The following is a 57671-nucleotide window of genomic DNA, read 5'->3' on the forward strand; positions in this document are numbered from 1 at the left end:
CATTATTCTGTACACTTTCTTGTGATTGATCTTATAACCTTTACGCTGAAGATACTTTGTCATTATTCGATAACCACAATCAATAAACTCATGCTCCAATACGCCTTTTATAGCTTCTACAACAGTCATTTCTTCAACCAGGCCATCCTTACTGTGATTGGTTTGCTTGCCAGGCAAAACACCTTTTCTGCCATTTAGCTTCTCTTTATAGTAATAACTACTCTCAGAGAGTCCTACATACTTTAATAGATCTTTGATACTTACAGTATATTTTTCGAAGAAACGATCTACTAGATTTTTCTTGGATCGTCTGTTCCAATTTTTTTTTTTAGAAGCTCTTTCTGAATTTCCAATTCTATTTCCCGGTCTGCTAAAAGCTTACGTAGAATCCGAATCTCTTCCTCAGCTTTCTTCATCTCTGGACTGCTGGTATCATATTTCACTTTTAAGCCAGCTTCTCCCTTGGTATCGAACTTCTTTTTCCAATTATAGAAAGATCCAGTACTAACATTATACCTTCTACAAACTTCTACTACATTACCTGTTTCTGCCTCGCTTAAAATGGCTAGTTTTTCTTCTAATGTCCAACGTCTTTTCATACCCTAAACTTAACTGTTTTAAATCTGAAATTTTACTCCAGTCTTTTTCGGGGCTAAACTACACAACGTTCAATGTATGGTGTCGTAAGGGATTACGTTGCTCAAAATCATCAGTTTACTCACCAAATTTGAGGCGAGCGTAAACGCTCGAAAACCTCCGAAACCCTTATGCACTATACATATTGTTGTGTGCTTTACTTTTTCACACTTTCAATCTTATAAATAGATAAAAACTTATTCCCCAAAGAGGAAATGATGAATTTATCGTATTCGATTTTCATGCCTGTATTTTTCATTTTTTGTCTCTCAACTAAACCAAAATTCAACAATAGAGGTACAAGTCTACTAGTTAAAAATCGTTGGATATCATTCGAAAGTGTAGATGAAACTCCTGTGGTTAATAAGCCTGTATAATTCAATAGTAGTTTTAAAGCCACAACATCTAAATCATTAATTTTATCAGCAGTCAAATTAGCAGGAACTGTTATTTTTGTCGATTTAAGCACACCCAAAACTTCATCATATGAATAATCTCCAATTGATTTATTCTTGCTAGGTTTCTTTGATAGACTTCCGAGTTTTGTTACTTGTTCCTGCAATTCATCACGCTCTTTGCGTATAATTTCAAGCTCTCCAAGTAGTATTGAGTTGTCTGGAATATCATCTCCTTTAATCCAACCCGTTAAATCATATTCGTTTTGTATGTCAATAATTGATTCCAATATAGATAGTTTTATATCACTTTCGTTATTGCAAAATCGACAAACTTTAGATAAAACTAAATCCTTGAACTTTTTATATTTATCTTGATTATCGAGTTCAAGAACTCCTTGTCCTTCACTTTTCACCTTATTATCCATCATTTCATCGTCAAGTACTATGGCAAAAAGCGGTTTTCCATTATCTAGTGCATACCTATACTCAATTTCTGTATATGACAGTTTAGAATCGGGCTCCAATGAACCGTAACGACCACCTAAAATAAGTACATAGATGTCTGATTCATCAATCCACTTTTTTATTGTAGTCAATTGACTTTTATTTCCAGCAGAAAACAATTCCATTCCTGCGGGAATATTACCTGCTCTTAACACAGCCTGAACTGCCGCTTGTCTCTCTTCTAATAAATCAGTATACGTTGAAGAAATAAAAATTTGTAGTTTTTTTTTCATATTTTGTAATTTCTAGGTCGTTCATTTGTATTGCACACAACGTTGAGTGTATGCAAAGTAGGCGATTTCGTGCTTCAAACCAATCAAACCGTTACGATGTTGAAGTGGGCTACAACCCTTTAATTTAGTACTATTTCGCCTATTTTGTATATACATTGTTATGGGCTTTTATTTTACTATTCTCCTTTCATCCAAGCATTAATTACACGCGCAATACTCTCTGGAGCTTCAATTTTAGTCTTAAATAAAATCAAAAATTCATGATAATAATCAAAACTTGAATAGTCAAATTCAACTTGGTCATTGGAATATTTTCTGAAAATCTCAGCAGTTTGGTTAAAATATTTTTCTGTATGAAAGTCTATTCGAACTCTGTCTTTAAAATCGATATTTCCAATCCATACTTCAGGAGGATGATATCGTTGATAAACAATATCAATTACTATTCCCTCCGAGTTTGTAAATGTTGCTTTCTGGTCATTTTCACTATTTAAGGAAAATCCAAGTTGTTTTAATGATTCTTTACCGTTTGCGACCAAAGGTTTAAAGTGTGTATCCGAATTTGTTATTCTGTCCATTTTTGAATTATTAGATGTTTGTGCAGAACATTTAATGAAAGCAAGAAATATAAGTATGGATAGTATGTATTTGAAAAGGCTCATATTAATTCCAATCATAATAAATCATAGTCTTATTTTTTAGATATTTTCGTTTTTTCTAATATATCAATCTATTTCTTTAGCACGTCTGTTCTAATTGCCCATAACGATTGTGTATGTGTAGTTACATTTATATTTCTTTTATCGATCTTAAAACATACACTTACACAGCTCATAGAGTGGTGTAAGTGTATATGTGTAGTTTACGTATCCTCAATAAGGCCATCAATTGGATTCTTAAATTTAATAAAGTCTTTATTAGAAACATGGGTATATATTTCAGTTGTTTTAGAACTTCCATGCCCCAACCATTCTTGAATATATCTTAAATCTGTTCCTTGTTCTAAATGATGCGTAGCAAAACTATGGCGCAAAATATGTGGGTAAACACGTTTCTTAACTCCAGCTTTTTGGGCTGCAGATTTTATAACATTTGATATACTCTTTGCACTGTAGGGTTTATTATTAGGTCCTTCAAAAACCCAGTTGCAAGGCGTATGCTTTTTATAATATTCTCTTAAGAGTAACAAAGTTGATTTAGCGAGTTGAACATATCGATCTTTTTTGCCTTTACCTGCTATTATCTTTATAAGCATTCGGTTGGAATCAATATCCTTTAACTCCATATTAATAGCCTCACATCTTCTCAATCCACAAGAATAAATTAAAGCAATTAAGCTTTTGTGTTTTATATTATTTGTAGAATTGATCATTGCTGCAATTTCATTTTTACTTAAAACATTTGGTAATGATTTTTCCTTTTTAGGTCTATCCACTGCAAAATATAGTTTTTCCCTACCTAATACTTTCTCGTAATAAAATTTTATCGCATTAATTCTTTGATTCTGTTGGCTAACAGACATTTTTTGTTTTTCTATTAAGCCAAGAATATAATTGTTTATATCTGTAGAAGTCAGTTCGTCTAAATTTTGATCTGTAAAAGCAGATTGAAAATCCCTAAAATATTTCGAATAAGTTTTAATCGTGCTTTCACTATATCTTACCCGAATCAGTTTTTCCAGGTAATCTGCAGGCAATATTTGTTCTGTACTTTTGTCTTTTTGGGGCGGAATAATTATTTCTGCAATAGTTGAGAATACCTCCTTAAACTTCCTGTAATCGAAATCTTTTCGGGCTATCCACCAGCACTTTTTCGTTTGGCTCCATCGGGTAGGGAAGCTCACCTTTAATAAATTCACAATTTCCGAACTGTAGTTAAATTGAATGACTACAATTTCTTTACTGCGATGCGTATTGGCCGATGGGTGGATTTTTATGCTCATTTACATGCTCTTATTAGAGGTTCACTAAATTATAAAATGAATATTGTTTAACAAAGTAGAATCATGTTAAATAAGCAGGAAATAAGCTGATCCTTTTGCCGGAAAAACAAAAAAAACATCCCCGGCCTAAGCCAGAGATGTTTCCTTTCTTCAGTTGTATGTAGTAATTAAAAAAAATGATTCGAGTTGCTTGAATTGGTATTGCTATCGGCCTTTTTTGTATTCCAATCGCAAATAATATACACCTATCGGATAATTTGATTGATCTATCGGTACAAAAAATCATCTATCTGGCAATTTGAATAGTCTATCGGATAATTTGATGTCCTATCGGCTAAAAAACCATCCTATCGAAAAAGAGATCAACAATCGCAGGTGTTTCAGCTACTCTTCAGTTTTTTTTGATTCATTTCTTTCCCGTCCTTTGCGCAAATAATCACTCGAGTACCTTTTTTGTTTCTCTTCGTCGTTCCAGAAGGCGTACTTGCCATAGGCACGAATTTCGTCGACCAATTGCTTCAGGTAAGTGTAGGCTCGGTCGCGCATTAGTTTTTCAGGTCGGTTTTTGCTGTTTTTTACGCCGTCAACCTTGTTCATCAGGTCGAAAAGCTCGTGCGAGAGCTGTAGGGCACGCTCGGTTTTTGTTGTATCAAAAAGGATGGCTTCCAAAGGTTCAGGATGTTGTCTGGCAAAAGCGGGGTAGTCGCTCATGTCCTGAATTAAATCCATGTGGCTGTTGCCATCAAGAATGTTTTGCAGTTTTTTCAGAATATCCGGATGGTTTCGGTAGGCAAACTGAAAATCATACTTTAATTCGCGTTGCAGCAGGCTGGCTTCCTCAATTTTTTCTTCCCACTCTTGTGTGCTGGTTAAAGCCGATTCATAAACAGCAGTCCAAACCGATTGCTGTTCCTGCAAAAATTTAGCTCTTGGTGCAAGCTCATTAATTGTATCCTCGCTGAGTCCTTTTGCCAAAAGCTCTTCTTTGTCTTCCAGGGCATATTGGTGAAGTACTCCGGCCTCGCCAATGGCAATGGCTACTGGGATGGCAGTCGAAACAATTTTGTCTTCAGAAATTTCAAGAACCAATTCATTAATTGTTTTTGTTGCAGTTGTATCTGTCATTTTTTTAAAATTTTTAGGGTTAAAACATCAACCTGGTTTGTATAAATAATCATTTGGGGTTCTGAAAGTAGGAAATGTATGTTAATAATAAAAATTTATGTGAAATAATTTTTAATTTATTTTATGATATTATTACAAAGCCTCTGAATTTTAGATAGTTTAACTGTAATTTTTCATTATAGATAAGTGGTGTTCTGATTTTTCTTTTTTTTATAAGGAGTAATTGTGCAGATAATAAGCTGCCCAAAGCTGCAAATTCATCCATCTAAAATCTGGTCATTTTACCGTCTTAAACTGAACATCTGTTCAAAACAGCACATGTGCCAATGTTCGGGCGTGCAGAAATGAACACCTCCGAAATCGTTTTAAATCCCATTTCCTGAAAACCTTTGCGTAGGCTAATGGTCAGGTATTCAAGATGTAGTCTAATAGAATGATTCTGAATAACGAGAGTGTGAAATTCTTGGCATCCCTCTTGGTTAGAGAGATTCCCAAATAGTCATCTTTTCAGACTAAAATGATTAAAACCTATAAACTAAAATATATGAAACGTCCGTGCCAAATCTATTTTTGACACACAAGGAGATGAGTATCCTTGCATGGTAAGTTCCATATGGCAAAAACTTTAAATTATAATCATATGAATAACCTGGAATTTTTTTTAGACAAATCAGCACTGGTCGGAAACGAAAATCAGATTCTGTCTTCTGAAGAATTTAAAAACCTCTTACAAAAGGAAAGCTTCGAATACATCGATGTTCCAAGTTTTAGTCAGTTAAAAGATATACAAGCCGGAGAAGCGGGAATCAAAAATGCTCTTATCGAAGTTGATTACGCCATTGCGGAAACAGGAACGGTTGTTATTGATAGCATCAACGAAAACAAACGTTTGGCAACCTGTTTGGCCGAGAAGCTGTTTGTTGTGATGCCCATAAGCAAGCTGGTTACCAGTTTAAACGATGTGGCCGGTTTTATTGAGGAGAGAACTTCGGATATGGGGGGTTATGTTGCTTTTATTACGGGTGCCAGCCGAACAGCAGATATTGAGCGTGTTTTAACGGTTGGAGTGCACGGACCAAAAGAGATGGCAGTTTATATTGTAAACGATTTATAAGTAGAAGCGATGAATATACAAGATAAAATACAGGAAAAAATAAACGATGAGGTTTTGTATAAAAACCTGAAAGGTTTTGCAACAGCCTATAAGGCTTCTAAGGAAAATGCTTATAAGGGCTTGGATTTTGAAGCGCTTCGAACAAGGGTTCACGACATAAAAGACCGTGACCTAAACAAGGTAATGGAACAATTCCACCAGTTTAAAGCGAATGTTGAGAAGCACGGCTGTAAAGTGTTTCAGGCAAAAACAGGCGGGGATGCGTGCAAATACATTGCTGATGTAATGAAAAAACACAATGCTAAATTCATGGTGAAGAGTAAATCGATGACTTCGGAAGAGATTTTACTCAACCATTATTTAGAGAAGGAGGGACTGCAGCCAATCGAAACCGATTTGGGAGAGTGGATTCTGCAGTTGGCCAACGAGCATCCATCGCACATGGTAATGCCGGCCATTCATAAAACCAGACAGCAGGTTGCAAAGATATTTTCTGATTATACAGGAGAGGCGGTAGATCCTGAAGATATTAAAGCAATGGTGGAAATTGCACGCAGATTTCTTCGCGAATCTTATTTTAAAGCAGGTGTTGGAATGACAGGGGCGAATGTTGCCGTAGCCAGTACAGGTACAATTGGTTTGGTCACCAACGAAGGAAATGCCCGATTGTCGTCTACCGTGCCTCCTGTGCACATTGTTTTGGTCGGATACGAGAAATTGTGCGACGATTTTAATCAGGCTTTGGATATTGTTCGGGTATTGCCGAAAAGTGCTACCGGACAAACCATAACATCATATACTACATGGATTAAAGGGAGAGTTCCATCTCATAAAAATGAAGACGGCGTAAAGGAAACTCATTATGTGTTTTTGGATAACGGACGTTTGGCATTTTTCGAGCATCCTAAGTTTAAAGAAGCATTAAAGTGTGTGCGCTGCGGTAGTTGTGCCAACATTTGTCCGGCTTACGAAATGGTTGGAGGTCATGTTTACGGCGATCGTTATATCGGTTCAATTGGTCTGATTTTAACAGCCCTTTATCAGGGCGATGAAGCGGCCAAGGACATTTTAAAAATGTGCATTGGTTGCCGTGCCTGTTCTTTTAATTGCCCTTCGGGCATTGATTTGCAGGCTTTAATTTCTGATTTGAAATTGGTTGTCGGCAAAAAATACGGCATCAATCCTATCAAGAAAAAAGTATTTAAAAGCTTGGTTGCAAAGCCCGGTAGAATGAAGTCTGTTTTGAGTTTAGGGGCTAATTTCCAGTTTCCGTTAACGAAAACCAATCCATCAAATCAGGAAAAAATTATTGGTACCATTCCAATGCTGCCTAAAGAAATGGATTTCAGAAAATTTCCGGCTTTGGCTTCAAAAACCTTTAGCAAGCGTTTTTACAAAGATGGATACGATCAGTTTTCATCCGAAAGAAAAGTATTCTTCTATCCTGGTTGTGCTATCGAATATTTTTATCCTGAAATGGGACTGGCAATGGTCAAACTGCTTCAGAAGAGTGGATTTCAGGTTGATATTCCTAAAAAAGCAGCATGTTGCGGCATTCCTGCCATTGCATCGGGCGATCCCGAAAATGCAAAAAGCATGATTTACAATACTCTTGATAATTTACAAGAACCTAAAGACTATGAAGCTCTGTTGGTATTGTGTCCTACTTGTGGGGGAGCCATTAAGCATGAGTTTCTGGATTTTACCAAAGAAGATCCAAACCGTTACAAAAAAGCGGCTCAATTGGGTGATATGGTAACACCAATCGGGAAGTTTTTAGAAAAAAACAACATCCGCTTTAAAGTGAAAGGGAACAAGAAGGTTACCTATCATACACCTTGCCACGATTCCAGATCACTGGATTATTCTGCAGAAGCTTTCCTTTCCAAATTAATCGGAAAACAATTTATTCCATTAACCGACAGCAATGTGTGCTGTGGTTTTGGAGGAACTTACTCTCTCGACTTTGCAACCATATCAAACGGAATATTAACCAAGAAAATAGAAAATATTGAGGCAAGTAATGCTGAGATATTGGTTACCGATTGTCCGGGATGTGTAATGCAGATTAACGGAGGTTTGATGCATAAAAAAGTGCCTGTTAAAGTACTTCATCTAACCGAATTTATTGAGAAGTATGTTGAAATCATCGGGAAATAAAAACAATGAATTATGGACTTCAATAATGATAAGGTTGATATCAATAAAAGTCTGGAAGCTCTAAAACAAAAGCTTATGGACCTTGACGTTTTGATGCACACTAGTGCAATGAACGGAAATCTTAAAAAATTGGACAATTCAATCATCGAAAAATACAGTAGATCTAACCCGTTTACTACGATCACTAATACAATTTGTAACTAAACCTAAACTATTTTTTATGGATGCATTATTAGCTTTTTCGCCTATTTTATTAACCATCGTACTGATGGTTGGCTTCAATTGGGGAGCAAAAAAGGCTTTGCCTTTATCACTGCTGCTATCGGTGATTGTTGCTTACACAGTATGGGAAATTGATATATTCCACATCATGGGCTATTCAGTTTTTGGATTTCTGAAAGCATTGGATATTTTAATCATTATTTTTGGTGCGATTCTCATTTTAAATACCATGAAGTTGTCGGGAGCTATGGCAACGATTAATAATGGATTTAACGGAATTACCACCGACCGAAGAATTCAGGCCATTATTATAGGTTTCATGTTCGGTGCATTTATTGAAGGTGCAGCCGGATTTGGAACTCCTGCCGCCTTGGCCGGTCCTTTGTTGGTCGGACTCGGATTCCCTCCTTTGGCCGCAGCAATGGTTGCTTTAATTTACAATTCGGTTCCGGTTCCTTATGGTGCGGTTGGTACTCCAATTAGTGGAGGTGCAATGGTAACTCTAGAGCAAAATTTAACTGATATAGGTGCTAATGCCGATGTATTTAAAATGGCATTAACCAAATGGATTGCAATTCCGAATGCATTGGTTGGTATCTTTATTCCTTTGTTGGGTATCATGATTATGACCAGGTTCTTTGGAAAGGAAAAATCGATTAAGCCTGCATTGGCAGCAGCTCCGTTTGCAATTTTTGCCGGTTTGGCTTTCGCAATTCCTTACGTATTAATCGCTTCAACTCTGGGACCCGATCTTCCATCATTACTAGGTGCATTTATTGGTCTTGGAATTATCATTTTTGCGGCAAAAAGAGGTTTCCTTATGCCTAAAACGCCATGGGATTTTCCTCCAAAATCAGAGTGGGAAGAAAATTGGAAATCTAATGATTCCAATGGTGATACCGGTGAAGCAAAAATGGGATTGGTGAAAGCATGGATGCCATACGTATTAATCGCCGTTATTTTAGTGGTGACCCGTATTCCGTCTTTAGGTTTAAAAGGATGGTTGGCCTCTCAAACACTAATTCTTTCGAATCTTTTTGGTATTGATGGGTTAACGTACGTATTGAAGTGGGCTTATTTACCGGGAACAATCCCTTTTATTTTGGTAGCAGTGATCACAAATTTCATGCATAAAATGCCATTAAAACAGGTTGTTTCTTCCTGGAAAACAACTTTTAAACAAATAACAGGTGCGGCAATTGCCTTATTTGCAGGTGTTGCTATGGTTCAATTGATGTTGAAATCGGGAACGAACGGAGCCGGAATGGATAGTATGCTAACCACTATGGCTACAGCTATTGCTGATTTATCAGGAAATGCTTATCCAATAATAGCACCTATCGTTGGTGTTTTAGGATCTTTTATGTCAGGATCGGCTACTGTTTCTAACCTGTTGTTTGCTTCACTTCAGTTCGAAACGGCTACAATTTTAGGGATACCTCAGGTATTAATTGTTGCAGTTCAAACCATTGGTGCGGCATTAGGAAACATGATATGTGTAAACAATGTTGTTGCAGTTTGTGCAACCGTTGGTTGTATTGGTGCCGAAGGAACAATTATAAGAAGAAACTCAATACCAGCCTTAATTTACTATTTAATGGTAATGATAATTGTTGTTGTTTTGATTTCATCGGGCTTTAATCCACTGCCATTGTAAAATATTAGGAACCAAATTTTCAAGGAATTGAAAATTTGGTTCATTTTTAAAGACTGAAAACGTACATTTGTCATACAAGTTACCAATTTAAGGTTCTACTATTATTTGAATACTTGATCATAAAATCAAAAAAAAATGCTTACAGGAGAATATAAGAAGTTCTATCATGAGATTAAAGCTACAATAGAAACTTCACGTTTGTATACTGATGAAATAAGAAATTTGGCGTATGGAACTGATGCTGGTTTTTATCGATTAATCCCTCAGATTATTATTCGGGCAAAAGATGAAGCTGAAGTACAAAAGGCTGTTATTTTAGCTAACAAGTATAATTTGCCGGTTACTTTTCGTGCAGCAGGAACCAGTTTGGCAGGTCAGGCAATTACCGATTCTATTTTAATTATTGCAGGAAAACATTGGGAAGATTTTGATGTCCTTAAAAACGGCGAAGCAATTCGTATGCAGCCGGGTATGGTGGGCAGTCGTGTAAATAAGGTTTTGGCACCTTACGGAAAAAAACTCGGACCAGATCCAGCATCTATTAATTCTGCAATGATCGGAGGTATTGTTATGAATAACGCCTCGGGTATGAATTGTGGTACTCATGAGAATTCTTATAAAACAATCCTTTCAGCTCGTTTAATATTTGCCGATGGTACCATTTTGGATACCGGGGATGCTGCAAGTAAGGCTAATTTTAAAAAGACACATGGCAATTTTATCCGCCAAATTGAAGAGATACGCGATAAGGTACGTGCAAACAAAAAGTTGGCCGACCGTATTCGTTACAAATACAGTATTAAAAATACTACTGGTTTAAGCATTAATCCTTTTATTGATTATACCGATCCTTTTCAGATTATCGTGAATTTGATGGTAGGATCAGAGGGTACTTTGGCTTTTATGTCGGAATTAACCATGAAGACTGTGGTAAATCATAAATTTAAGGCCAGTGCAATGATATACTTTAGTGATATCGTTACAGCTTGTCAGTCGGTGGTGACCATAAAGCCCGGTCCGGTACACGGAGCTGAGATGTTGGATAGAGTTGCTTTGCGATCCGTTGAAAATGCCGATGGCATTCCTCCGTTTATTAAAGATTTTCCTGATGGTGTAACTGCTATTCTGGTAGAAACATTGGCCAATAGTAAAAGTGAATTGAATGCCAATATTAGTGAAATTAAATCGCTGTTGTCGGCCTACGAAACGGTTCGCCCAATCGAATTTACCGATAAACCAGAGGAGTATTCTAAATATTGGGATATCCGAAAAGGAGTATTTCCTGCGGTTGGTGGTTTAAGAGAAACAGGTACTACTTGTATTATCGAGGATGTAGCCTTTCATATCGATGATTTGCCAAAGGCAACTTTAGATTTGCAGAATTTGATTGCTAAATATGGATACAAAGATGGTGTGATTTACGGTCATGCTTTGGAAGGAAATTTTCACTTTATCTTCAATCAGAATTTTGATAAACCCGAAGAATTGGAGCAGTATAAAAGCTTTATGCACGAGGTGGATGAATTAGTGATTGACAAGTACGATGGTTCGCTGAAAGCAGAGCATGGAACGGGCAGAAATATGGCTCCGTTTGTAAAACATGAATGGGGCGAAGAGGCTTATCAGTTGATGAAAGATGTAAAGCAACTTTTCGATCCTAAAAATTTACTGAATCCGGGCGTTATTATTAACGAAGATCCGGAGTGTTATACTAAGAATTTTAAAACACTTGCTCCTGTTCACGAGTTGGTTGATAAATGTATTGAATGTGGTTTTTGTGAGGTAAACTGTTTAACCGCTGGTTTTACGCTATCTGCTCGTCAGCGTACTGTTGTACAGCGGGAACTAAAACGTCTGGAAACTACAGGAGAGGATCCGGAACGATACAAAATATTGAAGAAAGGATTTGATTATCTTGGTGAGCAGACTTGTGCCGGGGATGGCTTATGTGCAACGTCCTGCCCTGTAGGTATCGATACCGGTAAGTTCATTAAATACCTTCGGTCCTTAAATGTGGATACTCCGCGTGCTTTTAAAATCAGTCAGAAAGTTGCTGATAATTTCTCAACGGTTGGTTCTACTATTCGTGGAGGTTTAAAATTCGTGAATGGTGTTCATACGGTGATGGGTTCTACTTTACTTGGAGCTGTTGCCGGTGGTTTTAGAACCTTAAGCGGAAATAACATTCCCTTGTGGACTCCAGCTATGCCGAAAGGAGCAAATGCACCAAAACCAAAACCGATTAACAAGGAGAATCCATTACGAGTGGTTTACTTTCCATCGTGTATTGCACAAACCATGGGACCTGCAAAAGGAGATCCTTACAAGGAGCCATTGCATATGGTTACCCAAAAGTTACTTGAAAAAGCAGGTTACGAGGTAATTTTCCCTGAAGGAATGAGCAATTTATGCTGCGGTACTCCATGGGAAAGTAAGGGCTTGATCAAGCATGCCGATCAGAAATCATCTGAATTGGAAGCTGCTTTGGTAAAAGCTTCTGAAAATGGAAAATACCCTGTTTTATGCGATACTTCTCCATGTTTGTACCGAATGAGAAGAGTGATGGATAAAACATTAAAGCTTTATGAGCCGGTTGAATTTATTCATGAATTCTTAATGGACAAATTGAACTTTAAAAAGGTAAATGAGGTTATTACTATTCACTCCACTTGCACGACTACTAAGATGGGATTAACTCCGGCATTAAAAACAGTAGCCGAAGCTTGTGCACAGCACGTAGTGTTGCCCGAAGAAGTTGGATGTTGCGGTTTTGCAGGAGACAGAGGTTTTAATTTTCCGGAAGTAAACAAGTATGCTTTGCGAAAACTGTATCCAATTATTGAGAAGGAAAAGGTGATTGCAGGCTATTCAAACAGTAGAACCTGTGAGATTGGCTTGAGTACAAATGGCAGAGTACCTTACATGTCGATTATTTATTTGGTGGACCGTGTAACAACAGGAAAAAACAAGCAAGTTAATTACAAGAAAAAGAAGGCGAAAAAACAGGTGGCTGCAATTTAATGTCCCGACCGTTATTCGTTGTAAGATTATAAAAGGATTAAATTTTTTTACAAGCTGAAAAAAAGAAAAGAAAGACTTGATTGCCATTTTCAGTTTGTAGAAAAATCCTTGGGAAGGATAGTTTAGTTCATATTTGAAAATTAAAAAAATATGCTGACAGGAGAATATAAAATTTTATATGAACGATTGCTGAAGTCAATTGATAAGAACAGAATGTTTCATGATCCTCTTCATACGCTTGCATGGGGAACCGATGCGAGTTTTTACAGACTGATACCTAAATTGGTAGTAAAGTCGAAAAGCGAGGAAGAAGTGAGTTTAATTATGCGGGAATGTCATAATTTAAACATACCGGTTACTTATCGTGCTGCAGGAACCAGTTTATCGGGGCAGGCAATCAGCGATTCTGTTTTGGTGGTTGCGGGAGAGCATTGGAAAAAGCATACGATACTTGATAATGGAGAGAAAATTCGTCTTCAGCCAGGTATTACGGGTGCCCGTGCAAATGCTTTGCTGGCACGCTACGGTAAGAAAATCGGACCGGATCCGGCTTCTATTAATGCTGCGATGATTGGTGGTATTGCTGCCAATAATGCATCAGGAATGTGTTGCGGAACTTCCGAGAATTCCTACAAAACAATCGATTCTATCCGTGTAATCTTGCATGATGGAACCGTTCTGGATACCTCCTGTAAGGAAAGTATTGCTTCGTTTAAAAATACTCATTTTGATATGCTGAAGGGCATTAGTCAATTGGCCGCAGCTATTCGGAAGAATAAGACTTTGGATGCCCGGATTCGTGAGAAATTCAAAATGAAGAATACAACCGGTTACAGCCTGAATGCTTTGGTTGATTACAAGGATCCGATTGATATTTTAACTCACCTTATGATTGGTTCTGAGGGAACCTTAGGATTTATTTCAGAGGTGGTTTACAGAACGGTAATTGAGCACAAGCACAAAGCAAGTTCGTTAATGATTTTCCCTGATATTGAGAAAGCCTGCCGGGCGGTTTCAATTTTAAAATCGGAGCCTGTTGCTGCGGTTGAATTAATGGATAGGGCTGCATTGCGTTCGGTTGAGAATGATGTTGGAGTGCCTGCTTATTTAAAAACACTTTCGGTTGGTGCATCGGCTATTTTAGTGGAAACCAGAGCGGGCGATGCTAAAACATTAAACAAGCAGATTGAAATAATTACAAATTCCGTTCGGGATATTCAGGTGGAATTGCCAATTGAATTTACTCATGTTCCGGCAGAATTTGCAATGCTTTGGAAAATCCGTAAAGGTTTGCTTCCAACAGTTGGCGGTATGCGTAAGGTTGGTACTACTGTTATTATCGAAGATGTTTGTTTTCCGGTACTAAAGTTAGCCGAGGCAACTTTAGATCTTCAAGACTTGTTTAAAAAGTACAAGTATTCGGAAGCAGTTATTTTTGGTCACGCTTTGGAAGGTAATTTGCACTTTGTATTTACTCAGGATTTTGGAACCCAGCCGGAAATCGACAGGTATGCCAAATTCATGGATGAATTGGCTGAATTGGTTGTTGGCCGTTACGATGGTGCTCTAAAAGCAGAACACGGTACCGGACGAAATATGGCTCCTTATGTTGAAATGGAGTGGGGGACAGATGCTTACAATCTGATGAAGGAAATCAAGGCCATCTTCGATCCTCATTTTTTAATCAATCCGGGAGTTATCCTGAATGCCGATAAACAAGCTCATTTAAAGGATTTGAAACCTCTTCCTGCTGCTCACGAAAAAATAGATCAGTGTATGGAGTGTGGTTTTTGCGAACCATCATGTGTATCACACAACTTGACTTTAAGTCCGCGTCAAAGAATTGTCACCTACCGCGAAATTACCCGCCTGAAAGCCTCAGGAGAGACTCCTCACGAGTTAGCCGGTATGGTAAAACAATTCGATTACGAGGCCTTGCAAATGTGTGCTACCGATAGTTTGTGTGCGCTTAGTTGTCCTGTAAAAATTGATACCGGCAAATTGGTTAAGGAACTTCGGGCGGATGATGCATCACCAAAAGCTAAGAAATATGCTATGTGGTGTGCCGATAATATGGATAAAGTTCAGTCCTATGCTAAAGTGGGTCTGAATACTGTGAATTTCTTTCACTCCATACTTGGATCAGGCTTGATGGGTGGAATTGCTGGTGGTGTAAGAACTTTATCAGGAAATACAATTCCTCGCTGGACCAAGGCTTTTCCAAAAGGATCACCCAAAATTGTGCCTCCTTCAGTAAATAAGAGCAATCCTAAAAAGGTTGTGTATTTCCCATCTTGTATCAACAGAAGTATGGGTGTATCGAAAGATTACGACGAGAAGGTGGCTTTGACCATTAAGATGGAGAAGTTGATTAAAAAGGCAGGATATGAAATTATTTATCCTGAGGATTTAAACAACCATTGTTGTGGTATGGCATTTTTGAGTAAAGGCTTTAAAGAAGCAGGAATGAAAAAATCCAATAATTTGGAAGCCGCTTTGAAAAAAGCAAGCAACAACGGAGAATATCCAATTCTCTGCGACATGAGCCCTTGCTTGTATACCATGAAGGAGAATATGGAGTCAAGATTGAAACTATACGAACCAATTGAATTCATAATGGATCATTTGAAAGATCATTTGAATTTTAAACAACTTGATGAAACAGTTTCAGTATTTGCAGTATGTTCTGCTAAAAAATTAGGTGTGGAAGATAAGCTGGTTGATCTGGCTAAACTATGTGCTAAAAATGTTGTTAAGCCTGACACAAATTGCTGTGGTTTTGCCGGAGACAGAGGTTTTACTCACTCCGAATTGAATGATCATGGTTTGCGGGATCTTAAAATTCAACATCCTGCCGAAGTTAAGCATGGCTATTCAACAAGCAGAACCTGCGAAATTGGTTTGACATTAAACAGCGGCGTTTCTTATCAATCAATAGTTTATTTGGTTGATAAGGCTACAACAGCAAAAAATTAAATTTTATTAATCGTTATTATTTAGATAGTTATGATCATTGTAAACTAATGATCAGGTTCTGTCTAGTGCCTAAAAATCTGAAATTATGAAAAAAATATATCTATTGATTATCGGACTTCTTCCATTGGTTGGAATGGCTCAGAAAGCTGATGAAGTAAAAGTTAAGTTAAGCGGCTTTGTAACTGCAGAAGCAATATTTGATTCAAGAAAGACTGTTAATACCCGCGAAGGAGATGTAATTCTTTATCCGGCAGCAAAATCTTTTGATGCGAATGGCGCCGATTTAAATGACCGGTCAGAATTGTTTATGACTACCATTCACTCACGACTAAATGTTGGTGTTACAGGATTCGAGGCTTTTGGTGCTAAAGGATCAGCAACAATTCAAGGTGATTTCGTGGGTACTTCGAATGATAAAATTGGTTTATTTCGTTTGCGACATGCATTTGTAAAATTAGATTGGGGAAAAGATGAACTTTTGGTGGGTAAAACCTGGCATCCTATGTTTGTAACCTCTTGTTATCCTGATGTATTGCATTGGGGTGGAGGTCTGCCGTTTAATGTATTGGGAAGAGCTCCTCAGTTTAGATATACCCGCAAGTTAGGAGATAGAGGTTATGCTTTTATTGCGGCATTATCCGAAATGGATTTTAAATCGAATGGTCCGGATGGTGCCGATGTTAAATATGTACAGCAAGCCAGTATTCCTGAATTTTCAGCTCAGGTTAAGTACGATTTTGCGAAAGGATTTACTTTGGGTGCAACAGCAGGTTATAAATTCTTAAAGCCTATGGTTGTAAATTCAGCAGGTTTAAAAACCGACGAAATGTTGAGCAGTTACCAAATGAATGCCTGGATGACTGTAAAAACGGATAAATTGGTTTGGAATTTGCAAACGATCTACGGGCAAAACATGTATAACTTTGTGATGATAGGCGGCTACGGAGTGAAAGGTGTTAAGGCCAATGGTGATTACGAATACACAAATGTGAAAACATCTTCAATTTGGTCTGATTTACATACAAGAACGGGTAATGTACGCTATGGACTTTTTGCAGGTTATACCAAGAACTTAGGTGCTGATGATAATTTGGCAATGAATGGAAGTAGTTTTGTGGGTTTGTATAGCCGTGGTTCAAATATTGATTATATCTATCAGTTTGGTCCCAGAGTTGAATTTCATTCGGGAAGTTTCATGATTGGAACTCAAGCATTATATACTGCAGCAGCTTACGGAACAACTCAAATTAACGGTAAGGTGGCAGATTCAAAAGAAGTGGGAAGTACTCGTGTAAGTGTACATTTTAAATATTCATTTTAAGAATATAAAATGAAATTAGGAAAGTCTGTTTTTCAATTTTAAGTGTTTAGGAAACAAGTTCGTCAAAGAATAGGTTCCTTAATTTACAATTAGCTTCGGTTTATAATCGGAGCTAATTTTTTATTATATATATTAATAATGCTGTATATGTAACTATTATACTGACTATCAAAATCATGTTAAGTTCTGAGAAACATCAAATGTGTTGATGAAATATGGTAAATTAAGTTTGAGAAATCATTTATATGCAATATTATGAAGAGTTTGGAATTGTTTTAAAGAAAGGGAAATGTTACTAAATGTTAAAATATTTTATTTTTTTTTTATATCTTTAGTATTGGGTTCTTACTGAAAGGATAGAACTCATAAAGGTTCAGCCGTAAGGCTGGTTAGTAGGTTAATTAACCCTTTAGAATTGTTGCCCGTGATTCCCCTATATCACGGGCATTATTTTTTCAATTTGCTGAATAAAAAAAGGGAACCCCAAGAGAGTTCCCAATTATTTTAAAAGTAAAGTCTGTATTAGGCCTTAAATAAAGGATCGGCACCAATTGTACCAACTAAACTTTGTAGATATTCTTCAGATTTTACGTGTTCTAAATCTTTTTTAGCTTTCCAGAAACGTTCTTCCAAACTCAATTCGTCATTCCATTCTGCGTTTATCTTGTTAGCCATGAAAGCCTCTAAGTAAGCAATTTGCTTTTCGTAGAAATTAATGTCGATTTGCTGCTTGTTTTTCAAACGAGCCTGATACCACGATGAGTTAATCACCAATTCACGGTCGAATTGTTTACGTAACTCAGGATCACTGATTTCTTTTCCTTCATATTGACCATAAGCCATAATATTTAAAAGAATCTGCAATGGTGGAATTGCTGCTGAAACGCTGTTGTCTTTAAAGTAGTTGACAGCAACTTTTTTCTGAGCTTCTACAATATTTTTAATTCCATCAGCGTAAGCTTCCAAATCCTGAATCTCAGGTTTTAACATTCTTTCGTTAAAAACGTTTTGAGGCTCATCAAAAATGCGATTCATATAACGGAAAAGGAATTCTTCTGTAATACGATATCCTAAACGACTGGCATGAATTGTTTCACCTTCGTATTCAAAATCAGATAATTTTTCAAGAGAACCTTCTTGAATCAATAATTTAGGATCACGGTTTTCCTCTTTCAATCGACACCAAAGCTCAGGAATTAGCAATGAAACATCATGATCGAATCTGTTTTCAGTTCCAACATATCCTGCTGCCGATGAAAATCCTTGATATCCTGTTAGAATGTAGGAGAGTAAGGCATTATTTAAATCCGTAGTAGGAGATAACATGTTAAAAGGACCTTTTGTTAAAGCACCTTCGGAACCAGCTCCTGTTGTTGAAGGAGATTTACCTGTTAAACTGCAAATAAAATCCATAAACAATTCAGGCAATTCCTGATAATGAATAGGGTTGTAAACACTCAATGCACGAATTCCGGCTTTTTTATCGGCAGGGTTATTTCTACGACCAGGTAAAACCGCATTTACCGGGTGATGTACCGGTTGATCCAAAGGAATTTTTCTGGCCAAACGGATACCAATTTCGGCTAAACGATCGTCAACCGGATTCACTAAATCAGGTCTTATCTGCAAATAGCGTGGATTTTGAGATGGTTTTCCGTCTACAATCCGGGTGTGAGAAGGAGAAATAAAGTAATTTGATTTTTTACTCTCTGCACCTTGACGAATAATTCCCTGAATAGGTTTTGTATACAAGTCGAAACCTATAGCATCAGCCAATAATTCTTTCCCGTCTTCTCTGGTAAGAGGTTCGTAGTTTGATGTAAAGTTATTTCTCATGGAAAGATCAGCTTCAGCTTCCTTGTCGTATCCTCGGTGAACAGCTTCATCGGGACGCTGGAAAAAGCGCTCTTCGCAATTAGCTGTTAACTTGATACTTTTATTGTCGTAAGATTCGTTCAAATAATTGAACCGACTGGCAGGAAGTACAATAGAAGCTGTAATATCATCTTCCATTTGTATTTTGGCTGCGGCAATAAAATCCTGACGCAGCTTATTTAAATACCATGATTTATCACCTGCGAATCCTACCCGTAAGTAACTGGCAACAATTTTACGATTGTTAAAGAGTAGCTCGTGACCTTTTCGTCCGTTAATAACATCAACCGAGAAGTAATCTCTCCAGCTGCTGTCTGTTCTTTCCGGACGGTAGAATCTCTTTACAAATAATACCAATGCTTTAACATGATCCGGAATAGTATTCAGGAATTCATTGTATGCAGCAGTATAATATTTCGAAGGAGTTAACAGTTTCACTACAGAACCTAATGATCGGTCAGAACTTAAAAGAGATCGTGACGGAACTGTTCTGTTTGGAGTATCTTTCCAACGTTTTGTATAATCGTGATTAATTACCTGATCGGCAATATTAAAGTCTTTCTCCATGTCATGGATATAGAAAGAGCCGTAAATGATTGCATTTAATAATGATTTTGAAATTTCAGATTTACCTCCACCTGAAACAGTACAAGGTTTGTGACAGAAAGTTCCCTCCGAAGCAGTACTTACTAATCTCCATGATGGAGCCGAAGGATGCTTCTCCATGTGCATTTTATATCCGGAAGGATGAACGTAGTAACTATTAGGTACTAAACGAATGCTTTGTTCTTTACCATTCTTTTCCCAGCTTACCTTACTTTCATAAACATCAATATTAGCGTTTTCGTTGATGTAATAGATGTCTGAATATTCTTTGTCAACAGCATAACCTTCCGGATGAACATTCATTGTTTCACCAAATTGTTTCACCATTTCATCAAAACTGTACTGTTTTTTCAATACATTATTCATGAAAAGCGCACCGCTAAAGCTGTCACCCAAATTTTTACGTGGGAATGCAATTGCACCACCCGAATGCTCTTCTTCAGATAAACCGTAAAGATTGGCAGAGTAACTGATTTGAGTTTTGATTTCCTTTTTAGAGTATCCAAAGTAGTTATCAGCAATCAATGTAATTACAATACCTTTTTCGTTGCGGCATGTTAGCTTAAATGCATTTCCGTTGTTGTAAAGCTCATTTTCATCTTTCCAGCAAACACCATCATTTCTCTGGCGTTCAGTGGCATCATCGTAATGAGGTAAACCTAATTCTTTCTTCTTAAGATTTAATAACTGCGGAGCCAGTACAATACAACCTGTATGACCTGTCCAGTGTTCAATGTCTAAACCAGCATCGTTGGCAGGAATGTTAGGATCACCGGCATTACCAAAAATTGATTCAACAAAATCAAGATTACTTACTAAGCTGCCAGGAGCAAAGAAGCGAACCTCCATCGATTTTTGACTGATTATTCCTTTTACTTCCGGACACACTATCGGACGTAGTAAAAGAGAGACCATTATCTCCGCTTTTTCTTCCTGTGTTGATGTAAATGGAAGTTGTTTTAATTCTGAGCCTGGATTGAAAGCTGCTTGTAAAAATTTACCAAACGCATACTTAGGAAGTTCAATTTTATCCAGAGGTACCGGTAAACCACCACCAACAATATGAAAGGAACCAACAGTGGTTCTTCTATCGTGTTTTGGATTGTGCAGTACTCCTTGTTTAATTCTATAAGAACTTACAAATTCAGTAATGAATTCGTCCTTGTCTGGAGCAAGGCTCAATTCTCTTGCTATTCCTGGTTGATCTAAAATAAAGGTGGAAGTAGGAAGCTTTGCAACTTCTGCGTCAACATCTTCCAGATATTCATTTAAAAAGTTTTGTATACGTTGATCGACAGGACACAAATGATCTGCCAGTAATCGCGATTGAGCACGATAATTTTTTATTAAGCTATCAGTAAGCTGAATAAATTTTGGATCAGATAATTGATTTTTTTCTCCTTCGGAATTTTCCGTAAAAATAGGCTGACCCATTGCTGCCAGCTGAAGGTTGATATAACGAATCAAATCTTTTTGATCAATTTTAACCTCCTTCGATTTAATTTCAATTTTACTTGGGTTTTTACTTTGCATATGTCTCCAATTTATTTTGCTTAGGGAATGACGGAACCAAATTTACTTATTTTTTCTCGTTGTAAAAATTCCTGCATCCCTTACTATCGTTCAGCTATATTCAATTTAACCTTACTTTTTTTTACTGGCTTAATTAGTTGGAAGCGAAAACGATTTAAGTATGATGTTTTGACTATTATTTAGAAAGATTACAAATTATACTTTTTTTTTTACTCTTAGTAAATAATTGATGATTATTTTTTGATTTAAAGTTAGTTGATCGCTATTTGTTCTTTTATTCTACCTTGTGTATTGTTTTCATGAGTTGCAGGTTCGGTCTTCTTATGTTTTTAGTGAATACAGTCAGGTTCAGATTCAGGTTAAATTGGTGTTGTAATTTGTATCTTGTCAGACTTTATCACGAGAAGTAACGAATAATAAAAATGCAGATGAGAAAAGTATATACCATTGGGGATTGTGTGTTGGATTTATTCTTTGAGAATGAAACTCCGGTTGAAGCAAAACCAGGTGGATCTTTCCTAAATTCAGCGGTTTCTTTAAGTCGGTTGGGGATCAATGTGTCATTGATAAGTGAGTTGGGAATTGATAGGGTTGGCAATCAAATTAAAAACTTCCTGGTTGAGAATGGTGTGGATATAAGACATATATCTTTTTTTTCAGATACCAATTCGAACCTGGCATTGGCCTTTTTAGATGAAAATAAAAATGCTGATTATGTTTTCTATAAGACTCGAAAAGGACTTCCCAACGCAATCGTGTTTCCGAACGATGTTCAAAAGGATGATATTATTCTTTTCGGATCTTTTTTGGCTGTTAAAAAGGAGTTTCGCTCTGCTTTGCATGCATTTTTAGTTGATTGCAAAAAGAAAGGAGCTTTAATTATTTACGATCCAAATTTTAGATCTCAGCATCTGCCAATGTTAGATGAAGTTTTGCCATATATTAAAGAGAATATGGCTTTGGCAAATGTGGTAAAAGCATCGAATGAAGATTTCGAACTAATTTGTAAAATGGAGAATTCGGATCAGGCTTACAACTGGATGAATGAATTTTCTGATGCGATACTGATTTATACCGCAAACAAACAGGGATTATCTATTTACAGTCAGCAGAAGTATTTCTTTGAAGTACCTGCAATAAATCCCATTAGTACTGTGGGGGCAGGAGATACAGTAAATGCTGCGATTGCATTTGTTTTTGTTCGTGATGGAATTAAAACTTCCGATCTTGTTGCTCTTTCACAAGAGCAAATAAATAAGCTTGCTGCTGTTACAACAACATTTTCGCAGGATGTTTGTATGATTTATGATAATTTTTTGCCGATTGCAACCGCTAATAAATACCGGTTACGATAAAAGCACCCCCTCTACAACAAAAAAAGGGGATGCTTTTAGCTACATACATATTTCTGAATAGGAACAATGGACATCGTTCCTATCCTTTAGTTCTTATTTTAGTCAAAAGGTGACCCTCAAAAAGTACTTTTTTTAAGTTTTTGTATGAATGTTAGTTTTTTGTTGATAAAATGAACTGTTTTATGGAGCAAGCCTTCTGATTTTCCATTTTTTATTGTTGAGATTGTACTCGATCCGATCATTTAATCGACTCTCCCGTCCTTGCCAAAATTCAAAAAGATCAGGAATGAGACGATATCCACCCCAAAAATCAGGCCGGGTAAATTCATCTCCATTTTTCTTCTTAAACGTTTCAACCATTTGGATTAGAGCGTTCCGGTTTTCAATTTCATTACTTTGCGGCGATACTGCGGCGGCTGTTCGGCTGCCAACAGGTCGATCTAAAAAGTATTCGTCGGAGAATTCTGGTTCTAATTTCTCAATTTTCCCTTCAATACGAATTTGTCTCTCCAGTTCAGGCCAGAAAAAAACAAGTGAACCATAAGGATTTCCTTCTATATCAGTACCTTTTCGACTATTGTAATTGGTGAAGAAGCAAAAGCCTTTCTCATTATAATCTTTCAATAGTAGAATTCGTGCAGAAGGTTTGTTGTCCGCAGAAACTGTGGCTAATGTCATGGCATTGGCATCCGGCAGTTCCATTTTTATTGCTTGTTCAAGCCATATCCGGAATTGTGTAAATGGATTTGAATTAATATCCGATTTATTCAATTCAGCCATACTGTATTCATGTCTAAGCTTTTTAAAATCCTTTTTCATTTGCTTAGTTATTTGGATTCATTAGTATGTTTGGCTGAATGCTTAGGCCAGTAAAATTGATATAGTACTGGCCGCCTTTTGTCGGATATTGCATTTCTTGTTCGTCTTGGCTATCTGCATTTGCAACGCCAACGTGGGCAAATAAAATTTTAGCCTTGTGCTTATCAGCATGCTGGATAATCTCTTCGGCAGCAGATGGTGACAGTGAACCTACATCAGGATAGGTGCTGGTTTTCACCACTATAAAATGCAAAGTATCGTCTTTTTTAGCCAGAATTTGAGGATTCTTCTCAAATTCAGTATTCACAGATAAGACTTCAAACTCTTCTTTTATGTGCTTGTATACCCACTTGATTCCTAGTTCATGCAGTTCAGAACCGCTCAGTCTATTTCCTTTCATTCTATGGTTTTGTTCTAATTCAGATACGAATATCTTCTTTAATTAAAACAATTCCAAATAGAATGCTTTTGTTTGTTCCGATTTTATGGATAAAGATATGCGTGACAATCTACACAGGAGTATTCTTTCCAGTCGGTACCAATATCAACAGGATGGATAAATTCCATTTTTTGATTGGTAAAAGCCATTTGTAAAGAATCAGGTTTTCCCTGAGCAGTAATGGAGTGACAGAGATTGCAGTCTTTGGAAATTATTCTACCATCCTTTGTACTGTGATTGTTGTCGTGACAGCGGAAGCAACCTTGTGTTTCCATATGGCTTTTGTGGTTAGGATAAGCATCCCAACGAACATTCATCTCAGGAAATGTATTTTCATGATAGGCAATTTTAATGCCTTCTATCGCTTTTAATATATTAGCTTCATGCTCTGCACCTTTATCAGGATAATTCTCTTTGTAGAAATTGAGAACTGTTTGTGCAATTAGTAAATCAGCACTGTCCTTGGTTGAATAAGTGCCTTTTAATGCCTCCATTGCAGCCAATTTTATATACGGAATTTGCGGATCAACTTCCTTCGAAGACATGGCTGCATCTACAAAGTCAGGAGGAGATAAATAGCCGTGCGATGGGCGGTTGTGGCAGTCCATACAATCCATTTCATGCAATTTACCATCCGCAAAAAATGTACTGTCGGGTTCCATCATTGTATCTTCGAAAATGTGCTCTTCTCCTGTGGCTTTATTGGTATATTTAACCCACTGAATGTATTCAGATTTATTATCTGCTGACATAAACTCAATTTTCACATTTGGATTAATGTGCCAGTGAATTCCTTCGCTTAGTTTTTGTGTGTGATGGTCAGGTCCGGTTTTCATGGTAAGCTGGATGTTCCATTCAGTATTGTTTTCATCAGCTAAAAAATGCTGTTCATTTTTAATTCGGTTGGGATAGAATTTTTCGGGCCAATGGCAATGTTCACAGGTTTCTCGGGCTGGTCGTAAATTAGCCAGTGGAGTAGGGATCGGACGAGGAAAATTATTAACCGTAACAGCATATACCTGATACAAACCACTTAATTTCGAACGCATGTACCAATCGGCTCCTTCGCCAACATGACATTCTACACAGGCAACCTTGGCATGAGCAGATTTTTGGTAGGTTACATATTCCGGTTCCATAACCTCATGACATAAAGTGCCGCAAAAAGGCACTGATTCACTGTAAACAAAAGCTTCGTAACTTCCTATGGAAGAAAGAAAAAGGAATATGAAACTTACTATCACAAAAAGAGAAAAGGCGTTTCTGTGCTTTTGATCATTTAAATCTACCCTGGGCCATCTCATGTCCTCAGAAATAAATAGTTGTTTTTTATTCCTTCGAATTTGAATCAACATCCCAATAGGGATCAACAGCATTCCGATTACCATAAAAATGGGTAATACAATATATATAATTAAGCCCATATAAGAACTTCCCTGATCGAACAGGACGGAAATAACAAAGAAGAAAACGATCAGAAAAAAAGCAATTACGGCTATACTTGCTCCTAAAATGGAGGTCCAATTGTACGAAGATTTAGGTAGTTTCATTTCGATCGGTTTTAGTTTGTGAAAATAATTTATAGAAAACTCTGATAATTACCTACTTGTCTTATTAATTTATAAGCTTTCTTAGTTGTGTGTTTATCAGGTGTTAGTAGATTTTTTTGGTTTTGGTTTGATCGCTGTAAAGCTTGTAAATATTGAATTCTACGTATTTTAAAAGCAGAGTAAATGCTTATAATAAAATAACATATCGACAATTATCGATATTAATACGATGAGTTCCTCTTATAGATATGGAATTCAAGTCTCAATATTTTAGTGTGTATCAGGGGTAAAAATTCATCACATATGATAATAAATCTTGATCTTAATTGGTTTATGTACTACATTGTAGAATAATATCATGTGCGGTACATTCGTTTGTAAATTATACTTCTAACAAATTTTTATATGCTGAATATTGCATTGTTTGGTCCTCCGGGTGCTGGAAAAGGCACTCAATCAGAGTTTTTGATTAACAAATACAATCTTTTTTACATCTCGACAGGTGATTTGTTGCGAAAGGAGATTGCGGACAAGAGTAAATTGGGCCTCGAAGCACAAAGCATTATTGCTTCGGGAGGTTTGGTTTCTGATGAAATCATCGTTCAGATTATTGAGAAAACCATAACAGAAAATCCTGATTCCAATGGATTCTTATTTGATGGCTTCCCCAGAACCTACATTCAGGCTTACATTTTGGAAGGATTGATGATAAAGCTGAATACCGCATTGAATTGCCTGATTAGTTTGGAAGTAGATGAAGAGGTTTCTGTTTCAAGATTACTAAACAGAGGGAAGACATCGGGCAGGGCAGATGATAATGAAGTGGTTATTCGAAACAGACTAAAAGAGTACAATGATAAAACACTTCCTGTTTTGCAGTTTTACAAAGACAAAGGCGTTTATTTTGGATTGAAAGGGGATCTGTCAATTGAGGAGGTAAATCTGAGTATACAGAAAATTATTAAAGACGAATTGAGTAAGAGTCTGTTCAACTTGGTGTTATTTGGTTATCCTGGCTCAGGAAGAGGATCGCAGGGAATTGCTTTGGCCAAAAAATATGACTTGGAATACCTTGCTACAGGTCAAATGCTCGATCAGGAAATTCAGAAAGGTACCGAAATAGGAAAACGAATTATTGATTTGTATGAAAACGGAGAATTGGTGCCCGACGAGATTGTGGTGCAATTAATTGAAAAGAAAATCGCAAACTCGAACGGAGTGAATGGATTCATTTTTAAGGGATTTCCACGAACATTGGTTCAATCGTACATTTTAGATGGTTTGTTGAAAAAACATGGTTCTGCCATTTCTCAGATTATCGAAATTGAGGTACCAACATTGGAACTAATCAGCCGGCTGGATAAAAGAAGTAAGACCGATCGCTGCATGCCATACGATAACAACACCTCTAAAATTGTGAAACGCCTGCAGGAACATGAAATTAAAACCGTACCCGTAATTGAAAAATACAATCAGTTGCATGGTGTTTTGAAAATAGATGGCGTTGGTGAGTTCGATGAGGTCTTTGATCGGATATGTGAAAAAATAAAGAATAGTATTTAAATAATTAAACTGTGTAAAATGAAGAAAATTAGTACCCTTTTGCTCTTTTTTATTGTATTTGGAGCTAAATCTCAAACTATTTCAGAGAAATTAGGCGCTGTGTCAACTAATTTTAAAATTACATCAGCATCGCAGCCTTTAAATGTTACGAATCAAATCATTTTAAAGCAAAACAGAACGGAGTCTAAGAAAGATCATGAAGATTATGAATATGCTGTTTATGAAAGATATTATTTTCAATTTATTAGTGACAGTAAACTAGTTGCTTCTGATCGGAGTGATATTAAAAAGGAAGCACTTGTCAAATCCAATCATGATTATAATAAAGATGGATACTTTATTAGACTTTATGATGAAAATGATTTCCTGATTTATGAATTTTCGAGAGAGACCGGAGTTAGATTTAACCGGGATTACAATACCGGTAAAGGAGGTTATTTTACTTATGAGTTTTATTTAAGCGGTTTCCCCTTAGTTCTGCTTGATAAAGTAAAGCGTATTGATGTTCAGATTATCGATTAGAAAAGAAGAGTAAAACAATTTGATTCTGTTTTCGAACGAATCTCTGTTGAGCTTGACATAGATTTTAAAATGCCATAAGGTTATGGTTTTGTGAATAAATAATTTCATTTAAAATAAACATCATGGAAAATAGATCTGGTGGATGCGATGAAAAAAGTACGAAAGTGGTTTTTGCGTGCTCAGGTGCAGCCGATGTTGGTGAACTAACTGATTTGGTTGCGAGGAAACTTCAAAAAAAGGGAAAAGCCCAAATGAAATGCCTTGCCTTTGTGGGAGCTGGGATTACTGAGATGATAGATTCTGTTAAGGGAGCAAAAATTTTGGTGATTGATGGTTGCCCTAAGGATTGTGGGAAATTGGTGATGTGTAAAAACGGAATTACAGATTTTACGCATTTGCGTTTAACAGAATTAGGATACGTCAAGGGCGAAACTCCTGCCGACACACACAATGTTGATGCTGTTTTTGAAGTGGCATGTACTCTGCTGTAAATATTAAATTTGCTTAAAGGAGCACTGTTTTAGGGGAGGTCACTCACGTTGCTTCCCTTGTTTTTGTTATCGAAAGTCTAAATTTTGTTGTAACAAGTCTAAGGTTTTCCGGCATAAGTCTGAAGTGTTCCGCCACAAGTCTAAGGTTTTCCGGCACAAGTCTGAAGTGTTCCGCCATAAGTTTAAGGTTTTCCGGCACAAGTCTGAAGCGTTCCGGCATAAGTCTAAGGTTTTCCGCCGGCGGAAAAGCTTATAAATGCTCAGGAAACAGATAAATGAGTTATCCCAAAGAAAAAAGGAGCACAAGCCGAATGGAATGTGCTCCCTTATTGAATGATTTCTAAATAGGCCTCCTATTCACTTCGTAAGGAATCAACCGGATTTTGACCGGCAGCCTTCCAGGTTTGTCCGCCAACAACCAAGAGTGCAAAAAATGTAGTTAGCAAACCGGCAAATACAAATGGGAGCGGACCAATGGCAATGTGATAGGCAAATTGTTCCAGCCAGTGTTGCATTATATAATATGAAACGGGGATTGATATGGCAAAGGCTATTGCAATCCATTTTATGAAATTAGAAAACAGCAACAATGATATTTGGCTGATACTGGCACCTGTTACTTTTCGGATTCCAATTTCCTTGGTGCGTTTTTGTACCATAAATAAAGTAAGGGAATACAATCCCAATAGAGCCAGAATGATAGAAAGTGCCGATGAGTAGCCTGTTAGTATTTGCGATCTTTCTTCAGTTTGATATCGATCGCGGCAGACATCATCAATAAACATGTGGTAATTAACTCTTTCCGGATCAACTTTTTTGAATGTCTCTTTTATTTTGCTCAGCAAATCAGTCATGTTATTGGTTTTAACTTTGAGTAATACAAATTGAATGTTTCCATAGTAACTGAAGCAACTAAACATTAATGGAGCTATTTTTTCCTGCAACGATGCGTAATGAAAATCCTTAACAATGCCTTGAATTTCATACTTGGCTTCATGAAACCATACGATTCTCCCCAAAGGGTCATTAATTTCCAAATATTTAACGGCAGCTTGGTTTAGAATGATTCCTTTGCAGTTTTCAACCTGGTTTTCGGTAAATGAGTTCCCTTCTACAAATTGTATCCCCAGAGTTTTGAAATAGTCCGGCCTTACACGATATTCATTAACATTTTTGGTGTTTTTAATGTCAGCTCCATAAAGCCGCAATAGTTGACCACTTCCGCTATAGCCGGGAAGATGAAGACTGGCACTAACAAAAGAGATTTGAGGTATTTTTAAAAGTTCTTGTTTAATGGAGGAGTAAGCTTGTCTTTGTGTTTGGCTCAGATTGTTTATCGCAATTACTTGTTCTGTATCGAAACCCAAATCAGCATTTTTCATGTAGTCGATCTGTTGCTGAGAGATGATAACAGCCGAGATTAAAATGATAGAAGCCGAGAACTGAAAGATTACCAGAATTCGAGACAGCAAATTGGTGCCGTGATTGCCTGGAAGCTTTCCTTTAATGATGGAAGCCGGAGTGTATCGGGTAATTGTGATGGCCGGATACAAGCCTGAGATAAGCCCAACAAATAAAGCCATTACAGGAAGCCCTATAAATAGAAGGGGATTTGATAAATAATCAATAGCTAATTCTCTGTTCATTAAACTGCCGAAGAATGGCATTAGAATTTCAGCGATTATTACACCAAATAGAAGTGCAATAACAGACATTAGTGTGGTTCGGCCTAAAAAATCTTTAATCAAGTCGAAGCGCTCTGCACCAATCGCTTTTTTAATACCAATTTGGTTTAATTTTCCATCGTATTGAACGGTAATGATATTGATGAAATTAATCATGGCAATAATCAATATTAAAAAAGCCAGAAGAATATGTATGTAAATGGTATTGATATTTCCACCGGGTTTTAAGATTTGCTGATAGTTTGATCTCAGGTGGATATCGCTTAGTTTTTGGAGGTAAGATCCTGTTTTCATACCATATTCACCAAGTCTATCATCAAGCATTTTGGTGTATTTATCCTCAATTTTCTTGATTGTTGAATTTCGATCAATTCCTTGTTTTACTAAAATATACGTGAAGTATTCCAAACTTTGGTGGCCTGCTTGTCGTGGATAGCCCGAAAATGGCAATAGTAGGTCAAAATCGTACTGAGAGGTGAGTGGAAGATCTTTTACAACCGCGTTTACTGTTAATAATCTGCCAAACATTTCTAATTCTTTGCCTGCAGCATTGGTAGTACCGAAAAGTTTTATTGCTGTTGATGCATTTATTACTACACCATTAGGATTGGAAAAAAGTTTGGTCGATTGCCCTGAAATTGGTTCCAGAGTAAATACCTTATGAAAATTGGTATCTACGTAGTGGCAACGAATTTGGGAGAAATGCTTATCGTTTACTTTTGCATTTTGTGTATATCCGTTATATAGTTGAGTGATTTCTTCTATCTCGGGTATTTGAGAGGCGAAATTTTCGTTGGTTAAACGAAGGCAGATTTCATATGGTGTTAATTCTTCACCAGTTTCATTAAGTAGGGAAATTAGTTTGTAAATTCGCTCCTGTTTTGTGTTGAATTTATCGTAACTCAATTCGTGCTGAACGTAAATAGAAATAAGAATTACCGCAGCCATTCCTACAGCAAGACCAAAAATATTGATGATGGAATTGAGTTTGTCTTTTGCCAGACTCCTGAAAGAGAGTTTAAGTTTGTACCAAAGCATATAGTCTGTTTTATTGGGCGATTAAAAGTGATAAGTTTGTTGGTTTTAGGATACTGCCGATTGAAGGGGAGGAACACTACCAAAATAGGATGTGCTCCCCCTTATTGAATGATTTCTAAATAGGCCTGCTATTCACTTCGTAAGGAATCAACCGGATTTTGATTGGCAGCCTTTCTGGTTTGTCCGCCAACAACCAAGAGTGCAAAAAATGTAGTTAGCAAACCGGCAAATACAAATGGGAGCGGACCAATAGTAATGTGATAGGCAAATTGTTCCAACCAGTTTTGCATCATATAATACGAAACGGGGATCGATATCACAAAGGCTATTGCAATCCATTTTATGAAAGTGGAAAACAGCAAGGATGTAATTTGCCATTCGCTGGCACCAGTAACTTTTCGAATGCCGATTTCTTTGGTGCGTTTTTGTACCATGAAAAGTGATAAAGCATACAAACCTAATAAGGCTAATACAAAGGACAGAATAGAAGTATAGCCCATTAATTGCATAGAATCTTCTTCGCTTTTATATTTATTGCGACAAAAATCTTCTATAATCGTATAGTCTAGCACATAACCAGGATCAAACCTGCGAATAACCTGAGTAACTTTTTTTAAAACATTTGGTAGGTTGTCTCCTTGATATCTGATTAAAATATCACTAATCATCTCAAAACTATTATGGGTAAACATTAGGGGTTTTACTTTAGAATGAAGTGATTGGTAATTGAAATCTTTAACAACACCAATTATTTCCTGAATCTCTCCCTGGTATTCTACATTGACACCAATTACATTCTTGATGTTGAGAAATCTTACGCCAGATTCGTTAATAATTATTCCTTTTTGATGAAATTCCCCAGTTTCTTTAAATGATTTGCCATCTATTAAATCAATACCTGTTGTTTTGAAATAGTCCGGTTGAATTCGATAAGAGCTAAAGGATTTTACATTATTTTCTTCCTGCCCTAATAAGGTGAAAGCTTGTCCACTTGCACCACCTCCGGGTATATGGTCAGAAGCTGAGACGTATTGAATCATAGGAAGCTTTAGTAATTCTTCTTTTATTGAAAAGTAGGACTGATTAATTTTAGCATTTATGTTTTCTATGGCGACGACTTTCTCAGGGTTGAAACCCAAATCAGCATTTTCTATGTAAGAAACTTGTTGATTAAGGATGTATAGTGTTGAGATAAGTATCATTGAAACTGTGAACTGAAATACGACGAGAAGTTTTGTGAGAACATTTTTATCATTCATTTTTAAACCACCACCACTTAAAGCTGCAGATGGAGATGGTTTAGATATAAAAAAAGCAGGATAAACTCCTGAGACGATCCCAACTATTAATGCCATTATTGGTATTCCCAGACTAAGGAAAAGATTATTAGAATAATCCAAAATTAAATTTCTGTGAATCAAATGTCTAAAATGAGGCAAAAAAATCTCAGCTAAAATGACACCAAACAGTAAGGCTATCGCTGTTAATAAAATTGAATTGCCAACAAATAATTTGATTAATTCCCAACGAGTTGCCCCTATCGCTTTCCTCATTCCAATTTCTTTAATTTTTCCCTCAAATTTCACGGTCATGATATTAATGAAATTGATCATGGCAATGAATAAGATAAGGATAGCTAAAAAGATGTAAATAAGAACAATCTCAAAATTGCCATTTGCTGTAATGCTGTGTAAATTTTTGGAATGTAAATGTACATCACTTAGTTTTTGAAAGTAAGCGCCGGTTTTATAACCATCTTCCTGAAATCCATCTATTATTTTACGATATGCTTTTAAGGTGTTGTTTAATACTGTTTTTTCATCTGCAGTTTGTTTTGTAAGTGCGTATGTATGAAATTCCAAACCAGATCCTGCATCAATGGGATAAATGGACTTTAGAGGGGCAAGTACTTCAAAATCATAGTGTGAATTGGAGGGCAGGTTTTTTGTGACACCACTTACTGTGCAATCAATCCCATTAAGCGTAACCTGCGTTCCGACTACATCAATTTTTCCAAATATGACATTTGCAGTTTTTTCACTAATGACTATACTTTTGGGATCTTCCCATGCTTTTTGAGGATTTCCTCTTAAAAAATCAATATCAAATACTTTATTAAAATTGTCATCAACAAAACGAAGTTTGAAATTGAAAAAGCGTTTTTCATTATGGATAATCTCACACTCCCAGCCTTGATAAAGTTGTGTAATTTCTTCTAAACCAGGGATGTTTTCTTTAAACTGTTTATGATTGAGGCGACAGTTAATTGCATAATCTTGCGTACTCTCCATTCCCAATTGCGAAATCAATCTGTGGATACGATTGTACTTGGAATTGAATTTATCGTAGCTCAATTCGTGCTGAACGTAAATAGAAATAAGAATTACGGCAGCCATTCCAACAGCAAGTCCAAAAATGTTGATAATGGAATTGAGTTTGTCTTTTGCCAGACTCCTGAAAGAGAGTTTAAGTTTGTACCAAAGCATATAGTCTGTTTTATTGGGCGATTAAAAGTAATAAGATTGTTAGATATATTTTATAAAACTGCTGATTCGAGGATATGTGATTGCGGGTCTTTTCTGTTTTCCGAAACAATTTTTCCATCGAATAGATTGATCACCCGGTCTGCATATTCCGCATCGCTTTTCGAGTGGGTAACCATTACAATAGTAGTTCCTTCTTTGTGCAATTCTTCGAGCAATTGCATAACTTCTGTGCCGTTGGTCGAATCGAGATTTCCCGTAGGTTCATCGGCCAAAATTAGTTTCGGATTCGAAACTACAGCTCTTGCTATCGCAACTCTTTGCTGTTGTCCGCCCGAAAGTTGTTGAGGAAAATGTTTTGCACGATGATCAATATTCATGCGTTTCAATACCTGCACTACTTTTTCTTTCCTCTGTGCCGATGGAACTCCCATATAGAGTAGAGGTAACTCTACATTTTCAAATACATTTAGTTCATCAATCAGGTTAAAACTCTGGAAAATAAAGCCGATGTTTCCTTTTCTGAATTTAGTTCTTTGTTTTTCACTTTTGTCAGAAATTTCTACTTGATTAAAAGTATAGCTTCCAGTGCTGGGATTATCCAACAAACCAATAATATTTAAGAGTGTTGATTTTCCACACCCGGATGGTCCCATAATGGCAGCAAATTCACCGGTTTCTATATGCAAGTTTACATGCTGCAAGGCGGATGTTTCAACTTCTTCGGTTCTGAATACTTTGCTTAAGTCTTTGGTATGTATCATTTTTTTAGATTATGTGATTTAAATATTGGTAGCCAAGTATTGTGCCATTTTTTAATGATGCAGAAATACAGGCGTTTGTGTTTGTGATGTGAAATATAGTGTCGGAAAATCCAACATGCAATGTCGATATTTACAACAATATGATTATTTTAACCAAAGAATTTAAATGGATAAAAGAATGGCTGGAAAAGGAAAGCTTTTAATTATAGATGATAATGAGGAGCTATTGTTTGCTCTGCAATTATTTCTCAACTCTCATTTTGCGAAAATAGATACCATTAAGAATCCCAATCAGTTGCTATCACAGCTTGAAGTGGACGAGTACGATGTTTATTTGTTGGATATGAATTTTAAAGCGGGAATCAATTCGGGAAATGAAGGTTTGTATTGGTTAAAGCGAATATTGGAATTTGATGCAAATGCTTGTGTGGTGTTGATTACAGCTTACGGTGATGTGGAATTGGCGGTGAAAGCAATGAAAGAGGGGGCAGTTGATTTTATTCAGAAATCATGGGACGAAAATAAGATTCTTTCAACCTTGCTGTCGGCTTTAAAATTGCGGAATTCAAAGCTTGAGATCAAAGGATTGAAGGAAAAGCAGAAGCAGATCAATCATCAGATCAATAGAAACACTCAATTTGTAAGAGGTACTTCGCAAGCCATGACTGAAGTGTTTCGAACCGTTGAGAAAGTGGCGGGAACAGAGGCGAATGTTTTAATTGTAGGAGAGAATGGCACAGGGAAAGAGGTAATTGCCCGTGAGCTTCATTTGTCATCGCACCGAAAAGATCAGGTATTTGTAAGTGTTGATTTGGGTTCTTTAAGCGAAAACTTATTTGAAAGCGAACTATTTGGTTCTAAAAAAGGCGCATTTACTGATGCAAAAGAGGATCGTATGGGGCGATTTGAATTGGCATCGGGTGGAACACTTTTTCTGGATGAAATCGGAAATGTTCCCTTGCATCTGCAAACAAAATTATTGACAGCCATTCAAAACAAACAAATTGTTCCATTAGGAGGAAATACACCAATTGATGTGGATGTTCGTATACTGGCTGCTACCAATTGTAATTTGTTTGAGATGGTGTCTAATGGAACTTTCAGGGAAGATTTGTTGTATCGTTTGAATACTATTGCAATAGAATTACCGCCTTTACGCGAACGGATTGAGGATATTCCTGAATTGGCTGCATTTTTTCTGCATAAATATGCCGATCAGTATCAGAAAGGAGAATGTGTTTTTGAAAAATCAGCAGTAAAGAAACTTTCACAACATTCATGGCCGGGAAATATTCGGGAATTTCAACACATTATCGAAAAATCAGTTATCTTATCCGATACAAAAAAATTAGCTGCTGTTGATGTGTTACTTGGAGAGGAATTGCAATTGCCGAAAAAAATATCAGACAGCCTTAATTTGTCTGATAACGAGAAGTTTTTAATTGAGAAAGCAATAAAGCACACGGGTGGGAATATGAGTCTTGCGGCAAAGGAGTTGGGAATAAACCGGTCTACATTATACGATAAAATTAAAAAGTATGATTTATAAAAGATTCTATGTTTGGATAGTTGTTCAAATCATTTTGTTATCGCTTACGCCTGTTTTATTTTGGTATGTATTCTCAAAAGAGTATCTGGTGGTAACTACTTATAGTCTTTTGGCTTTATGGATTTTACAAATTGTATATCTAATCTGGTATATCAATAAAACGAATCGTGATTTGTCCCGGTTTTTTGCAGCTTTTCAATATCAGGATTCAACATTGGTATTTAACCAACATAAAAACGACAAAGCTTTTCAAAATCTGCATCAAAGTTTTAATGGTATTATTAATGCATTCGGGAAGGTAAAAATTGAAAAGGAAAAAGATTTTGTTTTCTTTCAAAATACGGTAGAATTAGTGGGGGTTGGATTGTTGGCGTTTGATCACAAAGGGAATATACGGTTGTGCAACAAAGCATTTAAGGAACTCTTTCTGGTCGAAGAATTTCAGAATATTTCAGAATTGGAATGTATTGACGGTGAGTTTCCGGATTTTTTATTTCGGGTGAAGACGGGGACTCAAAAGCTCAGGAAATATTTGGTGAAAAACCGAATTTTAAAATTGGCGGTTAAGGCTGTTGATTTTCGTTTGGAAGATGACTGTATCAAATTGATTGCTTTTCAGGATATAAAAAATGCAATTGATCAGGGGGAAATAGATGCAATGCATAAATTGATTCGTGTTTTTACACATGAAATTATGAATTCGGTGAGTCCTATTTCGATGTTGTCGGGGAGCTTAATAGATTTGTATGAGAAGAATGGAGATCAAACTTGTAAGGAGTTATTGAGCGAAGGAGCAATTTCCAATACATTAATGGGATTAAAAACCATTCGCAAAAGGAGCAAAGGTTTAATTGCTTTTGTTGATGAATACAAGAATTTAACACAGCTTCCGAAACCGCATTTTGAATTGCTTTCCGTTGAAAAATTATTTTCACATATCGATGCTTTATTTAAGGAAGAGTTTAAATCGGAAAATATTGAGTTTATGTACCATTTGCATGATTCGGAGCAAGAATTAATCGCCGATGAAAAGCTAATTTCTCAAGTCCTGATTAATTTGATTCGCAATTCGATTGAAGCGCTCAAGAGCACCGAATCCAAGTCAATTTCTATTTCAACAGGCCAGGGAAATCCGGTTAATTTCATTATTGTAAGGGATAACGGCATGGGAATCCCCGATGATGTGATTGATACTATTTTCACTCCTTTTTTTACCACGAAGGAGAAAGGATCGGGGATAGGTCTAAATCTTTCCAGACAAATTATGAGGTTGCACGGGGGAACAATATCAGCTCGTTCGAAACCAGATCGGTTAACCGAGTTTTCTCTTCAGTTTTAAGTAGTTATGTGAATGTTTTAAGTGGATTGATTTAAGAAATCTGAGATTTTATTGAAGAAAAAAAGCGGGAATTAACCCGCTATATTATTACGTCTCAATTCATCAAGGTCTATTCTGGATATTTTTTCGTCCAGTGTTTGAAGCAGCTCATTTAACTTGCTGCAAGGATACTCGGAACATTCCGCACATGTGTCGTATAATTTCTCCCGGGCACAGGCTCGAACCTGACATTCTGCACAATGTCGAAATTTCTTTCCCCAAGGTTCCAGACATCCTTTACATGTTATTTCACAAGCATCGTATTGGTTTTCTTTATCTGACCAAAGCTCTGCAATCTTAATTCGAACATTTTCTTGCCCTTTCTGCGTAGCGACGTAAGCAGGACAGGTTGAACAGTTGATTCCACAGTAAGATATTCTTTCTTTCTCCTGAATTCTTCTCATCTTAATACTGGATTATTTATTCCTATTGTAATTTAATTTCAATTCTTTAATTACAGAATTATATCTTTAAATATAAGCAAAATACAGGTGTTTTTCAAGATGTTTTTGAGCTTATTGGTTATAAATTAGGTGATGATTTTTTCTTGTTTTACTGAGAAAATAATATTTGGGTTCTCTTTTTTATGACAGCATTTAAGTTGATAAAAAAACATTAAAAATCCCCGAAGAAAATTCTTCGGGGATGTCTCTTTTTTGTAGGTGATTTTATTTTTTTTGCTCTTCAATTTTGCAGGTGTTAATGCCGAAAAGTCCGTAAGGGGGGCAACTGCCAATAAGACTGGTCAGAAACATTATTCCTGCAAATACCAATACAACTATTCCTATTGTTCCGGTAATCATATCTGTAAAATATAGAGTCGCTAAAATAAGTGCAATAATGACTCTTAGTATCCGATCTGTTTTCCCCATATTTTTTTTCATGATATTTGATTTTTTAGTTAACAATTTCAATTTCGGTTGTTGGTGCAATAAGTATAGGTTGTTTCTCAGCAAAAGTTTTAAACCGTGACAAATTGGTTGAATCAATTTCCTGAAAAGTTTTGGTGAAAAATAAGAACAGCGATCTGGCAAATGGATTGGTTCCTTCAATAGAATACTTAGCAATTATTTTGGTGCCGTTATCCGATTTTTCGAACGTAAAATGATTGTATTTGTGCATCCATCCTGCTGTAAAATCCATTTTAAGCATTTCGTTTTCTTTGTAGCCGGTTAGGGTTTCTATTAATTCTACAATTTTGCCATCATTATCAATCATCAACTTGTATTTACTGCCAACTTTATCTTCAGTTTCTGTAATTGATTCAAAACTTTTCACTTCAGTCAACCACTCCGAAAGTCGGTTGTGATCATTGAATAATTGAAAAACCTCTTCTACCGGACGGTTAATTTCGGTTTCAAGTTGGTACTCTTGTTTGTTTAGAAAAAGACCAAGAGCAACAAAGGCAAGGAATATAATGAGGAGTAAAATACCCGACTTTTTAAGCGTTTTCATATGATTGTAATTGTGTGTGTGCCATATGGAACTTACCATGACTTAATAATCATGCTCTTGTGTGTCAAAATTGTCTGTCATGGACGTTTCATAAATTTATTTTTCGATGAATGATTTAAAATCTGCCATGCCTTTTTCGAAATCAGGACCAATCGCTTTATCAATATCCATAAATACCATCATCAAGGTAGTTGGAAATGTATTATTGCCTTTAAATCCCCAGGTAACTTCAGTTCCTTCATCTACTTGCCTGATAGTAAAAAAGCCGGTACTGGTTGATTCAAATGGTTTCAGAAAGCGAAGTTCAGTTTCAATATAAGAGTTAGGTTCTATTTTTGTAATTTCCTGTTCGCCTTCTCCAACTTCTTTATTTCCTATCCAATGAGTCGATGAGCCAACTTCTCCGTCAGTTCCATTGTATTCAATTATCATTTCAGGGTCTTTAGAACCCCATGGTGACCATACTTGTTGGTCTTTAAGAGAGCAAAGACTTTTAAAAACCGTGTCGATATTGGTCGAAACAACAATTTTTCGTTCAACTTGATAGGTTTTAGGAGCCATAAAATGAAGGATAGCTACAAGAAGCCCAATTCCAAGGAGAATGTAAAGCAAGATTTTCATAATGTAAATATTTAGTTAGCAATTATTTATTTTATGTGGTAATAGATTTACTAAAGATAAGAAATTTTCATTGGGAGAGATAAAAAAAAGAGCCCCAAAAAAAGGACTCTCTTGTTGATTATAATGTTGATTTATAGGAATATAATGCCTGCTTTTTTACTGGCATCCCTTAATTCATCAGGCCAGATACTTGATTGTACTTCTCCGATATGAGCTTTTCTTAACAGAAACATGCACAAGCGTGATTGTCCGATTCCCCCTCCAATTGAATATGGAAGTTTTCCTGCCAGTAGTTTTTTGTGAAACATGAGATCTTTTCTTTTTTCTTCACCACTAATTTTTAATTGCAGCTTTAAAGCTTCTTCATCAACTCGTATTCCCATTGAAGAAATCTCGAACGATTGTTCAAGTACAGGATTCCAAAGCAAAATGTCACCATTTAAACCATGATATCCGCTTGTGCTTGGTGTTGTCCAATCATCGTAATCAGGAGCTCTTCCATCATGCGGTTCTCCGTTTGCAAGCTCACCTCCAATGCCAATAATAAATACTGCACCAAATTCTTTGGTAACTTTTCCTTCTCTTTCTTTTGGACTAAGATTTGGGTATTTCTTTAATAAATCTTCAGAATGAATAAATGTTATTTCTTCTGGTAAAAAGGGCTTAAGAGGTGAATAGTATTCGCTTAGAATGTATTCAGTTCTTTTAAGCGAAGCATAAATTTGCTTTACGGTTTTCTTTAAGAAAGTCAGATTGCGTTCGGCTTTTGCTATTGATTTTTCCCAATCCCATTGATCCACATAAATAGAGTGAATGTTGGTAAAAACTTCATCGGGGCGAAGAGCATTCATATCCGTGTAGATGCCTTTACCTACAGGAATATCAAGTTTTCCCAGCATAAAGCGTTTCCATTTTGCAAGAGAATGAACAACTTCTGCAGTTTGATCATCCAGTCCTTTAATTGGAAATGCAACAGGGCGTTCAATACCATTTAAATCATCATTAAGTCCTGTTCCTTTCATAACAATCATTGGAGCAGTTACTCTGCGCAGCTTTAATTCGGCTGCCAAGTGCAATTGAAATTGATCTTTAATAAATTTAATTGCTTTTTCGGTTGTTTCAAGATCCAATGTACTGTGGTAATCTTTTGGGATAAATAAGTTTTCCATTTGTTAAAAATTTTGATAGTGAGGATTTTCCTCTGGTTAATTTGATTCAAAAAAAAAGCCTTTCTCGTTGATGAGAAAGGCTGAAATATGCATAACAATATCCTTTCTCACCCTGGACGAGAATTATTATTGTTGTTATTATTTTTAAATTGTTTATCCATTTTTTTATAAAAAAAGCCTTCCCGATTAGGGAAGGCTTGTAAATTGAATATTTTGATTAATTCTATAAGCTTCCCGGTTTCAATGAATGATTATTCATTGAATTATTGAAAAGATTATTGATATTAAATTTTTGGTTCATTTTTTTGTTATTTGGAATGGCTAAAATAGGTGTTTTTTTTAAAGGAACAAAAAATGACTGTTGTTTTTAAAGAAATAGGTTTTGTTTGATTAGCGTAGGTTATGTCTTGTTATGTAGTTGCATATATTAATGTACATTTATTTTGAAATTTTAAAAAAAATAATTTTGAGATTAATTCAAATTACGTACATTTACTTTATAATAATCTAAAATTTTTTAAGTAATGCCTACAGGTACAGTAAAATTTTTTAACGAATCCAAGGGATTTGGATTCATTAAAAACAGCGAAACAGGAGAAGACATCTTTGTTCATGTAACAGGATTAATTGACAAAATTGATCAGGATGATAAAGTGACTTTTGACGTTGTAGAGGGAAAAAAAGGGATGAATGCGGTTAATGTAAAAATTGACTAAATCAGAATAAAATATTTTTCCTTAGTTAAAGCTCAATGTAATGTTGAGCTTTTTTTGTACACTATTTTCTTCTTGATTTAGTTAATTAGGAATATTAATCAAGGAAAGATTTTCTTTGTTTTTTTTGAATAGCAGATTATATTATTTTTGTAAAATGATCAACGAAATAGATACACTTGACGTATTGAATAAGATGTGCTCAGATACTTTGATGGAGCACTTGGGTATTACTTACACCAAAGTAGGAGAAAACTATTTGGTTGCAGAAATGCCGGTAACATCAAATCATTGGCAGCCTATGAAAATTCTTCATGGCGGAGCAACACTTGCTTTGGCCGAGTCGGTTGGGAGTGCCTTATCAGTAATAAAAACTGATATGGAAAGATATGAAGTGAAAGGGATGGAGATTAATGCGAATCACATTCGAAGTATTAGAACAGGAACAGTTACCGCAAAAGCACATTTTATACATAAAGGAAGTATGACTCACATAGTTGAAGTGAATATTATAAATGAACAGGAAAAGTTGATTTCTGTGTGCCGGATAACCAATATTATTTTAAAAAAACAGAATGGTGGAAAATAGAAATGAGCTGTCTTCTTTCTTAAGCTGCTGTTTGCAGAATAACTTCCCCTTTTTCGCTTACCAGCTGCCCAAATCCGGGATGATTCAAATAGGAGTTCAAACCGATCAGGATTTGAAAGATTATCAACTTCTATCGGATTTGGAAGGGGAAAATGGTTTTGTATTTTCTCCATTCGATGCAGAAAGCAAGCATAAATCATGGTTCGTACGAAGGGATATCAATTTGCAGGCTTCCGAAATTGATTCAGATTCTATTCAATTATTGGAATCGTATTATCCCGAAAAGGACGAAAAATTGCCGGCTGATGTGAGTTTGGAAAGTTCACATGCTTTGTATTTTAACCAGATTTCGAAAATGATTAACGACTTGAAACAATTCAAGCTGGAGAAGGTCATTTTATCCCGAATTCAAATTTTAGAGGGAATGGGAATGGATTGTGCCGTTGAATCCTTTTTAAAATTGTCAGAATCTTACGATTCTGCATTTGTATTTTTGGTGTCGATACCCAAAGTGGGAACGTGGATAGGTGCAAGTCCTGAAACCTTATTGTCTTCAAAAAATAATGCTGTTGAAACTGTTGCTTTGGCAGGAACTCAAAAGCTTGCAGGTAGAATTACCGATCAGATTAAATGGGAGCAAAAAGAGGTGTATGAACAGGCTTTGGTAAGTTCGTATATTGAAAATGTTTTTAGGAATCACAATCTAACCAAATATAAACGAACAGGTCCGGTAACATCTCAGGCAGGAAATGTTGTTCATCTAAAAACAACTTATTTACTTTCCAATGGCATGGGCTTTAGTCAATTGTCGAACTTAGTTCAGGATCTTCATCCAACTCCTGCCGTTTGCGGCTTGCCAAAAAATAAGGCTTTGGAGTTAATTCGAGAAATTGAGGAACATGACAGAGAGTATTATGCCGGATATTTAGGGCCAATAGAATCGAACGGATCGATTTCACTTTTTGTAAATCTGCGAAGCATGAAAGTGCTTGAAAATCAAATGGCTCTTTTTGTTGGCGGTGGAATTACTGCTGATTCAATTCCTGAAAAAGAATGGGAGGAAACCTGTTTAAAAGCTCAAACCTTGCTGAATGTGATTCGTTCGTAAGGGAAGCCCAATAAATTATTTTAAATTTGACCAAACATACATTTAAAATGCAATTTTTGCTTTTGTGTATTCTCGTATAGAACAAGAAAAATAGAAGATATGGAGCGCAATTACTCGGATATTAAAGGGGTTAAAGAATTGATTGATATCTGCTGGGCGAAAGGAATGGAATACGTGATTGTTTCACCTGGTTCCCGTAACGCACCATTAAGTATTTCCTTTGCTAAGGATGACCGAATTAAAAGTTTGGTGATTGTTGATGAAAGAAGCGCAGGATATTTTGCATTGGGTATTGCCCAGCAAACAAGAAAACCGGTTGGCTTGGTTTGTACATCGGGTACAGCCTTACTGAACTATGGACCTGCTGTTGCCGAAGCTTTTTATCAGAGACTGCCTTTGGTGGTTATTTCGGCAGACCGGCCTGTTGAATGGATCGGACAAGATGATTCTCAGGCTTTGCCGCAAGTAAATGTTTTCGGACAATTTGTGAAAGCAAGCTATCAACTGCCTTTGGATGCAAATAATCCGGATGATTGCTGGTATTTAAACCGAATGGTGAACGAGGCTTTATCCAAAGCTCAAAGTGGAAGATTAGGACCTGTTCACATCAATTTTCCTTTGCGGGAACCACTGTATGGGGTGAAACCATATCCGAATTCGATCGAACGGGTGATTGGAAAAATCAATTCCGTTGATGAGTTAAGTGCTGATACAATTTCTTCTATTGCGGCTATTGTGAATTCCAATCAGAAAATTGTAATTCTGGCTGGATTGCTTCATCCTCAGGCCGAATTAAATGAGTTGCTTGCCGAATTGGCTCAAAATAAGAATGTAGTGATTCTTACAGAATCGGTATCGAATCTTCACAATAAGGAGTTTTTGCCTTGTATCGATCGGGTGATTTGCTCGATTAAGGATGAGGAATTAGATCATTTCAAGCCAGATCTGCTGATTAATTTTGGCGGGCCTTTGGTTTCTAAAATGATAAAATCCTTTTTAAGAAATAACAAGCCTAAAGAACATTGGTTTGTTGGGAAAGAAGATCATTTTATTGATACATTTAAAAATTTGACTTCTCATATCGATGTATCGCCATTGGCATTTTTTAAGCAATTACTGCCATTGATAAAACCATCCGACAGTTCCTTTTCAGACTGTTGGAAATGCAGGGATGCCGAGGTTTCGGAAATTCATTCGGACTATCTGAAGAATATCGAATGGAGCGACTTAAAGGTTTTCGAACAGATGTTACATGCAATTCCCGAAGGTGGAAATCTGCAGCTGGCGAATAGTTCAGTGGTGCGCTATGCTCAATTATTTAAAACATCGGTAGCACTTACTTACAATTCGAATCGCGGAACCAGCGGGATTGATGGATGTACATCAACCGCAGCAGGTGCCGCGCTGGTGAATGGGAAAACAACAACATTGATTACGGGTGACATTAGTTTCTTTTATGACTCAAATGCATTGTGGAATAAATATTTGCAGCCGAATTTTAAAATTATTCTGATTAACAACGGAGGCGGAGGAATTTTCCGCTTTATTTCGGGTCCTTCGGGAGTGGATGAGTTGGAAGAATATTTTGAGACGGTACAAGATTATAAAGCCGGTAAATTAGCTGAAACATTCGGTTTGGATTATTTTTATGCCGAAAATCAAGAGGAAGTGAATAGAATACTTCCTAATTTCTATGCTGTCAGTAATCGTGCTGCAATACTGGAAATAAAAACACCCAGAACGGTGAATGATCAAGTATTAATAAATTATTTTAAAACTATAAAATCAAAGGTATGACAACCAGAGCCTGGACTACCATTAAAGAATACGAAGACATTAAATTCGATTTTTTCGAAGGGATTGCAAAGATTACAATCAACCGACCAGAGGTCTATAATGCATTTCGTCCGCAAACCAATTTTGATATGTTGGATGCGATGGATATATGTCGCGAGCGCAGCGATATTGGTGTAATTGTGTTTACCGGAACCGGCGACAAAGCGTTTTGTTCTGGCGGCGACCAAAATGTAAAAGGGGTAGGTGGCTATATTGATGATCATGGTGTACCTCGTTTAAATGTACTGGATTTGCACAAAGCAATTCGTTCGATGCCCAAGCCTGTTATTGCTATGGTAAATGGGTATGCAATTGGCGGCGGACATGTATTACACATTGTTTGCGATTTAACTATTGCTTCGGAAAATGCTAAGTTCGGACAAACCGGCCCCAAAGTAGGTAGTTTCGATGCCGGTTTTGGTTCTTCTTATTTGGCACGACACGTTGGTCAGAAAAAGGCCCGCGAAATTTGGTTCCTTTGCAAGCAGTACACTGCCAAAGAAGCCGAAGAAATGGGCATGGTGAACAAGGTAGTTCCTTTGGAGCAATTGGAAGACGAGACTGTTGATTGGTGTAAAACCATGTTGATGCGCAGCCCGATGGCATTGCGCATGATCAAACGCGGTTTAAATGCTGAGCTCGACGGACAGCGCGGACTGATGGAATTTGCAGGTGATGCCACCATGATGTACTACCTGATGGAAGAAGCACAAGAAGGAAAAAATGCATTCCTTGAAAAACGGGATCCTGACTTTCAGAAATTCCCTAAATTTCCAGGGTAATTCAGAAATTGAAGATATTAAAATGGCCATTAGATTGATTCGATGGCCATTTTTTTTGAAGTCCCCTTCAGGGGGCCTGAAAGCTTTCGGGATAGGGGTAAGAAGAAGAGTCGTTTTAGTGATTGATAAATCTATATTTTTATTATCTTGAACACTCAAAATCAAAAAGAAACACAATGAAAATCCGCCTGGCCACAGTATCAGATCTTGCTGCAATTAACGACATATACAATCAAGCTGTGCGTAAGCGTTATTGCACGGCCGATTTAGATGAAATTTCTCTGAAACAGTGCACCAAATGGTTCGAAGGGCATCAACCTGAAGAATATCCTGTGTTTGCAGCAGTAGAAGATGATCGGGTAGTGGGATGGATTTGTTACAGTGCCTACAGGGCTGGGCGCAGAGCTTTGCAATCAGCGGCAGAGGTGAGTTACTACATACACGAGGAGCATCTGCAGAAAGGAATTGGCACCCAGTTAATGCAGTTTGTTATTGATAAAGCTCCCAAATATCAATTTAAAAGCCTTTTTGCTATTTTATTAGCAGAAAATCTGGCGAGCCTTAAATTGCTTGAGAAATTTGGTTTCGAACGTTGGGGTCTTATGCCTCATGTCGCTGATATTGATGGTGAAATTTGTGATCACTTGTATTACGGAAGAAAAGTCTGAATATTTTTAAGCTTGTTCTGCTTCTTCATGACTTCTCAAAACAATGGTAAAGCTTGAACCTTTGCCTGTTTCACTTTCTATTAAAAGCTGTCCTTTCAAAATATCTAAATAATCAAGAACAGTGGGCAAACCCATTCCTGTTGTTTTTTGTCCTGATAAGCCTTCCACCCGAATAGGATTTTTTTGATAGATACTTTCAATAACTTCCTTCGACATTCCCAAACCATAATCTTTAACCTCAATATAAAACAGGTCGTTTTCAGTGTAAGATCGAATTTCAACTTTTCCTTTTTTGTAACTGTACTTAATTGCATTTTGAATAACGTTTCGGAATAAAAACTTGCAGATATTCAGATCACTGGTTATTGTTAATTCTCCGTTAAAATTTTTGTTAAAACTAACCTCGCTAAGATTTACCTGAAAAATTTCGGTCATTTCAGTTAAAACTTCATTAATGTCAAATTCTGTGAAGGTTAATTTTGGTCCTTCTTCAGCTTGAATTGTTCCCCAATAAAATAAATCTTCAAGTAATCCATTGGTTCGGGTTACAACGTGAAATATATCCTTATTGAATTCGTTTTTTTCTTCTTCACTAATTGCAAATTCAGGCTTATTTATAAATGTAGATAAGTTTAAAATTACTCCGATGGAGCCACGTAAATCGTGAGCCAGAATGGAAAAAAATTTATTTTTATTCTGAATTACCTGTTGGAGTTCTTCATTTATTTCGTTTAGTTTTGATGTTTTCTCATGAACTAGATATTGAAGAACTTTGGCTCTGTTTTGCTTGGCTTTTAGCCATATGGTTAGTCCTAAAACAATTAATACTAATACGATAACACTGATTATGCTAATCTTAAGAATTAAACCAAAATCTTTTGGTTCATTTAGCAGGATACTATTTTTTGGTAATTGATTTTTGGAAATATTAAATGTGCGCAGTTCATTACAATCGAAAACATATGAGCTTGGCAGATAGTTGAATTGCGGGATATCATTAGCACAAGGTTCCTGTATTAATTTTAAGGCCAGCATTGCTGCTCTTTCACCTTGTTCATACCCTCTTGTAATTTTTCCGCCAAATAAGCCTTTGTCGAGATAAAAATCCCACGATCCAAATATGGGAACATGTGCAACTTCTTTAATTTGTGTGATGCCTTTTTGGTAGGATATAAATTTCCCGTTCTTATCCCGGTTAAGTACAAGTAAGTAAATTACGTAGGTGTCATCTAAATTCCTGATTGTTTGTTGTAAACTCTCCATTGTAAATTCAGAAACCGACTCAAAATTAAGGTCTTTAAATTGATCGGTAATTCCTTTTAATTCTTTTTGAATAGCTTGTCCGGTTTCAGTATTGTCATTAATAATGAAAATGTTTTTTCGTTCTGGAAATATGCGCTTTATTGCTGAGATGGTTCCGTAATGATCAGCCTTCTCGCCATATCCAAAAAAATTAGGATAATCCTTTAGTATACTTGTATCCAGATCATTTACGCCACAATATATAATAGGAACATTTGGATAAAATTCGCTGCCATTTTTTCTAACAAAATCAAAAGCGGCATTGTCACTTGTAATTATTGCTTTAAATGGAATATGTTTTGCTTTGACTCTATAAATGTTTTGCAAAGCGTTAAGGTATTCTTCATTATAGTTACGCTTTGTGTCTAAATATTCAAAAATCAGATTGATATCCGGTCTGTCTTTAAAAACGCTGCGTATGCCGCGTGTTATACTATCCGTCCATGCTAATCCTTGATGGTAGCTGTGAAGAACCAAAACATTTGTTTCATTTTTAGATGAGTTTTGTGCAAATATTGGTGAGCTTCCAATAGATGAAATGGTAAGAAAAAAAGAGACAATACTGAAAAATAATAAACTTCGCATATTTTCATGTATTAAATTAATACTACCATTTAATGTCTTTACGATTTAATCCTTCTTTTGTTGGCTGGTTTTTTAATTTGAGATGGATAAGGATAGATCTGTTAGCTGATATTTCCTTTTAAACCCAAATCATCAGCAATTTTTTGCATGCCTTCGATACATCCCAGAATCAAGTCAGGAATTTCTATGTTGAGCATTTCAGCTCCCCGTGCTATAACAGTTCTGTCTACACCAGCAGCAAATCGTTTGTTCTTCCAATTTTTTTGTACTGATTTTACTTTTACATCCAATACCGATTTGGAAGGACGGATTAAGGCGGTAGTGGTTACCAAACCGGTTAATTCATCAACAGCATAAAGTGTTTTTTCAAGTATTGTTTGAGGTTCAACCTCTGTGCAGGTTAACCATGCATGACTCTCAACCGCTCTTATGTATTCTTCGGGCCAATTCTCAGATTCTAATATTTTTCTGGTTTTTTTGCAGTGTTCTTCAGGATATTGATCCCAATCTAAATCGTGCACTAATCCTATAATGCCCCATTTTTCTGTGTCTTCATTATTTTTTTTAGCGTAAAACCTCATTACTGCCTCTACAGCTAATCCATGCCTGATAAGGCTTTCAGATTTTGTGTGTTTTTTAAGAAGTTCGAAAGCTTCCTCACGAGTTGGGATATGCGACATATGATATGAGTTATAAATTTCTGAACTCAAATTAGTTAAAAATAGTCAGTTGGCAATTGTTCGCCTTCAAAAAACAAGATATAAACATATCGAATATATCTGTATTTAAATTTTCTGTACTATTCTTTTTAAAACTAAATATAAATAGTAGATTTAAGACCTTAAAGTCTTAATTAGGATAACATGAGTAATCAAAACAGCACAAGAAGAGGATTTTTTCAGAAACTGGGGCTGACAGTGGGGGCTGCAGCATTAATTGAAACGGAAGCTTTGGCAGATATCAACTTAAACCGTTTTTCATCGGAAGAGGATCGGAACAGTTTTTTATTGACTTATGAGACCTGGGTAAACGATTATATTGAAGTGGTTGAAAAAGAGAAGTTGTCAAAATCAGACATTTCCAATAAGCACCGAATTATGGAATTATCAGATCAAGCCAGTGGCTGGCAGGAGCAGATTAAAGAATATTTGCAACATGATGATTTTAAGAACAAATACATTTCACTTTCAAAGAAATTTGCAGAATCTATAACTCCTGAACTGGAGGCTTAAATACAGTCTTTTATATCAATTATTTTATCAGAATTAAGTAAGAGTGATGTTTGGCATCGCTCTTTTTTTATGGAGTCTGCTTACTAAGTTCAGCCACCAGAAATTCATTTCTGCTGATCATTATGTGCCAAAAAGATAGGAACAATATAAGAGCATCGAAATGTTGGGAATGGAATTTCTATTCCCCAAAATCATAAAAATTTCAAACAATCTGCTCCTAATTTTGCTAACTTTGGGTTTCAAATTTGATCATTGTTATGAATAAAACAAAAGCATGGATTCATGCATTCCGGTTACGTACATTGCCTTTGGCACTCTCAAGTATTTTTTTGGGAAGCTTTTTAGCTGCAGCGCATCATTCGTTTAGTCTTAAAATATTTATTTTAGCAACTCTTACAACTTTGTTTCTTCAGATATTATCAAATTTGGCGAATGATTTGGGTGATTCTATTTCAGGAGCGGATAATAATGAACGGGTTGGGCCGGAAAGAGCTGTGCAGAGTGGCGTTATCAGTCATAAAGAAATGAAAGGCATGCTTATCGTTTTTGTTTTACTTTCGCTATGTTCCGGATTGTGGCTTTTGTATGAAGGAATGCAGTTGATCAATCTGAAACAAGGAGTCATAATGCTGGTGATTGGTCTTTTGGCAATAGGTGCAGCAATAAATTACACAGTAGGAAAAAATCCTTACGGCTACAGTGGTTTTGGAGATTTATTTGTCTTTCTGTTTTTTGGTTTGGTTGGTGTTTTGGGCACTTACTTTCTTCACACCGGAAATATATCCTGGGGGCTGTTTTTGCCGGCAGTTTCGGTAGGATTACTTAGTGTAGGAGTTTTGAATTTAAACAACATGCGCGATATAGATAATGATGCAAGAACCGGGAAAATGACTCTTGTTGTGAAGATGGGGACTGCTAATGCGAAGAGGTATCATTTTACACTTCTTTCCACTGCCATGATTTTACCTTGCCTGTATACTATTTTTAACTGGCAGTCAGCTTTTCAGTTTTTATTCTTGTTGAGTTTTCCGTTTATTGTGCGAAATGTTTGGCACGTATTTAAAAATGAAAATGCCCGCGATTTGGATCCGGAATTAAAACGACTTGCAATATCCACCTTACTATTCAGTCTTAGTTTTGGTTTCGGATTGGTACTTTAATTATCGATTTGATAAGGTGAAATGAGATTTTTTTGACAAATCTCACATCTTTTATCTCACATCTTTTATCTCACATCTCATATCTAATAAATATGCTTAAAGCAGATTATCAATATTACCCTCTTAAATTTAAACGGGCCAGCGGAACTTCGCGAGGTGTTTTAACACAAAAAGATTCCTGGTTCATTCGTATTTGGGATGATAAAAATCCTGATGTGAAGGGTATTGGCGAATGCTCCATTATTCCAGGATTAAGCAGCGATGATAAACCTGGCTATGAAAATAAAATCAAAGAAATTTGTGAGAGCATAGATGATTATTGGTATTATCTGGAGGATGGATTAACAGAATGGCCTTCGATTTATTTTGGATTGGAGACTGCCTTTCTGGATTTCCAGGCCAAAGGGAGTAAAGTCCTTTTTCCTTCTGATTTTACAAATGGGAAAGCCCAAATTCCTATTAACGGATTGGTTTGGATGGGTGATTCCGGCTATATGAAAGAACAAATTCAACAAAAGCTGGAAGATGGTTTTGATTGTTTAAAGCTAAAAATAGGAGCCATTGACTTTAAGGAAGAAATTAATCTTTTACAGTCTATCCGTAAAGATTTTGGATCAGATAAAATTGAGTTACGGGTTGATGCCAATGGTGCATTTTCACCTGTTGATGCGTTGAATAAACTGAAGGTCTTATCCGAATTTCAGATTCATTCTATCGAACAGCCAATAAAAGCCGGACAATGGAAGGAGATGGCGGATTTGTGCTTGGCCAGTCCTCTGCCAATTGCTTTGGATGAGGAATTGATTGGCGTGCATGCTCAGAGTTTGAAGAAGGAACTTTTAGATGCAATTAAGCCTCAATACATTATTCTGAAGCCAAGTCTTCTCGGCGGTATAAAAGGAAGTCAGGAATGGATTGATTTAGCTGAGGAAAGAAATATCCCTTGGTGGGTAACTTCAGCATTGGAATCTAATATTGGATTAAATGCCATTGCTCAATGGACTTATACGCTTAATAATTCAATGCCGCAAGGATTAGGAACCGGGCAAATTTACAGCAATAATATAGTGTCACCTCTTTTTATGCACAAAGGCTTTTTGGCTTACGATATTTGTGGAAAGTGGGAAATTTAAAAGTGAGAATTTAAGCATGCGTGAACTAACGATAAATGGTATTCTGTATTCCGAAGAAGAATTGGTCAAACATTGTAATAGTCAATTATTGATCAGTGATTTTCAGTGGGAGCGGGATGTTTATTCCTTTATTTTGGAATGGTTGGATGCAAAAGAAAGCATTTCAGCGAAAACTTCCGGTTCAACAGGTAAACCCAAAGCAATGGAGTTATCGAAGGAAAGGATGCTGAATTCGGCCCAACTTACCGGAGAGTATTTTAAATTTGAAAAAGGACAAACTGTCTTACTTTGTTTATCGACTAATTTCATTGCAGGGAAAATGATGGTTGTACGTGCCTTTTTATGGCAGTTGAACTTGATTTTAGTAAATCCAAATGGACATCCGCTCGGAAATTTGCAATTGAAAATTGACTTTGCGGCTATGGTGCCTCTTCAGGTAATTAATTGTATAAAAGAGGGGATTAATTTTGCTTTGGTTTCTAATTTATTAATTGGAGGTGGGGCTGTAGATGCTTATTTAGAAGAACAGTTACAGGAACTGCCAACCAATTGTTTTTCAAGTTATGGCATGACAGAAACAGTTTCTCACGTGGCTATCAAGCCTCTTAACGGAGATCAAAAATCGAATTTTTACCAAGGATTGGGTAATGTAACTTTTTCTTTGGATGAAAGATCTTGCTTGCAAATTGAAGCTTCGGAAGTTCTTGCCGGGTCAATCTGCACAAATGATGTTGTAAACCTGATAGACGGGAAACATTTTATTTGGCTTGGGCGATACGATAATGTTATCAATTCAGGTGGTGTTAAATTGTTTCCTGAGCAAATAGAAGAAAAGTTAAAAGATGCCATTTCAGATCCATTTTTTATTGCCGGAGTTGCGGATCGGGTACTCGGACAAAAGCTGGTGTTGGTTATTGAAAAGGAGAATCAATCTTCTGAATATGTATCTAATTTTTTGATAAAAATAAAAGGCTTGCTCGGTAAATATGAACAAGCCCGTGATATTATTTTCTGTAAGGAATTCAAACGAACACCAAATGGCAAGCTTCAACGCGAAGCTACAATGTCCTTGCTTAAATGATTAAGATAAGTAAGTAGTTTCTCAAAGTCAGCTGGATTTTTTAAATTTAATTGATTATTCTTTTCAAATTCATTTGCTTGCTTTATAAAATTTTTATAAAGACGAGAAAGTAAAGCACTTGGGGAATTTAATTTTTTGGGTAATTCACCTTTGTTTTGAATAAGATAATAAGATTTTGTTTTTTTTAAATCTAATTTACTTTTGGTTGATGGAATGTAATATTTAGCATATATTTTTTGACCACAACCGTATAGCTTTTGAAGATATCCGCTCGTGGTATCTCTTTTTACCAAATATTTTTTATACTCAAAACATTTTCCGTTTATGTTGACTTCTTTTAATTTTTCAGGAGATTTAATAGTACTGTGTTGAGAACCAATTCTACATTCCATCACATCAGTTTTCACATTGTAACGAATCTTGATAGAATTTAGAACCTTGTTTTCTGTAGTTGTAAGTTTAGATAGTTCGAATTGAGGATTTTGGTAGTTGTTTTGTTCTTCAGGAACATCATCTAAAATAACTTTGTAATGCATAATTCCCAGATTTGGATAATCTTTCCAAACTGAGCTTTCTTGTGAGAATGCTGGAATTGTTATAAAGTAAATTAGGAGTGGAGAAAGTAGAAGTTTAATCATTTTTAAATTTTTGGTTGAAACAGTCAATGTAAAAATACAATAAAAAATGATAAGTAGTTGATTTATTGTTGAGTTGAAAACAGGATTTGATTAAGTTCTGGTTTGTACCATGTGAAAAATGCTAAACTCTAAGGGAAGATGGGGATTTATTTGGTAAACAAAAAAAATGCCACTCTAAAGTGGCATTCTAATTATTTTTGTTTCAATTTATCTTTAAAAGCTTTTTTAAACTTTTCTTGTTTTGGTTTTATTACGAAAGTACAGTAGGGCTGCTGTGAGTTATTATTAAAATAATCCTGATGATAACTTTCTGCAGGATAAAAAGTTTTAGCCGCTGATATCTCTGTAATTATTGGATTGTCCCAAGCGCCGGATTCATTTAATTTCTTTTTTAGTGTTTCTGCCAGTTCTTTTTGCTCATTATTATTGTAAAATATAACTGAGCGGTATTGTGTGCCCACATCAGCACCTTGTCGGTTCAATGTGGTTGGATCATGAACTTGCCAAAAGACTTCAAGCAATTCTTTAAAACTAATTATTGTTGGATCATATGAAATCTGACAAACTTCTGCGTGCCGGGTTTCTCCCGAGCAAACTTGTTTATAGGTTGATTTTTCCTTCCCTCCCATGTAGCCCGATACAACTTTATCAACTCCTTTTAACTCTTGGAAGATTGCTTCAACACACCAAAAACATCCTGCTCCAAATGTTGCTAATTCTAAATCTTTCTTTTCTTTTGTCATTGCGTTTTTTCCGAAAATAGTTCCGGAAAGTAGAACAAAGACTACTACTACTAATAACTTTTTCATTTCTTCCGGTGTTTGTTTATTTATAATTAATCTAAAGATAGCTTTTGAATTGCTAAATTCAAAGTTAAAAGACCTTAAAATCTGAAATTGTTTGGTGCATTTTCTTGATTATATTTGAGTATGGCTAAGAATAAAAAAATAGTTGGAATAGTATTATCAGGAGGGAAAAGTTCCAGAATGGGAAGTGAGAAAGGCTTGGTTGAATGGAAGGGAAAGCGCTTAATTGAATATTCTATTGAAGCTTTACAACCAATATGTGACCAACTGGTGATTAGTTCAAATATGGAATGCTATAACTACTTGGGATATCCAATTATTGAAGATGAGATTAAGGACTGCGGACCAATAGGAGGAATCTATTCCTGCATGAAGGCAGTAAAGGCTGATTATTATCTTGTTATTTCCTGTGATGTGCCAAATGTTTCTTTTCTTCTATTTGCTGATTTATTAAAAAATATTGCTGCTTTTGATGCAATTTTTCCTATTGATAAAGATGATAGGAAACAACCTTTAATTGCCGTTTATGGATCTTCTTGTAAAAATATAATAGAGAAAGAGTTATTTCAGGGTAATTTTAAAATGATGAAATTATTGGATTTGCTGCAAACCGGAACTTTTCAAATTTCGGAAGAATTGCCATATTATAATTCAAAAATGTTGTCAAATGTTAATTCGCCCAAGGATATAAATTCATTATAATTTAATATTCCTTATTAAGGAAATAAATCGGTAATGTGAAACGATTATTTTGTAGTGAGAATATTCTCGTAACCAATAAAAAAAGAACTTTCAGTATCTATTTTAGAGTTTATTAAAGAAAATTTACAACAAATGTAATTTAGTAAAAATCTAAATAGTTATAGGTTTGTTTGTATCAGCGTCTTTGGGGATTTATCTTTTTTTAGATCAATTATAAAGTGGATTTTCATGCTCTGCAACATGTTTTCGAATTGCCTTTTTACATATGTTTACATTTATAGATGTATGTTTCTATATGTGTTTATGTGTATAAGTTTAAAGTATTCACAATATGAAAAGCAGAAGACAGTTTTTGAAAATTAGTTCCTTAAGTGCTGCCGGATTGGTTTTTGGTGGAGGATTATTGGAAACGTTTGCCGATAATCTACTGAAGAACAATCAATCTTATTTTAAAGGACCTTACGATTTCGTGCGTACTCCAACTTATTGCGAGGTGTGTTTTTGGAAGTGTGCCGGGTGGGTTCATAAGGATGAAAATGGTAGAATTAAGAAAATTATCGGAAACGATGACGATCCCAGTTGTAACGGAAGGTTTTGCCCGAGAGGTACCGGAGGTGTTGGAATGTATTTCGACAAAGATCGTTTGCAGACGCCTTTAATTAGAACTGATGAAAGAGGAAAGCAAACATTCAGGGAAGCAACCTGGGATGAAGCTTTTGATTACATTGCTTCTAAAATGAACAAAATTAAGGAGGAACATGGTCCGGAATGTACGGCTTTGTTTACTCATGGTTCCGGAGGAAAATATTTCGGTAATTTGTTAAAAGGTTTTGGATCCAATAATATCGCGGCTCCTTCTTATGCGCAATGTCGTGGTCCCCGCGAAGTAGCTTTTTTGGCTACCTTTGGACAAGGGATAAATTCTCCTGAAAATACGGATATCCGGGATACCAAATGTCTGGTGCTTATTGGATCGCACTTGGGTGAGAATATGCACAACGGACAAGTTCAGGAAATGTCTGATGCGATTGATAAAGGGACTACTATAATTACTGTTGATCCTCGGTTTTCTACAGTTGCAGGAAAATCAAAACATTGGTTACCAATTAAACCATCAACAGATATTGCACTTCTTCTTTCGTGGATGAATGTGATCATAAATGAAGAATTATTTGATAAAAAATATGTAGAGAAGTACACATTCGGTTTTGATCTGTTAAAAGCCTATGTGCAGCCATTTACCCCGGAGTGGGCCTATGGAATCACTACAATAAAACCTCAGCAGATACGTGATACCGCCCGCGAAATGGCACATGCTGCTCCTGCAGTTATTGTTCATCCTGGCAGACACGTTACTTGGTATGGAGATGATACACAAAGGATACGCGCAGTTGCAATTTTGAATGCTCTCTTAGGCAGTTGGGGACGAAGAGGTGGATTTTATAATCCAGAGAAAGCTTCTGTTCCTCATTTTCATTTACCTGATTTTCCAAAACCAAATAAGAACTGGCGTGATGCCATGGGAGGAAAATATAAGCTTGCTGATTTAGCACTCGCTTCCGGTGTATGTCAGGCAACAATACCAAGTCCGGAAATGAGTTGTTCAATAAAAGGATGGATCGTTAATGGAACCAACCTAATTAATACTTTACCCGATCAGAAGAAAACCATAGCTGCTATTCAAGCTCTGGATTTATTGGTGGTAGTTGATACGATGCCAATGGAAATTACTGGTTATGCTGATGTGGTTCTGCCAGAGTGTACTTATCTGGAAAGATATGATTCTTTAAGGATATCGCAGGGAAGAGTTCCAAGTATTGCTCTAAGAATGCCGGCAGTTGATCCTTTGTACAATACAAAACCTGCCTTTTGGATGGCTCGTGAATTGGCTAAGAAATTAGATTTACTTCAATATTTCCCATTTGAAACCTTAGAAGAAGAGATTGACTGGGAATTAAAACAAGTAGGTTCTTCATTGGAAGAAATGCAGCGCATAGGAGTGAAACTTTTAGATCGTGAAGCTGACGATTTGTATTTTGGTGAAGATGAGGATGTAGAATTCAATACCAATACAGGTAAAATAGAGTTGTATTCAACAGCTTTGGAGGAAGAAGGATTTGATCCGTTTCCTGTGTTTACTCAGCATCCGGAGCCAAGCGAAGGATTTTATCGCTTAATATATGGCCGGGCACCAATGCATACTTTTAGCCGTACGGCTAATAATCCAAATCTTACTGATTTAATGGACGAAAATTCAGTTTGGGTGAATCCTAAAGTGGCTAAGGTATGGGATTTGAAAAACGATCAGTACGTTTATTTAGAAAATCAGGATGGAGTAATTTCGGACTTTAAAATAAAAGTACGAATAACTGAACGTATCCGTTGGGACTCTGTTTATATGGTTCATGGTTTCGGACATGCCGATAAACGTATGACAAGGGCCTTTGGAAAAGGAGTGAGCGATACCCAGATGATTACCAATGTAATGATTGATCCAATAATGGGAGGAACAGGAATGCGCGGGAATTTTGTGACGTTTCGATTTGATAACAAAAAAGCGGAGGTGTAAGCTATGAGATATGCAATGGCTATTGATACGAAAAAGTGTGTAGGTTGCAGCGACTGCGTAGTAGCTTGCCAAACCGAAAATGATGTCCCTATTGGTCACTGCCGTGATTGGGTGGTGGAAGTAATGGATGGAACATATCCTCAATTGGAAATGGAATTGCGCTCTGAACGATGTAATCACTGTAAAAATTCACCTTGTGTGCGTTGTTGTCCTACTGGTGCCAGTCACTATTCCGATGGAGGTATTGTGTTGGTTACTAAGAATGAATGTATCGGTTGCAGTGCCTGTATTACATCATGTCCATATGATGCCAGATATGTTCATCCCGATGGATATGTGGATAAATGTACATTTTGTTTGCACAGAGTGAAAAAAGGAATGCAGCCTGCCTGCGTAGCAGTTTGCCCTACAAAATGCATGTATTTTGGTGATTTGGATGATCCAGGAAGTGAGGTTTCCGAAGTGTTGAAAAAACGAAAGTACAAAACCTTAATTCCTGAAGCAGGAACAAAACCTCAATTGTATTTCCTAATCTGATAAAACTAACAAAATGAGAGAAGAAA

At 36.3% G+C, this 57671-nt stretch carries 49 protein-coding genes (1 of these 49 running past the window's edge); 27 read left to right on the plus strand and 22 right to left on the minus strand.

Features of this window, described 5'->3' with window-relative positions; all coding sequences use genetic code 11:
- The 6 genes from GQR60_RS20435 to GQR60_RS15150 form a co-directional block, all read right to left on the minus strand.
- On the minus strand, positions 1 to 129 hold a 129-nt coding region (locus GQR60_RS20435; protein WP_225441436.1), incomplete at its 3' end, for an IS3 family transposase.
- 161 nt (positions 130 to 290) lie between these two features.
- On the minus strand, positions 291 to 599 hold the full coding sequence (locus tag GQR60_RS15130) for a transposase (protein ID WP_124993743.1): 309 nt from the start codon (positions 597 to 599) through the stop codon (positions 291 to 293).
- A gap of 194 nt (positions 600 to 793) precedes the next feature.
- Positions 794 to 1771 carry a DUF4062 domain-containing protein gene (locus tag GQR60_RS15135; RefSeq protein ID WP_124993744.1) on the minus strand — a complete coding sequence of 326 codons (978 nt, stop codon included), beginning with the start codon at positions 1769 to 1771 and terminating at the stop codon, positions 794 to 796.
- Positions 1772 to 1947: 176 nt separating this feature from the next.
- Positions 1948 to 2349, minus strand: coding sequence for a hypothetical protein (locus tag GQR60_RS15140; RefSeq protein ID WP_124993745.1), 402 nt, complete (start codon positions 2347 to 2349; stop codon positions 1948 to 1950).
- A 284-nt stretch (positions 2350 to 2633) separates the two neighbouring features.
- Complete coding sequence (locus tag GQR60_RS15145) at positions 2634 to 3629, minus strand: tyrosine-type recombinase/integrase (RefSeq protein WP_306598610.1); 996 nt, start codon at positions 3627 to 3629, stop codon at positions 2634 to 2636.
- Positions 3630 to 4097: 468 nt separating this feature from the next.
- Positions 4098 to 4838, minus strand: coding sequence for a hypothetical protein (locus tag GQR60_RS15150; RefSeq protein WP_124993747.1), 741 nt, complete (start codon positions 4836 to 4838; stop codon positions 4098 to 4100).
- 640 nt (positions 4839 to 5478) lie between these two features.
- Here GQR60_RS15150 and GQR60_RS15155 point away from each other — a divergent pair.
- The 7 genes from GQR60_RS15155 to GQR60_RS15185 all read left to right on the plus strand — a co-directional run bounded on the left by GQR60_RS15155 (position 5479) and on the right by GQR60_RS15185 (position 17309).
- Positions 5479 to 5952 (plus strand): LutC/YkgG family protein, encoded by a 474-nt coding sequence (locus GQR60_RS15155; protein WP_160463496.1) that lies wholly within the window; start codon positions 5479 to 5481, stop codon positions 5950 to 5952.
- Between the two features lie 9 nt (positions 5953 to 5961).
- The gene (gene ldhH / locus GQR60_RS15160) at positions 5962 to 8112 is read left to right on the plus strand and encodes an L-lactate dehydrogenase (quinone) large subunit LdhH (protein ID WP_124993749.1); all 2151 of its coding nucleotides are present in this window, start codon (positions 5962 to 5964) and stop codon (positions 8110 to 8112) included.
- A 12-nt stretch (positions 8113 to 8124) separates the two neighbouring features.
- Positions 8125 to 8316: a hypothetical protein gene (locus GQR60_RS15165; RefSeq protein ID WP_124993750.1), complete on the plus strand. Its 192-nt coding sequence runs from the start codon at positions 8125 to 8127 to the stop codon at positions 8314 to 8316.
- A gap of 16 nt (positions 8317 to 8332) precedes the next feature.
- Complete coding sequence (locus tag GQR60_RS15170; RefSeq protein ID WP_124993751.1) at positions 8333 to 9991, plus strand: L-lactate permease; 1659 nt, start codon at positions 8333 to 8335, stop codon at positions 9989 to 9991.
- A 135-nt stretch (positions 9992 to 10126) separates the two neighbouring features.
- Positions 10127 to 13012: an FAD-binding and (Fe-S)-binding domain-containing protein gene (locus tag GQR60_RS15175; protein ID WP_124993752.1), complete on the plus strand. Its 2886-nt coding sequence runs from the start codon at positions 10127 to 10129 to the stop codon at positions 13010 to 13012.
- A 150-nt stretch (positions 13013 to 13162) separates the two neighbouring features.
- Complete coding sequence (locus GQR60_RS15180) at positions 13163 to 15988, plus strand: FAD-binding and (Fe-S)-binding domain-containing protein (protein WP_124993753.1); 2826 nt, start codon at positions 13163 to 13165, stop codon at positions 15986 to 15988.
- Between the two features lie 85 nt (positions 15989 to 16073).
- A complete protein-coding gene (locus GQR60_RS15185) occupies positions 16074 to 17309 on the plus strand; it encodes a hypothetical protein (protein ID WP_124993754.1) in 1236 nt (411 codons plus the stop codon).
- A 522-nt stretch (positions 17310 to 17831) separates the two neighbouring features.
- Here the strand turns inward: GQR60_RS15185 and GQR60_RS15190 are convergent.
- The gene (locus GQR60_RS15190; protein ID WP_124993755.1) at positions 17832 to 21323 is read right to left on the minus strand and encodes a hypothetical protein; all 3492 of its coding nucleotides are present in this window, start codon (positions 21321 to 21323) and stop codon (positions 17832 to 17834) included.
- A gap of 428 nt (positions 21324 to 21751) precedes the next feature.
- Here GQR60_RS15190 and GQR60_RS15195 point away from each other — a divergent pair, with 428 nt between their 5' ends.
- Complete coding sequence (locus GQR60_RS15195) at positions 21752 to 22678, plus strand: PfkB family carbohydrate kinase (RefSeq protein ID WP_160463497.1); 927 nt, start codon at positions 21752 to 21754, stop codon at positions 22676 to 22678.
- A gap of 180 nt (positions 22679 to 22858) precedes the next feature.
- Here the strand turns inward: GQR60_RS15195 and pdxH are convergent, their stop codons facing one another.
- The 3 genes from pdxH to GQR60_RS15210 form a co-directional block, all read right to left on the minus strand.
- Positions 22859 to 23497, minus strand: coding sequence for a pyridoxamine 5'-phosphate oxidase (gene pdxH, locus GQR60_RS15200; protein ID WP_124993757.1), 639 nt, complete (start codon positions 23495 to 23497; stop codon positions 22859 to 22861).
- A 4-nt stretch (positions 23498 to 23501) separates the two neighbouring features.
- Complete coding sequence (locus GQR60_RS15205; protein WP_124993758.1) at positions 23502 to 23897, minus strand: hypothetical protein; 396 nt, start codon at positions 23895 to 23897, stop codon at positions 23502 to 23504.
- Positions 23898 to 23980: 83 nt separating this feature from the next.
- Positions 23981 to 25486: a cytochrome c3 family protein gene (locus GQR60_RS15210; protein WP_191991631.1), complete on the minus strand. Its 1506-nt coding sequence runs from the start codon at positions 25484 to 25486 to the stop codon at positions 23981 to 23983.
- A gap of 405 nt (positions 25487 to 25891) precedes the next feature.
- Here GQR60_RS15210 and GQR60_RS15215 point away from each other — a divergent pair, with 405 nt between their 5' ends.
- From GQR60_RS15215 to GQR60_RS15225, 3 genes are all read left to right on the plus strand, one after another.
- The gene (locus tag GQR60_RS15215; protein ID WP_124993760.1) at positions 25892 to 27049 is read left to right on the plus strand and encodes an adenylate kinase; all 1158 of its coding nucleotides are present in this window, start codon (positions 25892 to 25894) and stop codon (positions 27047 to 27049) included.
- A gap of 18 nt (positions 27050 to 27067) precedes the next feature.
- Positions 27068 to 27571, plus strand: coding sequence for a hypothetical protein (locus GQR60_RS15220; protein ID WP_124993761.1), 504 nt, complete (start codon positions 27068 to 27070; stop codon positions 27569 to 27571).
- Positions 27572 to 27693: 122 nt separating this feature from the next.
- The gene (locus tag GQR60_RS15225) at positions 27694 to 28062 is read left to right on the plus strand and encodes a putative zinc-binding protein (protein WP_124993762.1); all 369 of its coding nucleotides are present in this window, start codon (positions 27694 to 27696) and stop codon (positions 28060 to 28062) included.
- Positions 28063 to 28415: 353 nt separating this feature from the next.
- Here GQR60_RS15225 and GQR60_RS15230 read toward each other — a convergent pair whose 3' ends face one another.
- From GQR60_RS15230 to GQR60_RS15240, 3 genes are all read right to left on the minus strand, one after another.
- Complete coding sequence (locus tag GQR60_RS15230) at positions 28416 to 30785, minus strand: ABC transporter permease (protein ID WP_124993763.1); 2370 nt, start codon at positions 30783 to 30785, stop codon at positions 28416 to 28418.
- 128 nt (positions 30786 to 30913) lie between these two features.
- Positions 30914 to 33271, minus strand: coding sequence for an ABC transporter permease (locus tag GQR60_RS15235; protein WP_124993764.1), 2358 nt, complete (start codon positions 33269 to 33271; stop codon positions 30914 to 30916).
- A 50-nt stretch (positions 33272 to 33321) separates the two neighbouring features.
- On the minus strand, positions 33322 to 34032 hold the full coding sequence (locus GQR60_RS15240; protein ID WP_124993765.1) for an ABC transporter ATP-binding protein: 711 nt from the start codon (positions 34030 to 34032) through the stop codon (positions 33322 to 33324).
- Positions 34033 to 34198: 166 nt separating this feature from the next.
- Here GQR60_RS15240 and GQR60_RS15245 point away from each other — a divergent pair, with 166 nt between their 5' ends.
- Positions 34199 to 35581 carry a sigma-54-dependent transcriptional regulator gene (locus GQR60_RS15245; protein WP_124993766.1) on the plus strand — a complete coding sequence of 461 codons (1383 nt, stop codon included), beginning with the start codon at positions 34199 to 34201 and terminating at the stop codon, positions 35579 to 35581.
- Positions 35571 to 36920 carry a sensor histidine kinase gene (locus tag GQR60_RS15250; RefSeq protein WP_124993767.1) on the plus strand — a complete coding sequence of 450 codons (1350 nt, stop codon included), beginning with the start codon at positions 35571 to 35573 and terminating at the stop codon, positions 36918 to 36920. The genes GQR60_RS15245 and GQR60_RS15250 overlap by 11 nt, the downstream gene beginning before the upstream one ends.
- A gap of 71 nt (positions 36921 to 36991) precedes the next feature.
- Here GQR60_RS15250 and GQR60_RS15255 read toward each other — a convergent pair whose 3' ends face one another.
- The 5 genes from GQR60_RS15255 to asnA all read right to left on the minus strand — a co-directional run bounded on the left by GQR60_RS15255 (position 36992) and on the right by asnA (position 40204).
- Positions 36992 to 37363 carry a DUF3795 domain-containing protein gene (locus GQR60_RS15255; RefSeq protein WP_101311654.1) on the minus strand — a complete coding sequence of 124 codons (372 nt, stop codon included), beginning with the start codon at positions 37361 to 37363 and terminating at the stop codon, positions 36992 to 36994.
- A 264-nt stretch (positions 37364 to 37627) separates the two neighbouring features.
- Entirely contained in the window at positions 37628 to 37843 is a 216-nt protein-coding gene (locus GQR60_RS15260) for a YgaP family membrane protein (protein WP_124993768.1), read from the minus strand.
- Positions 37844 to 37856: 13 nt separating this feature from the next.
- Positions 37857 to 38414 (minus strand): SRPBCC family protein, encoded by a 558-nt coding sequence (locus GQR60_RS15265; RefSeq protein ID WP_160463498.1) that lies wholly within the window; start codon positions 38412 to 38414, stop codon positions 37857 to 37859.
- A gap of 96 nt (positions 38415 to 38510) precedes the next feature.
- The gene (locus GQR60_RS15270) at positions 38511 to 39035 is read right to left on the minus strand and encodes an SRPBCC family protein (protein ID WP_124993770.1); all 525 of its coding nucleotides are present in this window, start codon (positions 39033 to 39035) and stop codon (positions 38511 to 38513) included.
- A 131-nt stretch (positions 39036 to 39166) separates the two neighbouring features.
- Complete coding sequence (asnA, locus tag GQR60_RS15275; protein ID WP_124993771.1) at positions 39167 to 40204, minus strand: aspartate--ammonia ligase; 1038 nt, start codon at positions 40202 to 40204, stop codon at positions 39167 to 39169.
- A gap of 524 nt (positions 40205 to 40728) precedes the next feature.
- On the opposite strand from asnA, the gene GQR60_RS15280 reads away from it, so the two are divergent.
- The 6 genes from GQR60_RS15280 (at position 40729) to GQR60_RS15305 (ending at position 45900) form a co-directional block, all read left to right on the plus strand.
- Positions 40729 to 40920, plus strand: coding sequence for a cold-shock protein (locus GQR60_RS15280; protein WP_101310831.1), 192 nt, complete (start codon positions 40729 to 40731; stop codon positions 40918 to 40920).
- Between the two features lie 154 nt (positions 40921 to 41074).
- Positions 41075 to 41506: a PaaI family thioesterase gene (locus GQR60_RS15285; RefSeq protein WP_124993772.1), complete on the plus strand. Its 432-nt coding sequence runs from the start codon at positions 41075 to 41077 to the stop codon at positions 41504 to 41506.
- A complete protein-coding gene (locus GQR60_RS15290) occupies positions 41493 to 42614 on the plus strand; it encodes an isochorismate synthase (protein ID WP_124993773.1) in 1122 nt (373 codons plus the stop codon). Before GQR60_RS15285 ends, GQR60_RS15290 begins: the two co-directional genes overlap by 14 nt.
- A gap of 99 nt (positions 42615 to 42713) precedes the next feature.
- Complete coding sequence (gene menD / locus GQR60_RS15295) at positions 42714 to 44411, plus strand: 2-succinyl-5-enolpyruvyl-6-hydroxy-3-cyclohexene-1-carboxylic-acid synthase (protein ID WP_124993774.1); 1698 nt, start codon at positions 42714 to 42716, stop codon at positions 44409 to 44411.
- Positions 44408 to 45232, plus strand: coding sequence for a 1,4-dihydroxy-2-naphthoyl-CoA synthase (menB, locus tag GQR60_RS15300; RefSeq protein ID WP_124993775.1), 825 nt, complete (start codon positions 44408 to 44410; stop codon positions 45230 to 45232). Before menD ends, menB begins: the two co-directional genes overlap by 4 nt.
- 176 nt (positions 45233 to 45408) lie before the next feature.
- Positions 45409 to 45900, plus strand: coding sequence for a GNAT family N-acetyltransferase (locus GQR60_RS15305; protein WP_124993776.1), 492 nt, complete (start codon positions 45409 to 45411; stop codon positions 45898 to 45900).
- A gap of 6 nt (positions 45901 to 45906) precedes the next feature.
- Here GQR60_RS15305 and GQR60_RS15310 read toward each other — a convergent pair whose 3' ends face one another.
- Together GQR60_RS15310 and GQR60_RS15315 are read right to left on the minus strand one after the other, a co-directional pair.
- Positions 45907 to 47787 (minus strand): sensor histidine kinase, encoded by a 1881-nt coding sequence (locus tag GQR60_RS15310; RefSeq protein WP_124993777.1) that lies wholly within the window; start codon positions 47785 to 47787, stop codon positions 45907 to 45909.
- Between the two features lie 101 nt (positions 47788 to 47888).
- Positions 47889 to 48467: an HD domain-containing protein gene (locus GQR60_RS15315; protein ID WP_124993778.1), complete on the minus strand. Its 579-nt coding sequence runs from the start codon at positions 48465 to 48467 to the stop codon at positions 47889 to 47891.
- Positions 48468 to 48650: 183 nt separating this feature from the next.
- Between GQR60_RS15315 and GQR60_RS15320 the strand changes: the two genes are divergently transcribed.
- The 4 genes from GQR60_RS15320 to GQR60_RS15335 all read left to right on the plus strand — a co-directional run bounded on the left by GQR60_RS15320 (position 48651) and on the right by GQR60_RS15335 (position 52393).
- Entirely contained in the window at positions 48651 to 49019 is a 369-nt protein-coding gene (locus tag GQR60_RS15320; protein WP_124993779.1) for a hypothetical protein, read from the plus strand.
- Positions 49020 to 49276: 257 nt separating this feature from the next.
- On the plus strand, positions 49277 to 50179 hold the full coding sequence (locus tag GQR60_RS15325) for a 1,4-dihydroxy-2-naphthoate polyprenyltransferase (protein ID WP_124993780.1): 903 nt from the start codon (positions 49277 to 49279) through the stop codon (positions 50177 to 50179).
- A 92-nt stretch (positions 50180 to 50271) separates the two neighbouring features.
- Positions 50272 to 51312, plus strand: a complete 1041-nt coding sequence (locus GQR60_RS15330) for an o-succinylbenzoate synthase (RefSeq protein WP_124993781.1) — start codon at positions 50272 to 50274, stop codon at positions 51310 to 51312.
- Positions 51313 to 51328: 16 nt separating this feature from the next.
- On the plus strand, positions 51329 to 52393 hold the full coding sequence (locus GQR60_RS15335; RefSeq protein WP_124993782.1) for an AMP-binding protein: 1065 nt from the start codon (positions 51329 to 51331) through the stop codon (positions 52391 to 52393).
- On the opposite strand, the gene GQR60_RS15340 is transcribed toward GQR60_RS15335, so the two are convergent.
- Both GQR60_RS15340 and msrA read right to left on the minus strand, forming a co-directional pair.
- A complete protein-coding gene (locus tag GQR60_RS15340; RefSeq protein ID WP_124993783.1) occupies positions 52360 to 53031 on the minus strand; it encodes a hypothetical protein in 672 nt (223 codons plus the stop codon). The two genes, GQR60_RS15335 and GQR60_RS15340, sit on opposite strands and share 34 nt — an antisense overlap.
- A 191-nt stretch (positions 53032 to 53222) precedes the next feature.
- The gene (gene msrA, locus GQR60_RS15345; RefSeq protein WP_124993784.1) at positions 53223 to 53840 is read right to left on the minus strand and encodes a peptide-methionine (S)-S-oxide reductase MsrA; all 618 of its coding nucleotides are present in this window, start codon (positions 53838 to 53840) and stop codon (positions 53223 to 53225) included.
- Positions 53841 to 53960: 120 nt separating this feature from the next.
- Between msrA and GQR60_RS15350 the strand changes: the two genes are divergently transcribed.
- The 4 genes from GQR60_RS15350 to nrfD form a co-directional block, all read left to right on the plus strand.
- Positions 53961 to 54539 carry a molybdenum cofactor guanylyltransferase gene (locus tag GQR60_RS15350; RefSeq protein ID WP_124993785.1) on the plus strand — a complete coding sequence of 193 codons (579 nt, stop codon included), beginning with the start codon at positions 53961 to 53963 and terminating at the stop codon, positions 54537 to 54539.
- A gap of 331 nt (positions 54540 to 54870) precedes the next feature.
- Positions 54871 to 57108: a molybdopterin-containing oxidoreductase family protein gene (locus GQR60_RS15355; protein ID WP_124993786.1), complete on the plus strand. Its 2238-nt coding sequence runs from the start codon at positions 54871 to 54873 to the stop codon at positions 57106 to 57108.
- A gap of 3 nt (positions 57109 to 57111) precedes the next feature.
- Positions 57112 to 57645 carry a 4Fe-4S dicluster domain-containing protein gene (locus tag GQR60_RS15360; protein WP_124993787.1) on the plus strand — a complete coding sequence of 178 codons (534 nt, stop codon included), beginning with the start codon at positions 57112 to 57114 and terminating at the stop codon, positions 57643 to 57645.
- 13 nt (positions 57646 to 57658) lie between these two features.
- Positions 57659 to 57671: the start of an NrfD/PsrC family molybdoenzyme membrane anchor subunit gene (nrfD, locus tag GQR60_RS15365; protein ID WP_124993788.1), read on the plus strand. It continues 929 nt past the right edge of the window; the window shows 13 of its 942 coding nt (coding positions 1-13); its start codon is at positions 57659 to 57661; the stop codon falls past the right edge of the window.

This window comes from Labilibaculum euxinicum (genome assembly GCF_009795715.1).
GTDB classification, from domain to species: Bacteria; Bacteroidota; Bacteroidia; order Bacteroidales; family Marinifilaceae; genus Labilibaculum; species Labilibaculum euxinus.

Bases quoted from the DNA above. Each gene is read 5' to 3' on its own strand.
- GQR60_RS15285 (WP_124993772.1), top strand. From the start codon at position 41,075: ATGATCAACGAAATAGATACACTTGACGTATTGAATAAGATGTGCTCA.
- GQR60_RS15150 (WP_124993747.1), bottom strand. From the start codon at position 4,838: ATGACAGATACAACTGCAACAAAAACAATTAATGAATTGGTTCTTGAA.
- GQR60_RS15355 (WP_124993786.1), top strand. From the start codon at position 54,871: ATGAAAAGCAGAAGACAGTTTTTGAAAATTAGTTCCTTAAGTGCTGCC.
- GQR60_RS15185 (WP_124993754.1), top strand. From the start codon at position 16,074: ATGAAAAAAATATATCTATTGATTATCGGACTTCTTCCATTGGTTGGA.
- GQR60_RS15310 (WP_124993777.1), bottom strand. From the start codon at position 47,787: ATGCGAAGTTTATTATTTTTCAGTATTGTCTCTTTTTTTCTTACCATT.
- GQR60_RS15240 (WP_124993765.1), bottom strand. From the start codon at position 34,032: ATGATACATACCAAAGACTTAAGCAAAGTATTCAGAACCGAAGAAGTT.
- GQR60_RS15215 (WP_124993760.1), top strand. From the start codon at position 25,892: ATGCTGAATATTGCATTGTTTGGTCCTCCGGGTGCTGGAAAAGGCACT.
- GQR60_RS15135 (WP_124993744.1), bottom strand. From the start codon at position 1,771: ATGAAAAAAAAACTACAAATTTTTATTTCTTCAACGTATACTGATTTA.
- GQR60_RS15320 (WP_124993779.1), top strand. From the start codon at position 48,651: ATGAGTAATCAAAACAGCACAAGAAGAGGATTTTTTCAGAAACTGGGG.
- GQR60_RS15180 (WP_124993753.1), top strand. From the start codon at position 13,163: ATGCTGACAGGAGAATATAAAATTTTATATGAACGATTGCTGAAGTCA.
- GQR60_RS15235 (WP_124993764.1), bottom strand. From the start codon at position 33,271: ATGCTTTGGTACAAACTTAAACTCTCTTTCAGGAGTCTGGCAAAAGAC.
- msrA (WP_124993784.1), bottom strand. From the start codon at position 53,840: ATGAAAAAGTTATTAGTAGTAGTAGTCTTTGTTCTACTTTCCGGAACT.
- ldhH (WP_124993749.1), top strand. From the start codon at position 5,962: ATGAATATACAAGATAAAATACAGGAAAAAATAAACGATGAGGTTTTG.
- GQR60_RS15270 (WP_124993770.1), bottom strand. From the start codon at position 39,035: ATGAAAATCTTGCTTTACATTCTCCTTGGAATTGGGCTTCTTGTAGCT.
- GQR60_RS15330 (WP_124993781.1), top strand. From the start codon at position 50,272: ATGCTTAAAGCAGATTATCAATATTACCCTCTTAAATTTAAACGGGCC.
- GQR60_RS15290 (WP_124993773.1), top strand. From the start codon at position 41,493: ATGGTGGAAAATAGAAATGAGCTGTCTTCTTTCTTAAGCTGCTGTTTG.
- GQR60_RS15210 (WP_191991631.1), bottom strand. From the start codon at position 25,486: ATGAAACTACCTAAATCTTCGTACAATTGGACCTCCATTTTAGGAGCA.
- GQR60_RS15325 (WP_124993780.1), top strand. From the start codon at position 49,277: ATGAATAAAACAAAAGCATGGATTCATGCATTCCGGTTACGTACATTG.
- GQR60_RS15315 (WP_124993778.1), bottom strand. From the start codon at position 48,467: ATGTCGCATATCCCAACTCGTGAGGAAGCTTTCGAACTTCTTAAAAAA.
- GQR60_RS15350 (WP_124993785.1), top strand. From the start codon at position 53,961: ATGGCTAAGAATAAAAAAATAGTTGGAATAGTATTATCAGGAGGGAAA.
- GQR60_RS15140 (WP_124993745.1), bottom strand. From the start codon at position 2,349: ATGGACAGAATAACAAATTCGGATACACACTTTAAACCTTTGGTCGCA.
- GQR60_RS15245 (WP_124993766.1), top strand. From the start codon at position 34,199: ATGGATAAAAGAATGGCTGGAAAAGGAAAGCTTTTAATTATAGATGAT.
- GQR60_RS15255 (WP_101311654.1), bottom strand. From the start codon at position 37,363: ATGAGAAGAATTCAGGAGAAAGAAAGAATATCTTACTGTGGAATCAAC.
- GQR60_RS15260 (WP_124993768.1), bottom strand. From the start codon at position 37,843: ATGAAAAAAAATATGGGGAAAACAGATCGGATACTAAGAGTCATTATT.
- menD (WP_124993774.1), top strand. From the start codon at position 42,714: ATGGAGCGCAATTACTCGGATATTAAAGGGGTTAAAGAATTGATTGAT.
- GQR60_RS15165 (WP_124993750.1), top strand. From the start codon at position 8,125: ATGGACTTCAATAATGATAAGGTTGATATCAATAAAAGTCTGGAAGCT.
- asnA (WP_124993771.1), bottom strand. From the start codon at position 40,204: ATGGAAAACTTATTTATCCCAAAAGATTACCACAGTACATTGGATCTT.
- GQR60_RS15195 (WP_160463497.1), top strand. From the start codon at position 21,752: ATGAGAAAAGTATATACCATTGGGGATTGTGTGTTGGATTTATTCTTT.
- GQR60_RS15230 (WP_124993763.1), bottom strand. From the start codon at position 30,785: ATGCTTTGGTACAAACTTAAACTCTCTTTCAGGAGTCTGGCAAAAGAC.
- menB (WP_124993775.1), top strand. From the start codon at position 44,408: ATGACAACCAGAGCCTGGACTACCATTAAAGAATACGAAGACATTAAA.
- GQR60_RS15250 (WP_124993767.1), top strand. From the start codon at position 35,571: ATGATTTATAAAAGATTCTATGTTTGGATAGTTGTTCAAATCATTTTG.
- GQR60_RS15340 (WP_124993783.1), bottom strand. From the start codon at position 53,031: ATGATTAAACTTCTACTTTCTCCACTCCTAATTTACTTTATAACAATT.
- pdxH (WP_124993757.1), bottom strand. From the start codon at position 23,497: ATGAAAAAGGATTTTAAAAAGCTTAGACATGAATACAGTATGGCTGAA.
- GQR60_RS15280 (WP_101310831.1), top strand. From the start codon at position 40,729: ATGCCTACAGGTACAGTAAAATTTTTTAACGAATCCAAGGGATTTGGA.
- GQR60_RS15360 (WP_124993787.1), top strand. From the start codon at position 57,112: ATGAGATATGCAATGGCTATTGATACGAAAAAGTGTGTAGGTTGCAGC.
- GQR60_RS15205 (WP_124993758.1), bottom strand. From the start codon at position 23,897: ATGAAAGGAAATAGACTGAGCGGTTCTGAACTGCATGAACTAGGAATC.
- GQR60_RS15155 (WP_160463496.1), top strand. From the start codon at position 5,479: ATGAATAACCTGGAATTTTTTTTAGACAAATCAGCACTGGTCGGAAAC.
- GQR60_RS15130 (WP_124993743.1), bottom strand. From the start codon at position 599: ATGAAAAGACGTTGGACATTAGAAGAAAAACTAGCCATTTTAAGCGAG.
- GQR60_RS15265 (WP_160463498.1), bottom strand. From the start codon at position 38,414: ATGAAAACGCTTAAAAAGTCGGGTATTTTACTCCTCATTATATTCCTT.
- GQR60_RS15175 (WP_124993752.1), top strand. From the start codon at position 10,127: ATGCTTACAGGAGAATATAAGAAGTTCTATCATGAGATTAAAGCTACA.
- GQR60_RS15190 (WP_124993755.1), bottom strand. From the start codon at position 21,323: ATGCAAAGTAAAAACCCAAGTAAAATTGAAATTAAATCGAAGGAGGTT.
- GQR60_RS15225 (WP_124993762.1), top strand. From the start codon at position 27,694: ATGGAAAATAGATCTGGTGGATGCGATGAAAAAAGTACGAAAGTGGTT.
- GQR60_RS15220 (WP_124993761.1), top strand. From the start codon at position 27,068: ATGAAGAAAATTAGTACCCTTTTGCTCTTTTTTATTGTATTTGGAGCT.
- GQR60_RS15305 (WP_124993776.1), top strand. From the start codon at position 45,409: ATGAAAATCCGCCTGGCCACAGTATCAGATCTTGCTGCAATTAACGAC.
- GQR60_RS15170 (WP_124993751.1), top strand. From the start codon at position 8,333: ATGGATGCATTATTAGCTTTTTCGCCTATTTTATTAACCATCGTACTG.
- GQR60_RS15335 (WP_124993782.1), top strand. From the start codon at position 51,329: ATGCGTGAACTAACGATAAATGGTATTCTGTATTCCGAAGAAGAATTG.